General features: G+C 64.0%; 49 protein-coding genes (1 of these 49 only partly in view). 27 read left to right on the top strand and 22 right to left on the bottom strand.

The annotated features are described in order from the left end of the window. The 6 genes from AC3G7M_RS17480 to AC3G7M_RS17455 form a co-directional block, all read right to left on the bottom strand. A protein-coding gene (locus tag AC3G7M_RS17480) for an ABC transporter ATP-binding protein (protein ID WP_489213406.1) crosses the window boundary here: on the bottom strand, positions 1-213 show its beginning. Its footprint begins 816 nt before the window's first position; only the first 213 of its 1029 coding nucleotides appear in the window; its start codon is at positions 211-213; the stop codon falls past the left edge of the window. A 10-nt stretch (positions 214-223) separates the two neighbouring features. Continuing rightward, positions 224-1189, bottom strand: a complete 966-nt coding sequence (locus AC3G7M_RS17475; RefSeq protein WP_489213405.1) for an ABC transporter ATP-binding protein — start codon at positions 1187-1189, stop codon at positions 224-226. Then, the gene (locus AC3G7M_RS17470) at positions 1186-2127 is read right to left on the bottom strand and encodes an ABC transporter permease (protein ID WP_489213404.1); all 942 of its coding nucleotides are present in this window, start codon (positions 2125-2127) and stop codon (positions 1186-1188) included. Before AC3G7M_RS17470 ends, AC3G7M_RS17475 begins: the two co-directional genes overlap by 4 nt. Then, complete coding sequence (locus AC3G7M_RS17465) at positions 2124-3107, bottom strand: ABC transporter permease (RefSeq protein WP_489213403.1); 984 nt, start codon at positions 3105-3107, stop codon at positions 2124-2126. The genes AC3G7M_RS17470 and AC3G7M_RS17465 overlap by 4 nt, the downstream gene beginning before the upstream one ends. A gap of 74 nt (positions 3108-3181) precedes the next feature. Further along, positions 3182-4834 carry an ABC transporter substrate-binding protein gene (locus tag AC3G7M_RS17460; RefSeq protein WP_489213402.1) on the bottom strand — a complete coding sequence of 551 codons (1653 nt, stop codon included), beginning with the start codon at positions 4832-4834 and terminating at the stop codon, positions 3182-3184. A 75-nt stretch (positions 4835-4909) separates the two neighbouring features. Next, positions 4910-5695, bottom strand: coding sequence for an SDR family NAD(P)-dependent oxidoreductase (locus AC3G7M_RS17455; protein ID WP_489213401.1), 786 nt, complete (start codon positions 5693-5695; stop codon positions 4910-4912). A gap of 139 nt (positions 5696-5834) precedes the next feature. On the opposite strand from AC3G7M_RS17455, the gene AC3G7M_RS17450 reads away from it, so the two are divergent. From AC3G7M_RS17450 to AC3G7M_RS17430, 5 genes are all read left to right on the top strand, one after another. Further along, on the top strand, positions 5835-6689 hold the full coding sequence (locus tag AC3G7M_RS17450; protein ID WP_489213400.1) for a DeoR/GlpR family DNA-binding transcription regulator: 855 nt from the start codon (positions 5835-5837) through the stop codon (positions 6687-6689). Between the two features lie 60 nt (positions 6690-6749). Beyond that, complete coding sequence (locus AC3G7M_RS17445) at positions 6750-7547, top strand: BtpA/SgcQ family protein (RefSeq protein WP_489213399.1); 798 nt, start codon at positions 6750-6752, stop codon at positions 7545-7547. A gap of 10 nt (positions 7548-7557) precedes the next feature. Further along, the gene (locus AC3G7M_RS17440; RefSeq protein WP_489213398.1) at positions 7558-9060 is read left to right on the top strand and encodes an FGGY-family carbohydrate kinase; all 1503 of its coding nucleotides are present in this window, start codon (positions 7558-7560) and stop codon (positions 9058-9060) included. A 53-nt stretch (positions 9061-9113) separates the two neighbouring features. Next, positions 9114-10379: an NAD(P)/FAD-dependent oxidoreductase gene (locus AC3G7M_RS17435; protein WP_489213397.1), complete on the top strand. Its 1266-nt coding sequence runs from the start codon at positions 9114-9116 to the stop codon at positions 10377-10379. A gap of 65 nt (positions 10380-10444) precedes the next feature. Then, positions 10445-11848 carry an amidase gene (locus AC3G7M_RS17430; RefSeq protein WP_489213396.1) on the top strand — a complete coding sequence of 468 codons (1404 nt, stop codon included), beginning with the start codon at positions 10445-10447 and terminating at the stop codon, positions 11846-11848. A gap of 19 nt (positions 11849-11867) precedes the next feature. Here AC3G7M_RS17430 and AC3G7M_RS17425 read toward each other — a convergent pair whose 3' ends face one another. After that, positions 11868-12953 carry an AI-2E family transporter gene (locus tag AC3G7M_RS17425; protein ID WP_489213395.1) on the bottom strand — a complete coding sequence of 362 codons (1086 nt, stop codon included), beginning with the start codon at positions 12951-12953 and terminating at the stop codon, positions 11868-11870. Positions 12954-13067: 114 nt separating this feature from the next. Continuing rightward, complete coding sequence (locus tag AC3G7M_RS17420) at positions 13068-14561, bottom strand: catalase (RefSeq protein WP_489213394.1); 1494 nt, start codon at positions 14559-14561, stop codon at positions 13068-13070. Positions 14562-14904: 343 nt separating this feature from the next. On the opposite strand from AC3G7M_RS17420, the gene AC3G7M_RS17415 reads away from it, so the two are divergent. From AC3G7M_RS17415 to AC3G7M_RS17405, 3 genes are all read left to right on the top strand, one after another. After that, positions 14905-16215: an HlyD family secretion protein gene (locus AC3G7M_RS17415; RefSeq protein ID WP_489213393.1), complete on the top strand. Its 1311-nt coding sequence runs from the start codon at positions 14905-14907 to the stop codon at positions 16213-16215. Beyond that, entirely contained in the window at positions 16212-17810 is a 1599-nt protein-coding gene (locus tag AC3G7M_RS17410) for a DHA2 family efflux MFS transporter permease subunit (RefSeq protein ID WP_489213392.1), read from the top strand. The genes AC3G7M_RS17415 and AC3G7M_RS17410 overlap by 4 nt, the downstream gene beginning before the upstream one ends. 85 nt (positions 17811-17895) lie before the next feature. Then, entirely contained in the window at positions 17896-18195 is a 300-nt protein-coding gene (locus AC3G7M_RS17405) for a hypothetical protein (RefSeq protein WP_489213391.1), read from the top strand. A 13-nt stretch (positions 18196-18208) separates the two neighbouring features. On the opposite strand, the gene AC3G7M_RS17400 is transcribed toward AC3G7M_RS17405, so the two are convergent. The 4 genes from AC3G7M_RS17400 to AC3G7M_RS17385 all read right to left on the bottom strand — a co-directional run bounded on the left by AC3G7M_RS17400 (position 18209) and on the right by AC3G7M_RS17385 (position 23964). After that, the gene (locus tag AC3G7M_RS17400) at positions 18209-19081 is read right to left on the bottom strand and encodes a bestrophin-like domain (protein WP_489213390.1); all 873 of its coding nucleotides are present in this window, start codon (positions 19079-19081) and stop codon (positions 18209-18211) included. A gap of 121 nt (positions 19082-19202) precedes the next feature. Beyond that, a protein-coding gene (gene prfB, locus AC3G7M_RS17395; protein ID WP_489213389.1) for a peptide chain release factor 2 occupies positions 19203-20334 on the bottom strand; the annotation gives its coding sequence in 2 pieces (ribosomal slippage) (positions 19203-20264 and positions 20266-20334; 1131 coding nt in all). Positions 20335-20341: 7 nt separating this feature from the next. Beyond that, positions 20342-23029, bottom strand: a complete 2688-nt coding sequence (locus AC3G7M_RS17390; protein ID WP_489213388.1) for a penicillin-binding protein 1A — start codon at positions 23027-23029, stop codon at positions 20342-20344. Between the two features lie 95 nt (positions 23030-23124). Continuing rightward, positions 23125-23964: an N-acetylmuramoyl-L-alanine amidase family protein gene (locus AC3G7M_RS17385; protein WP_489216091.1), complete on the bottom strand. Its 840-nt coding sequence runs from the start codon at positions 23962-23964 to the stop codon at positions 23125-23127. Positions 23965-24551: 587 nt separating this feature from the next. On the opposite strand from AC3G7M_RS17385, the gene AC3G7M_RS17380 reads away from it, so the two are divergent. The 5 genes from AC3G7M_RS17380 (at position 24552) to AC3G7M_RS17360 (ending at position 32526) form a co-directional block, all read left to right on the top strand. Continuing rightward, on the top strand, positions 24552-27719 hold the full coding sequence (locus tag AC3G7M_RS17380) for an Rne/Rng family ribonuclease (protein ID WP_489213387.1): 3168 nt from the start codon (positions 24552-24554) through the stop codon (positions 27717-27719). Between the two features lie 453 nt (positions 27720-28172). Then, positions 28173-29237: an acyltransferase family protein gene (locus tag AC3G7M_RS17375; RefSeq protein ID WP_489213386.1), complete on the top strand. Its 1065-nt coding sequence runs from the start codon at positions 28173-28175 to the stop codon at positions 29235-29237. Positions 29238-29277: 40 nt separating this feature from the next. After that, positions 29278-30600: a proline--tRNA ligase gene (gene proS, locus AC3G7M_RS17370; protein WP_489213385.1), complete on the top strand. Its 1323-nt coding sequence runs from the start codon at positions 29278-29280 to the stop codon at positions 30598-30600. Beyond that, a complete protein-coding gene (locus tag AC3G7M_RS17365; protein WP_489213384.1) occupies positions 30600-31853 on the top strand; it encodes a lipoprotein-releasing ABC transporter permease subunit in 1254 nt (417 codons plus the stop codon). The genes proS and AC3G7M_RS17365 overlap by 1 nt, the downstream gene beginning before the upstream one ends. Continuing rightward, the gene (locus AC3G7M_RS17360) at positions 31846-32526 is read left to right on the top strand and encodes an ABC transporter ATP-binding protein (RefSeq protein ID WP_489213383.1); all 681 of its coding nucleotides are present in this window, start codon (positions 31846-31848) and stop codon (positions 32524-32526) included. The genes AC3G7M_RS17365 and AC3G7M_RS17360 overlap by 8 nt, the downstream gene beginning before the upstream one ends. 22 nt (positions 32527-32548) lie before the next feature. Here the strand turns inward: AC3G7M_RS17360 and AC3G7M_RS17355 are convergent, their stop codons facing one another. Next, positions 32549-32905, bottom strand: a complete 357-nt coding sequence (locus AC3G7M_RS17355; RefSeq protein ID WP_489213382.1) for a hypothetical protein — start codon at positions 32903-32905, stop codon at positions 32549-32551. A 165-nt stretch (positions 32906-33070) separates the two neighbouring features. Here AC3G7M_RS17355 and dnaE point away from each other — a divergent pair, with 165 nt between their 5' ends. Continuing rightward, positions 33071-36496: a DNA polymerase III subunit alpha gene (dnaE, locus tag AC3G7M_RS17350; protein ID WP_489213381.1), complete on the top strand. Its 3426-nt coding sequence runs from the start codon at positions 33071-33073 to the stop codon at positions 36494-36496. Here the strand turns inward: dnaE and AC3G7M_RS17345 are convergent. Next, positions 36493-37080 (bottom strand): TetR/AcrR family transcriptional regulator, encoded by a 588-nt coding sequence (locus AC3G7M_RS17345; protein ID WP_489213380.1) that lies wholly within the window; start codon positions 37078-37080, stop codon positions 36493-36495. The two genes, dnaE and AC3G7M_RS17345, sit on opposite strands and share 4 nt — an antisense overlap. Before the next feature lie 118 nt (positions 37081-37198). Here AC3G7M_RS17345 and AC3G7M_RS17340 point away from each other — a divergent pair, with 118 nt between their 5' ends. Continuing rightward, complete coding sequence (locus AC3G7M_RS17340; RefSeq protein WP_489213379.1) at positions 37199-37954, top strand: SDR family oxidoreductase; 756 nt, start codon at positions 37199-37201, stop codon at positions 37952-37954. Positions 37955-37969: 15 nt separating this feature from the next. Here AC3G7M_RS17340 and AC3G7M_RS17335 read toward each other — a convergent pair whose 3' ends face one another. The 4 genes from AC3G7M_RS17335 to AC3G7M_RS17320 all read right to left on the bottom strand — a co-directional run bounded on the left by AC3G7M_RS17335 (position 37970) and on the right by AC3G7M_RS17320 (position 41081). Beyond that, complete coding sequence (locus AC3G7M_RS17335; RefSeq protein ID WP_489213378.1) at positions 37970-38641, bottom strand: CPBP family intramembrane glutamic endopeptidase; 672 nt, start codon at positions 38639-38641, stop codon at positions 37970-37972. Positions 38642-38679: 38 nt separating this feature from the next. Next, on the bottom strand, positions 38680-38916 hold the full coding sequence (locus AC3G7M_RS17330) for a CsbD family protein (RefSeq protein ID WP_489213377.1): 237 nt from the start codon (positions 38914-38916) through the stop codon (positions 38680-38682). A gap of 67 nt (positions 38917-38983) precedes the next feature. After that, positions 38984-40441 (bottom strand): cryptochrome/photolyase family protein, encoded by a 1458-nt coding sequence (locus AC3G7M_RS17325; RefSeq protein ID WP_489213376.1) that lies wholly within the window; start codon positions 40439-40441, stop codon positions 38984-38986. Between the two features lie 28 nt (positions 40442-40469). Continuing rightward, positions 40470-41081, bottom strand: a complete 612-nt coding sequence (locus AC3G7M_RS17320; RefSeq protein WP_489213375.1) for a GDP-mannose pyrophosphatase — start codon at positions 41079-41081, stop codon at positions 40470-40472. A gap of 46 nt (positions 41082-41127) precedes the next feature. On the opposite strand from AC3G7M_RS17320, the gene AC3G7M_RS17315 reads away from it, so the two are divergent. Next, positions 41128-41943, top strand: coding sequence for a DeoR/GlpR family DNA-binding transcription regulator (locus tag AC3G7M_RS17315; RefSeq protein WP_489213374.1), 816 nt, complete (start codon positions 41128-41130; stop codon positions 41941-41943). On the opposite strand, the gene AC3G7M_RS17310 is transcribed toward AC3G7M_RS17315, so the two are convergent. Then, positions 41940-43163 (bottom strand): PA0069 family radical SAM protein, encoded by a 1224-nt coding sequence (locus AC3G7M_RS17310; protein ID WP_489213373.1) that lies wholly within the window; start codon positions 43161-43163, stop codon positions 41940-41942. The genes AC3G7M_RS17315 and AC3G7M_RS17310 overlap by 4 nt on opposite strands. A 391-nt stretch (positions 43164-43554) precedes the next feature. Here AC3G7M_RS17310 and AC3G7M_RS17305 point away from each other — a divergent pair, with 391 nt between their 5' ends. The 4 genes from AC3G7M_RS17305 to AC3G7M_RS17290 are packed head-to-tail and all read left to right on the top strand — an operon-like array spanning position 43555 to position 47615. Next, the gene (locus AC3G7M_RS17305) at positions 43555-44682 is read left to right on the top strand and encodes an extracellular solute-binding protein (protein WP_489213372.1); all 1128 of its coding nucleotides are present in this window, start codon (positions 43555-43557) and stop codon (positions 44680-44682) included. Between the two features lie 42 nt (positions 44683-44724). Then, on the top strand, positions 44725-45669 hold the full coding sequence (locus AC3G7M_RS17300) for an ABC transporter permease (RefSeq protein ID WP_489213371.1): 945 nt from the start codon (positions 44725-44727) through the stop codon (positions 45667-45669). Positions 45670-45684: 15 nt separating this feature from the next. Continuing rightward, positions 45685-46527: an ABC transporter permease gene (locus tag AC3G7M_RS17295; protein WP_489213370.1), complete on the top strand. Its 843-nt coding sequence runs from the start codon at positions 45685-45687 to the stop codon at positions 46525-46527. Further along, a complete protein-coding gene (locus AC3G7M_RS17290; RefSeq protein WP_489213369.1) occupies positions 46527-47615 on the top strand; it encodes an ABC transporter ATP-binding protein in 1089 nt (362 codons plus the stop codon). The genes AC3G7M_RS17295 and AC3G7M_RS17290 overlap by 1 nt, the downstream gene beginning before the upstream one ends. Here AC3G7M_RS17290 and AC3G7M_RS17285 read toward each other — a convergent pair. Then, the gene (locus AC3G7M_RS17285) at positions 47577-48263 is read right to left on the bottom strand and encodes an endonuclease/exonuclease/phosphatase family protein (protein ID WP_489213368.1); all 687 of its coding nucleotides are present in this window, start codon (positions 48261-48263) and stop codon (positions 47577-47579) included. The two genes, AC3G7M_RS17290 and AC3G7M_RS17285, sit on opposite strands and share 39 nt — an antisense overlap. 188 nt (positions 48264-48451) lie before the next feature. Here AC3G7M_RS17285 and cysE point away from each other — a divergent pair, with 188 nt between their 5' ends. The 5 genes from cysE to AC3G7M_RS17260 all read left to right on the top strand — a co-directional run bounded on the left by cysE (position 48452) and on the right by AC3G7M_RS17260 (position 53285). Continuing rightward, positions 48452-49315 (top strand): serine O-acetyltransferase, encoded by an 864-nt coding sequence (cysE, locus tag AC3G7M_RS17280; RefSeq protein WP_489213367.1) that lies wholly within the window; start codon positions 48452-48454, stop codon positions 49313-49315. Between the two features lie 108 nt (positions 49316-49423). Next, positions 49424-50356, top strand: a complete 933-nt coding sequence (gene cysK, locus AC3G7M_RS17275) for a cysteine synthase A (protein WP_489213366.1) — start codon at positions 49424-49426, stop codon at positions 50354-50356. 145 nt (positions 50357-50501) lie between these two features. Beyond that, positions 50502-51671: an iron-containing alcohol dehydrogenase gene (locus tag AC3G7M_RS17270; protein WP_489213365.1), complete on the top strand. Its 1170-nt coding sequence runs from the start codon at positions 50502-50504 to the stop codon at positions 51669-51671. A gap of 52 nt (positions 51672-51723) precedes the next feature. Continuing rightward, positions 51724-52518 (top strand): AttM family quorum-quenching N-acyl homoserine lactonase, encoded by a 795-nt coding sequence (attM, locus tag AC3G7M_RS17265; protein ID WP_489213364.1) that lies wholly within the window; start codon positions 51724-51726, stop codon positions 52516-52518. 89 nt (positions 52519-52607) lie between these two features. Then, complete coding sequence (locus tag AC3G7M_RS17260) at positions 52608-53285, top strand: cysteine hydrolase family protein (protein WP_489213363.1); 678 nt, start codon at positions 52608-52610, stop codon at positions 53283-53285. Positions 53286-53303: 18 nt separating this feature from the next. Here the strand turns inward: AC3G7M_RS17260 and AC3G7M_RS17255 are convergent, their stop codons facing one another. After that, entirely contained in the window at positions 53304-53618 is a 315-nt protein-coding gene (locus AC3G7M_RS17255) for a response regulator (protein WP_489213362.1), read from the bottom strand. 370 nt (positions 53619-53988) lie between these two features. Then, positions 53989-55227 carry an AGE family epimerase/isomerase gene (locus AC3G7M_RS17250; protein WP_489213361.1) on the bottom strand — a complete coding sequence of 413 codons (1239 nt, stop codon included), beginning with the start codon at positions 55225-55227 and terminating at the stop codon, positions 53989-53991. A gap of 123 nt (positions 55228-55350) precedes the next feature. On the opposite strand from AC3G7M_RS17250, the gene AC3G7M_RS17245 reads away from it, so the two are divergent. Together AC3G7M_RS17245 and AC3G7M_RS17240 are read left to right on the top strand one after the other, a co-directional pair. Continuing rightward, positions 55351-56025 (top strand): DUF1345 domain-containing protein, encoded by a 675-nt coding sequence (locus AC3G7M_RS17245; RefSeq protein WP_489213360.1) that lies wholly within the window; start codon positions 55351-55353, stop codon positions 56023-56025. A gap of 177 nt (positions 56026-56202) precedes the next feature. Then, positions 56203-57480: a porin gene (locus AC3G7M_RS17240; protein WP_489213359.1), complete on the top strand. Its 1278-nt coding sequence runs from the start codon at positions 56203-56205 to the stop codon at positions 57478-57480.

The following is a 57480-nucleotide window of genomic DNA, read 5'->3' as shown; positions in this document are numbered from 1 at the left end:
TTTCGCCAGAAGGCGCGCGATGGTGCTTTTGCCACTGCCGCTTTCACCGACAACTGCGACGATTTCCCGCGGCCGGATAGTCAGGCTGAGGTCATCGACCGCATGCAGCTTGGCCTGGCTGAACAGGCCGCCGATGCGGAAATGTCGCGTCAGGCCGACGGTCTGCAGCAGAGGTGCGTTGTCACCGTAAGAGGATGGCGTCATCTCCGTCATGCCCTGATCCTCACACCGTTTCTTCAAACAACAGGCAGCGGGCGCGGGTCTCACCCGTTTGGTACAGCGCGGGCTCGACCTCGGCGCAGCGCGGCATCACCGCGCCGCAGCGGGGGCGGAAGCGGCAGCCGCTGGGCATATCGGTGAGGTCGGGCGGGGCGCCGGGAATGCCCTTGAGCGCGACCTTCGGACCGTAGACCGAGGGGAAGCTTTCCAGCAGGCCACGCGTATAGGGATGCTGCGGGGCGGCAAAAAGCGGCCGCGTCGGCCCGATTTCCACAATCTTGCCCGCATACATGACGGCGAGACGGTCTGAGAAATGGCCGACCAGCGACATGTCATGCGTGACGAAGATGACCGCGAAACCGAGCTTCTTCTGCAGCTCCTTGATCTGCACCATCAGAGAGCGCTGGGCGACGACATCGAGCGCCGAGGTCGGCTCATCCATCACCACCAGATCGGGCGAGAGCAGCAGTGCCATGGCGATCATCACGCGCTGGCGCATGCCGCCCGACAGCTGATGTGGATAGCTTTTGAGATGGATGGCATCGATGCCCACCAGCGCCATCACCTCGCGCCCGCGGGCGCGGATGGCGGCCGAATTGCTTTGGCCATGGGCGCGCATCGCGTCATCGAACTGCCCGCCGACAGTTTTGACCGGGTTGAGCGCGTTCATCGCACTTTGCATGACGACGGAATAATCCCGCCATCGGATGCTGCGCAGCTCGTTGCCCTGCAGGCCGACGATATTGCGGCCTTTGAAGATGACCTCACCGGCCACCAGCTGCGCCGGGGGGCTGAGCAGCTGGGCGATGGCAAACAGCATGGTCGATTTGCCGCAGCCGGATTCGCCCACGATGCCGAGGAATTCGCCACGGTTGAGCGAGAAGCTGACATGGTCGACGGCGCGCGCCGGCCGGGTTGAGGTCGTGTAGTCGACGACGATGTCCCGGACATCGAGGATGATATCGCTCATGACCGGGCCTCAGGGGCGCGGGTTTTGACGCGTTTCTTGCGGCGCGGCGGTTTCAGGACCGGATTGCTGATTTCGTCGAAGGCGTAGTTGAGCAGCGCGAAGGCGCCGCCGAGGCCTGCAATGCCCAGCCCCGGCACGATCGCCCAGAGCGGAATGCCGGCCTGCAGCGCCTCGTTATTCTGCGCCCAGTAGAGCATGGTGCCCCAGCTGTTCGAGTTGATATTGCCAAGGCCGATGAACTGCAGCCCGGCCGCCGTCAGGATGGCGTAGACGGACGCCCCGAGGAAATTCGCGACCAGCAGCGAGACCATGTTCGGCAGGATTTCATGGGTGATGATGCGCCAGCTCCGCTCGCCGCGCAGGCGGGCTGCGGTCAGGAACTCCCGATGCCGCAGCGACAGCACCTGCGCCCGCAGCTGCCGCGCGCCATAGGACCAGCCGGTCAGAACCAGCACGGCGATGATCATGCCGTTGCCACCCGATTTGGAATAGGCGGCCAGCACGATAACGAGCGGAAAGGCGGGGATGACGAGGAAGACATCCGTCATCATCGACAGCAGCCCGTCCGCCATGCCGCCGAGATAGCCGGCGGCGACACCGATGATGGCGGAGAGCGCGGTGGAGAGCAGTCCGGCGACCACCGCGATGATCAGCGAATTGCGCGCGCCCCAGACGAATTGCGCGAAAATATCCTGGCCGTAGGAGGTGGTGCCCAGCCAGTTGGCGGCGGACGGACCCTGACCCGGCACGAAGTTTTCGGCATTCGGATCACCGGGAGCGATGACGTTCGGGATGACGGCCATAATGATGCAAAGCAGCAGCAGCAGGGCGCCCACCATGGCCTTGCGGTTGGACAGGATGGCGTGGCCAAGGGTGGAGGCGGCGCGCAGCGCCGCGGGCCGGCGCTTGACCGCCATCTCAGGCAGAACCGCGCTCATGATGCGCTCCGCGTGCGCGGATCAAGCAGGACCGTGACAGCGTCAATCACCAGAATGGCGATCAGCACGGCCAGCGTGATGAACAGGAACAGCGTCTGCATGAGCGGGAAGTCTTCGTTCAGCACCGCTTGCAGCATCATGTAGCCGACGCCGGGATAGGAGAAGACGTATTCCACCAGGATGGCACCGCTGACGACGAAGCCGAGCGACATGCCGAAGCCTGAGAGATTGGGCAGGATGGCGTTGCGGCCGGCATAGTCGAACATGATGCGCGACGGCGACAGGCCCTTGGCGCGGGCCATGCGCACGTAATCCTCATTCAGCGTCATGATCATATTGTTGCGCATGGTCAGAATCCAGCCGCCGATGGACGTGATGACGATGGTGCCGGCCGGTAGAATGGCGTGGCGGATCACATCCCAGATGAACGGCCAGGTCAGCGTCACGTTACTGCCGTTAGTGTAGCCGAACCCGGTCGGCAGCCAGCCGAGGGAGATCGAAAAGACCAGGATGGCGACAAGGCCGATCCAGAAATAGGGGAAGGCCGAGAGAATGATGAAAAGCGGTGGCAGAATGCTGTCGAACCAGCCGCCGCGCTGCCAGGCGCCGATCATGCCGATCAGCGTGCCGAGGATGAAGGCGATGACGGTGGTGACACCCACCAGGCCCAACGTCCAGGGCAGGGCCTGGGAGACGACATGACCGACGCTTTGCGGAAAGAAGGTCAGCGAGCGGCCGAACTGGCCGGTGAAGCTATTGCCGAGATAGGCCAGATACTGCGCGATCAGGCTTTGATTGGTATTGACGCCGAAGGCCGCTTCCATCGCATGCAGAGACTGGCCGCTGAGGCGGCCATGGAAACGCGCCATCATCGCCATGGCCGGATTGCCGGGCATGAGCCGGGGGAGAAAGAAATTGACCGTCATCGCCGCCCATAGGGTGAGGATGAAAAAGCCAAGTCGCCGCAGAATATAGCGCATCTACATCATGTCTCGGGAAACGGGGGGCAGGCGCCTGTGCCGCGCAGACCGCGGCACAGGCAGGCACGGAAAGCTTATTTCTCGTGCAGATGCAGCACGACGACGCCCCAGTCGGGGAAGGTGTAGCCGCCGAAGGGCTGCGCATAGGGATCTTCCGGCGTCGGCCAGCCGACGAACTGCTTCGTCGAATACTGATCCCAATCGACCTGTTCCGTAATCGGGATCAGCGGCACCTCATCCAACAGAACCTTCTGCAGCTTGGAGACGATCTCCTGCTGCTTCGCGAGATCGGTTGTCTCCGCATAGGAATCGATCAGGGCGTCGGTATCCTTGTTGGAATAGCGCTCCCAGTTCGTGGTCGCGGCCTGTCCGATCGGGGCCGTGGCCGGCCCATAGAGCCACTGACGGAACTCGTAATAGGGCGTCGGGCCGCCGGCCTCATAGGCATAGGCGAGGTCATACTGGCCGTTGAACAGCTTCGCATTGTAGTCGGTGCCGGCCAGGTTGGAGATATTCAGCTTGATGCCGGCGGCTTTGAGCTGCTGGGCCGCCACCTGAAGGGCCGCCACCCAATCGGTATAAGCGCTTTGGTTGATGATGGTGAATTCCAGCGGCTTGCCGTCCGGCGTCGTGAAGATGCCGTCAGCGCCCTTCTTGTAGCCGGCCTTTTCGAGGATGGCGGCGGCCTTCGCCGGATCATACTTGTACCCGGCTGCCGCCAGCTGCTTCTTGTCCAGCCAGGACTCGAAGGTCGGCGTCACGATGCCCGCCTGATTGGCCGGCGGCTCGTAGCCGTATTCGCCGATCATGGCGATGCGCTTCTTGTCGAGGGCATAGACCAGTGCCTTGCGGACGGCGACATCCTTGAGGATCGGATTGGTCAGGTTGATGAACATCGCGACATTCACGACCGGCGGATACCAGTAGTGATTGTCCTTATCCTTCGACAGATATTCGGCCTTGAGATTCGGGATGAACTGGCCGCCCCACTGCGCCTGGCCGGTGGACAATGCCTGGTTGGCCGGCGGATTGGTGGTGAAGGCCGGGTATTCGATATGCGCGATCTTGGGAAGGCCGGGCTGCCAGTAATTCGCATTGCGCGTATAGCTGACGTCCTGCGGCGTACATTTGCTGATGGTGAAGGGGCCGGTGCCGATCGGGTTGGCATCCTGGAAAGTTGTGGGGTCCTTCACCTGGCCCCAGATATGCTCAGGCACAATGCCGACCTGATCGGCGACATAGTAGAAATAGGGAACGGCCGCGCCTTTGAAGGTGAAGACAACCTTGTCGTCACCGCTCAGTGCGACGCTGTTCAGCTGCGACCAGACCGTATTGAGGTCAAGGGCCGGGAACTTCTTCAGCATGTTGAAGGTGAAGACGACGTCGGAGGCTTTGAAATCCGTGCCGTCGGTCCACTTCACGCCCTTACGGATGGTGAAGGTCAGAACCGTCTTGTCGGCGCTCCAGCTGTAATCGGTCGCAAGCCACGGCGTCGTCTTCGCGTTCTGCAGCGTATTGACGAACATCAAGGTTTCGTAGATCGGCCCGACCGCGAGAAAGTTCGAGGATGGGTTGTATGGGCTGAAGCCGCAGGTCCACAGGAACTGCGCGTCCGAGATAGTCAGCGTGCCGCCGTCATCAGCCGCATATGCCTGGGGTGCTGCGCTGAGCGCGCCACCCATCCCAATACCGGCCGCAAGGGCCATGAGCCAATGTCGCTTCGCCATGATGTTCTCCAGAGATCAACAGGTTGCAGACAAGCTTCCAAGCGGACACACGAATCTGTCCGCGGGGTAGGCGGATCAGGTCATGTAGACGCCACCGGTGACGTTCACGGCCTGGCCGGTCATGAAGGCCGCACCATCGGCGAGCAGGAAGGTGACGACTTTCGCCACGTCCTCAGGCTCTTCGATGCGGCCAAGCGGGGTCAGGGAGACATATTCGTCAAATACGGCCTGCGGTGTCATGCCGCGCAGCTCCGCCTCCCAGACCACTTCGCGCGACTGCATGCCCGTGCGCACGAAGCCGGGGCAAACCGCGTTGACACGAATACCATGCTTCGCCATTTCGCGAGCCAGGGCTTGTGTCCAACCAACCACCGCGAATTTGCTGGCCGAATAATGGGCGAGCAGTGGCGCGCCTACTTTTGCGGCAAGTGATGCCGTATTGCAGATGACACCCTTGATGCCGTGGTCCAGGAAATGCCGGCAGGCAGCCTGGTTGGTCAGAAAAACGCCACGTGCATTCACGTCAAAATTGAAATTCCAATCTTCGTCCGTCAGATCCAGCGCTGCCTTCATATTGGACACGCCGGCATTCGCGACGACGCGATCGATCTGGCCGAGCGCCGCGACAGCCTGCGCGAAACCGGCCGCGACACTCTCCCTATTGGTGACGTCCATCTGGATTGCGACCGCCTGCGATGAAATCTGTTCGGCCGCAGCGCGTGCGGCGTCGAGGTTGATATCAGCGATTGCAATCCGCATGCCATGAGCCGTGAGAGCGGTCGCGATGGCGCGGCCGATGCCGGTGGCGCCACCAGTGATAAGAGCGCTTTTCCCTGCGAGGTCACTGACGATCGTTGCCATAGTCTCTGCTATCCTCGAGCCCGCTATATGACGAAACCATAACAGCACCGCGAAGGCAGTCAAACAGTTTCGCACAAAATTTTGTGGAAATTTGTTCGTTTGCCTTGTGCGATGGCGGAACCCCGGTTAGAGTTTGACCATGACGAAGAAAGCCAGCCAGGCGCAGCCCGTTTCCGAGGGGCCGGATCTTGTGGTGCCAGCCGCACCAGCAGGGGCCCGGCGCGTGGCACTGCATCGCTTGATCGCCGAACGCGGCTTTGTATCGGTTGCCGATGTCGCCCGTGAGATTGGCATTTCCGATATGACCGTGCGGCGCGATTTGGAAGCGCTGGAGCGGGACGGGCTGGTGCAGCGGTCGCATGGCGGGGCGGTGCCCATGCCGCAGGCAGCGGCCGTCATTCAGACGGAGCCGTCCTATGCGGCGCGTGCTCAGGTTAATCCAGACGCGAAGCGGCGCATTGCCGCGGCCGCAGCCGCGCTGGTCGGCTCCTACCAGGCAATCGGATTGGATGCGGGGTCAACTGCGGCCTATCTGGCGGCGGAACTGGCAGATAGGCAGGCGCTGGAAATCGTCACCAATAGCCTGCAGACGATTCTCGCCATGCCGCAGCCGATTATGCCCGAAGTTTTCCTCCTCGGTGGCCGGCTGCGGCCGCGCGAAGGGTCGCTGTGTGGCGGCATCACCCGCCAGCAATTGTCCGGCCATTGGCTCGACAGGTTTTTCCTTGGCGTCTGCGGCATCGATGAAAACGGTGTCTATGACTATTCGCCCGAGGATACTGAGGTAAAGACCATCTTCATGCAGCAGTCGAAAGCCGTGACTGCGCTCTGCGATAGCAGCAAGTTCGGGCGTCGGTCTTTCGTGCGTATCTGCAGTTTTGACGCGCTCCACAGCATTGTCACGGACGCGCCGCTGCCGCCTGAGATTGACGCCGCAGCCCGCGCGGCCGGCGTCGAGATTATCCTGGCCAAATCGGAAGACGAGGCCGCTTAGGACAGACATAGGCTGCGATCACACGCGCAGCCATCATCACAAGATTGAGGAGACAATCCCATGTTCGATTTCTTTGACGGCAAGAAAAAAGTCGTCATCGGCATGGTTCATATCGGTGCGCTGCCGGGAACGCCGCTCTATGACGAGAAGGGCGGTATGGCCAAGCTGATCGAGGGTGCCGCCGCCGATCTGGAGCATCTCCAGGCGGGTGGCGTCGATGCTGTCATGTTCGGCAATGAGAATGACCGTCCCTATTCGCTGAAGGCGCCGGTCGGCTCGGTCGCCGCGATGAGCGCCGTCATCTCGACCCTGCGTCATAAGATCCACGTCCCCTTCGGCGTCAACTATCTGTGGGACCCGGTGGCGAGCGTGGCGCTGGCTGCGGCCACGGGTGCCCGATTCGTGCGCGAAATCTTCACCGGCGTCTATGCATCCGACATGGGTCTGTGGGTTCCGGCCTGTGATGAGGCCTTGAAGGCGCGCCGCAATCTCGATGTGCGCGATCTCAAGCTTCTGTTCAACATCAATGCCGAATTCGCGGCCTCGCTTGATACGCGTCCCTTGCCGCTGCGCGCCAAAAGTGCCGTCTTCTCGGCGCTGGCCGATGCCATTCTCGTCTCCGGTCCCATCACCGGTCAGGCGACCGATCAATCCGAACTCAGCTCGGTCTGCGCGGCCGTCAAGGATGTGCCGATTCTCGCCAATACTGGCGTCAATCTCGGCAATATCGCTGATGTGCTGAGCGTGGCGGACGGTTGCGTGATCGGCACACATTTCAAGATTGATGGCCATACCTGGAACGCAGTCGACCCGGCGCGTGTGAAGGCCTTCATGGCCAAGGTCGAAACCCTCCGCTAAGGCTCGGTCCATGCCCGCTGTCATCGGTATCGATATCGGCACGACGTCCACGATCGGCATTCTGATAGATCTGCCGGACCGGATCGTCGGCGTCGTCTCCCGCCCGGTGGATCTGGTCTCCCTCCATGCCGGCTGGGCCGAGGAAGATCCCGATCAGTGGTGGCGCAATACCTGCGCCATCACGCGTGAGTTGCTGGCGACGGAGCCGGCGCTCGCCGCATCCCTGGTCGGTATCGGTGTTGCGGGCATGGTGCCTGCCATGGTCATGCTGGACGCGGATGGCGAGATCATCCGCCGCAGCATTCAGCAAAGTGACGGCCGCGCGACTGCGGAAGTCGATGCGCTGGTGGCTGAGGTTGATAACGCGTCTTTTCTGCGCCGCACCGGCAATGGCGTGACGCAGCAGATCGTCGCCACCAAGCTGCGCTGGCTGCAGACGCATGAGCCCGCAGCCTTTGCACGCATCGCGACCCTGTTTGGCTCCTATGACTTCATCAACTGGAAACTGACCGGTGAGCGAAGGCTGGAGCATAACTGGGCGCTGGAAGCGGGCTTCGTGGATCTGGCAGACGGAAGGATCGCCGAGGATCTGGTCGCGCTCGGCCGCCTGTCGCCCCAGGCGCTGCCACCGATCGCCGAAAGCCATGCCGTCATCGGGCATGTGACGGCGGAAGCAGCTTTGGAGACCGGCCTGCCCCAGGGCCTGCCGGTGGTGGCTGGCACGGCCGATCATGTCGCCTCCGCCTATGCCGCCGGCGTCATCGCGGGTGGCGATGTGCTGCTGAAGTTTGGCGGCGCGGGAGACGTGCTGATCGCGGTTGACGACGCCATTCCCGATCGCCGGATCTTTCTCGATCGCCACGTCATTCCAGGCCGCTTCATGCCCAATGGCTGCATGGCCGCGACCGGTTCCATGCTCAATTGGATCGTCCAGGGCTTCGCCTCCGGCGCGGTTGCCGGCAAATGCCACCCGCATCGCTTTCTCGACAGTCTGGCGGCGGAAATCGTACCGGGTAGCGAGGGCGTCTTTCTGCTGCCCTATTTCCTGGGCGAGAAAAGCCCGGTGCAGGACCCGTTGGCGCGGGGCACCATCACAGGCCTCAGCCTCAACCACACGGTCGGCCATCTGTGGCGAGCAGCGCTGGAAGGCGTGGGCTATGGCTTCCTGCATCATCTCGAAGTGTTCCGGGAATTGGGCTATCCGGTGCGGCGATTGCTGGTCTCGGATGGCGGTTCGCGCAGCACGGTCTGGATGCAGATCGTGGCCGATATCATCCAGATGCCGGTGCAGCGGTTGGAAGGCCATCCGGGCTCCTGCCTGGGTGCCGCCTGGGTCGCGGCGATCGGTGCGGGGGCCACTGATGACTGGGCGGGGGCGAGCCGGCTGGTCAGCTATGGCGCGGTGATCACGCCGAACCCAGCTCATGCCGCAACCTATGCCCAAGGCTACAAACAGTTCCGCGCGCTCTATGCGCGGCTGGCCCCCTGGTTCGCGGAAAACGGGCAGGGTTGATCTCGCGATCACCGTCATGCGACGCTTGAAACGGATCGGGCAGGCGGATGGTGATGGCGGCGGACAGCGCGAAGTGGCAGGCAGATGTCGTGGTGCTGGGGGCAGGCATCGTCGGCGTCTCAATCGCCGTGCATTTGCAGCGTCTGGGCCGGCAGACCATCCTGTTTGACCGCCGGCCGGCGGGTGAGGGCACATCCTTCGGCAATGCCGGCATCATCCAGCGGGAGGCGGTGTTTCCGCATCCCTTCCCGCGCGATGTTCGCGAGCTGGTCGGCTACGCCTTCAACGGCAAGACGGAGGCGCGGTATCACCCCAGCATGCTGCCGCGTCTGCTGCGGCCTTTCGCGCAATACTGGCACCATTCCGAGCCAAGCCGTTACCACGCCATCGCCCATGACTATGCGCGGCTGATCGCCCATTGCGTTGATGATCATCGTGCGCTTGCCGCCGAAGCCGGGGCCGCAGACCTGCTGCATGGCGGCGGCTGGACCATTGCCTGCGACACGCCGCAGTCCCTGGCAGGCTTTTTGAAGATCGCCGAAGAGTCCCAGCGCGAATTCGGCGTCGGCTACCGCGCGCTGGATGCGTCCGGGCTGAGTGCGGCCGAGCCGCATCTGCGCGCCGGCCTTGCGGGTGGCGTGCATTGGACCGATCCCGTCACCCTGCGGGACCCTTTGGCTCTGACGCGCGCCTATCTCGCCCTTTTTGAAAAGCTCGGCGGCCGCTTTGCCTATGGCGATGCGCGCACAGTGACGCGCGCCGGTGCCGGCTGGTCGGTGACGGGCGATGAGGCCGTGATCAGCGCGGAGCAGGCGGTGGTGGCGTTGGGCGCCTGGTCATCGGTCGTGACAAAGCCGCTGGGCTACGATCCACCCGTTTTCGTCAAGCGCGGCTATCATATGCATTATCGGCCTGACGGGAATGCCGGCCTCAACCATCCGGTGCTCGACGCGGCCAACGGCTATATGCTCGCCCCGATGAATAAAGGCATCCGCCTGACGACAGGGGCGGAATTCGCCGATCGGGACGGGCCGCCCACGCCGGTGCAGCTCGCCCGCGTCGAGCCGCTCGCGCATCGCCTGATGCCCGCACTGGGCCCGCGCATTGATCCAGAAATTTGGATGGGCGCGCGTCCCTGCACGCCGGATATGCTGCCCATCATCGGACCCGCGCCCCGACAGCCAGGCCTGTGGTTCGGATTCGGACATGGTCATCAGGGGCTTACCCTTGGCCCGACGACCGGGCGGTTGCTCGCGGCTATGATGACCGGTCGCGAACCTGTGACAGACCCCACAGCCTATCGCCCGGATCGTTTCTGAAATCGGCCCGTGATTGGCCCGGCTCCTGCAAGGTAGGATCGGCAGAAGCAGGAAAGGGGCCGACCATGGCGCAAAACGATCTCGCCTATCTCGACTTGACGGAAGTATCGAACCGTATCCAGTCGGGCGACATTACCTCTGTCGCGGTGACGGAAGCGATGCTGCAGCGAATCGCGGCACTGGACGGCGCGCTGGGCGCCTATGCTCTGGTCCTGCCTGAGATTGCCCTCGCCCAGGCTGCCCGCGCGGATGCCGAGGTCGCGGCCGGCCATATCCGCGGCCCCCTGCACGGCGCGCCCATTGCGGTGAAGGATCTGTGCTGGATGCAAGGTGTGCCGACCGCCGCCGGCATGACCATCTATGCCGATTTCAAGCCCGATGAGGATGCAACCGTGGTGACGCGCCTGCAGGATGCAGGTGCCGTTATTCTGGGCAAGTTGCAGCTTACCGAAAGCGCCTATGCCGATCACCACCCTGCCATTACCCCGCCGAAGAACCCCTGGAACGCGGCCTATTGGCCGGGCGCGTCGTCCAGCGGCTCCGGCGTCGCGACGGCGGCCGGGCTTTGCTACGGCTCGCTCGGGTCTGACACCGGCGGCTCCATCCGGTTTCCCTCGGCGGCCCAGGGCCTCACCGGACTGAAGCCGACCTGGGGTCGGGTCAGCCGCTACGGCGTCTTTGAGCTGGCGGCCACGCTTGATCATGTCGGGCCGATGACGCGCAGCGCGCGGGACGCCGCCGCTATGCTCGCCGCCATTGCCGGGCCGGATGTGAAAGACCCGACCGCCCTGCAAGCCCCGGTGCCCGATTACATGGCGGCGCTGCAGGGCGGTGCGGCGGGCCTGCGCATTGGCTATCCATCTGCCTGGATCGCCGAATCGGCAGACGCCAAGACCCGCGCCGTCGCGGAAGCGTCGCTCGCGGTGATGAAATCCCTCGGCGCGGAGATCATCGACGTCACCTTCCCCGATATTTCCCAGGCGGTACAGGATTGGTTTCCGCTATGCGGAGCAGAGACGGCGGTCGCCCATACCGAGACCTATCCCGCCCGCAGCCGCGAATACGGTCCGGCGCTTTCGGGCCTGATCGATCTTGGGCGCAGCATTTCGGGCCTCGACTACCAGCGCATCGTGCTGAACCGGGAGGATCTGCGCGGCCGCGTCAATGCGCTGATGGCCTCGCTCGATCTGCTGCTGATCCCCGCCATGGGCTTCGCCGCGCCGACGCTGGCGAAAATGGCCTCGCTCGGGACCGATGCATCGCTGATGAACAGCCTGCTCGGCTTTACCTGTCCCTTCGACATGACCGGCCACCCGACGATCACCCTGCCGGGCGGCTTCACCGAGGAGGGGATGCCGGTCGCCTTCCAGTTCGTCGGCGGCCATTGCGCGGAAGCGGTTCTGCTGCAGGCGGCGGAGGCCTTCCAGCAGGCGACCGACTGGCACAAGCGCCACCCGGCGCTGGGTTGAACGATACGGGCGAGGGGCCTCAGACGGGCCTTTCGCCCACCCATTCCCGCCAGAGCAGGATCAGCGCGGCCATGATGGCGGGGCCGAGAAACAGGCCGATAATGCCCCAGGTCTCGATCCCGCCCAGAATGCCCAGCAGAACCCAAAGGAAGGGCAGTTTCGTGGTCCCCCCGATCAGCACCGGGCGGATGAAATGGTCGGCGGTGAAAGTCACCACCATGCCGATGCAGATGACCGCAATCGCCCAGCCGATCGCGCTTTTGGCGAGCAAAATCGCCGCGATAAGGATGAACACGGCGACGGCCGCGAAGGGCACCATGGCGGCAATCGCCGTCACCATGCCGAAGACCGTCGCCTGCGGCACGCCTGCCACCCAATAGACCAGACCGAGCAGGAAACCCTCGGCCAGGCCCACCAGCACAAGCCCGTTCACGGTGCCGTGGATGGAGTCGATGATCTGCTGGCCGATACGCTCGCCTGTCAGGCCGAAGGCGCGGATGGCGCCGTGGCGCAGCCGGCGCGTCAGCGTCTCGCCTTCGCGGAACAGGAAGAACAGCGCGAGCAGGGTAAAGACGAAATCGCTCAAGCGATGAACCAGTGCTTCACCCACCAGGCGGCTGACGCGCGCGACATGGCCGCCCGTGGTTTGCTGCACCAGCTTGCGTGCGCCGCCGGGATTGCCGAGATTGTCCTGCCACCAGGTGTCGATCTGGCTGTGATCGAAGGGCATGCTTTGGATGATGCTGGGCTCGGTAAGGCCATTCGCCTGCGCATCGCGCAGCCAGTCGCTCGCCGATTGGGCCTGACGGGCAAGCTGGATGCCGACCAGGCCCACAGGCGCCACGAAAATAAGGGCGACGCCGAGCGTGAAGACCGCCGGCAGCAGCACGTTATGCCGCCCGGTGCCGAAGCGCGCGATCATGCGCCGATAGAGCGGCCAGAGGGCGATGGCAAAGATCGTTGCCCAGGCCAGGGCGCTCAGAAAGTTGCGCAAGGTCAGCACGCCAAGCAGCACGAAGCCCAGGGCGAGCGCGCCCATGGCGATATGCTGCGCGCGGGAGCTGTGGTCGGGTGGGACAGGAATCGGCGGGGGCAAAGCGTTCATGGCCGCGATGATAGGGATGCGGCGCCCCGCGCACAGGGGGATATTTGCACGGCAGACGCAAAGGGCGGCTGCGAAACCCCGCAGCCGCCCGTCCGTCAGCATCACAGCATGGCTTTAGTCGGCCGCGGCGGCCGTGGTGGGGGCCGAGGCCGGCGGCGTATGGGTGCGTCGAATGGCCTCTTCCACGCCAGCCGCCCAGCTCGGGTCCGCTCGCCGGAAATGCTCGATCTGCCGGTCGATGATGAAGCGGGGCACGCCCTGCATGGCGGCGGCGATATTGCGGAAGAACCGCGCGCGCTGCCCAGCATCGAACATCCGGTAGAGATTGCCGGGCTGGGTATAGTCGTCATTGCCGTCGCGGTGGTTGTAGCGGTCGGCATCGCCATTGATGCGCAGCGGCGGTTCCTTCACGCTGTCGTCCTGTACCGGGCCGCCGAAGGAGTTCGGCTCGTAAAAGGCATCCGTTCCCTTCGGCGCATCGAACCGCATGGCACCATCCGCGTGATAGGTGTGAACGGCGGTCTTCGGCCGGTTCACGGGCAGCGCCTCATAATGCGTGCCGACGCGATAGCGATGCGCATCGGCATAGGCGAAGATACGGCTTTGCAGCACCTTGTCGGGGGAAAAGCCAATGCCGGGCACGATATTGGACGGCGAGAAGGACGCCTGCTCGATTTCCGCGAAATAATGATCTGGGTTCCGGTTCAGCTCGAAATAGCCGACGTCGATCAGCGGGTAGTCGGCATGCGGCCAGACCTTGGTCAGGTCGAAGGGATTGTAGGGCGTCTTCTCAGCATCTGCCTCGGGCATGATCTGGATCTTGAAATCCCATATCGGGAAATCGCCGCGCTCGATCGCGTCGTACAGATCGCGCTGGGAACTCTCACGGTCATGGGCGATGACGTGATTGCCTTCCTCATTCGTCCAGTGCTTATGGCCCTGGCGCGTCTTGAAATGGAACTTCACCCAGAAGCGTTCGCCGGCCTCGTTCCAGACGCTGTAGGTGTGACTGCCATAGCCGTTGATGTGGCGGTAATCCGTCGGCAGGCCGCGGTCGCTCATCAGGATGGCCACCTGATGCAGGCTTTCCGGGCTCAGCGACCAGTAATCCCACATCGCCGTCGGCGAGCGCAGATTGGTGCGCGGATGGCGCTTCTGGGTGCGGATGAAGTCCGGGAATTTGAGCGGGTCACGGATGAAGAAGACGGGGGTGTTATTGCCAACAACGTCCCAATTGCCTTCATCGGTATAGAATTTGAGGGCAAAGCCGCGCACGTCGCGCTCGGCATCGGCCGCCCCGCGTTCGCCCGCCACGGTCGAGAAGCGTAGCAGCATGTCGGTCTGCTTGCCGACATGCGAGAAGATCGCGGCGCGGGTATATTTCGTGATGTCATGGGTCACCGTGAAGGTCCCGAAGGCGCCCGACCCCTTGGCATGGACGACGCGTTCGGGGATGCGCTCCCGGTTCTGGTGCGCGAGCTTTTCGAGCAGCAGATAGTCCTGCAGCAGCAGCGGGCCGCGCGGGCCGGCGGAGATGCTGTTCTGATTGTCGGGCACGGGTGCGCCGGCTGTGCTGGTGAGCGTCGGGCGGACGATGGCGTCGGCCATGGGAACCTCAGGTGTTGTCATGGTCCCCGGTGATACGCGGCGCCGTATCATCGGGGAAATTCATTCTCCCTACGGGTTTGATAGGCGACGCCTATCAATGCCTGGGTGATGCCGATTTCCCTCCGCTATCCCCTTTCCGTACCACAGTTTGAGGTCATTTCAGTCCCCGGGGGTTCACGCCTCGACGCGACACACCAAATGCGCTACCGCTGACCGATCGGTCAGCGGTCTATGCGCGCGGCAACGCCTGCTCGTGCCTGGACTTTATGACGAGCGCCGCACCGGCGATCCACGACCCCACCCGGAGGCTCTGTCCTCGGTCAGTACGGAGTTCAGAGTTAACGTGAGTGGCACTTCAGATACGTCTGGCCCGTCGGCGGGCCATACCACCGTCAATAGCGGCGGCACCCAGGTAATCCCAGCCAGCGGCTATGGCGGCAGCAGCACGGTCAATGCCGGCGGCACCCAGATCGTGTCCGGTGGCGGTGAGCAGGCCGAACAGAAGACCGACCAGAAGCCGAAGGATGCGGACAAGCAGCCGGAAGCCCCGAAAAAGGGTGGCGCCCGGAAAATTCTGGTCCGCCTGATCTTCATTCTGGTGGTCATCGTCGCGGTGATCGCCGCGGTCTTCTATTGGTGGTCTAACCGCAATCTGATCGACACCGATGACGCGTTCACGGACGGGCGGGCGATTACCATCGCACCCCGCGTCTCTGGCCAGGTGAGCGTGCTGTACGTCAACGACAATCAGTTTCTGAAGAAGGGCCAGCCGATCATCCAGCTTGACCCGCGCGACTATCAGGCGGCGCTCGACAAGGCGGTCGGACAGCTTGCGCAGGATCAGGGCCAGCTCGATCAGGCACGGATCGCCTATGCCAAGGCGCAGGTGACCTATCCGGCGGATCTGCTCAAGGCGCAGGGCAGTCTGGAGGTGGCGCAGGCGAATTTGCTCAATGCGCGCCAGAATTATCGCCGCCAGCACGCGGTATCCGCCGCGGCCACCACGCAGCAGCAGGTGGACCAGGCAAATTCCGGCCTCGGCCAGGGCGAAGGCCAGGTCAAGCAGGCGCAGGCCGAGCTGCAGGGCGCGCAACTGGTGCAGGAGAATATCAATACTGCGGCGGCGCAGGTGAAGCAGCTGGAGGGCCTGGTGCGGACCGCGCAGGCAAGCCTCGATCAGGCCAAGCTCAACCTGTCCTATACCACCGTGCGGGCGCCGAGCGACGGCTGGGTGACGCAGCGCAATGTGGAAGCCGGCTATTACCTCTCGACCGGCCAGTCGATCATGAGCCTCGTCGTGCCGGAAGTCTGGATCACCGCCAATTTCAAGGAAACCCAGCTCGCGCGCATGCGCTCGGACCAGGCGGTGGATATTGCCATCGACGCCTATCCCAGCCTGCATCTGACAGGTCATGTCGATAGCGTGCAGATGGGTTCGGGTAGCCGCTTCAGCACCTTCCCGGCGGAAAACGCGACCGGCAATTTCGTCAAGATCGTGCAGCGCGTGCCGGTGAAGATCATCATCGATCATGGCCTTAACCCCAAAATTCCGCTGCCGCTGGGCCTTTCGGTGGAGCCGACGGTCGATGTCACCAAGCGGGTGACAGACGGCAATGCGCCGGGTCGGGAAAACGAAGTTCCGCCGCAGCAATGAGCGCCAGTGCGCAAGCGTCCGCGGATGCCGCCTGGCGTCCCAAGGGCAATCCATGGCTGATCGCGGTTGTCGTGACGATCGCGGCCTTCATGGAGATTTTGGATACGACGATCGTCAACGTGTCGCTGCCGCATATCGCGGGTTCAGTTTCGGCGAGCTATGACGACGCGACCTGGACGCTGACATCCTATCTGGTCGCGAACGGCATCGTGCTGCCGATTTCGGGCTTCATCGGGCGGGTGATCGGCCGCAAGCGCTACTTCATGATTTGCATTGCCGGTTTCGTGGTCTGCTCCTTCCTGTGCGGGACCGCGACCTCGCTGACGCAGATGGTGCTGTATCGGCTGATGCAGGGCTTTTTCGGCGGCGGCCTGCAGCCCAATCAGCAAGCCATCATCCTGGATACGTTTGAGCCCAAGAAGCGTGGGGCGGCCTTCGGCGTCGTCGCCATTGCGGTCATCTTCGCGCCGGCCATCGGCCCGACGCTCGGCGGCATTCTGACCGACAGCTACTCCTGGCGCTGGATCTTCTGGATCAATATCCCCATCGGTGTGGCCGCCCTGTTTGCGGTCGCGGCGCTGGTGGAGGACCCGCCCTGGGTCAAACGGGACAGGGCCCGGTTTGTCGATACCGACTGGATCGGCCTCAGCCTGATCGCGGTCGGCGTCGGATGTCTCCAGGTCATGATGGATCGGGGCGAGGACGAGGATTGGTTCGGGTCGGGCTTCATCACGCTGATGGCCGCCTTCGCTGCCATCGGGATCATCGGTGCCATCGTCTGGCTGACGACGACAAAAAAGCCGATCGTCAACCTGAAGGTGTTCAAGGACCGCAATTTCTCCGTGGCCGCCGTGATGATCACCGGCGTCGGTGCCGTGCTGTATTCGGGCGCGGTTCTGGTGCCGCAGCTGGCCCAGCAGCAGCTCGGCTATACAGCGACCTGGGCCGGTCTCATTCTGTCGCCTGGCGCGATCGTCATCGTGGCCCTCATCCCCTTCGTGACCAAGGTGCTGCTGCCCAATGTGCAGACGCGGCTGATCATCGCGTTTGGATTTCTGCTGATCGGCCTGTCCTATTTCTATTCCAGCCTGATCGTCGTGCCGGACGTCAACTTCGGCAATCTGGTGATCGCGCGTATCTTCCAGGTGCTGGGTCTGGCTTTCCTCTTCGTGCCTGTCAGCACGATCGCCTATACGACTCTGCCGCGCTCGCTGAACAATGACGCGAGTTCGCTCTTCGTCATGCTGCGCAATATTGCGGGATCGATCGGCATCTCGCTGGCGACGGCAGGCGTCACCGAGCGGACGCAGACTCATATGGCCTATTTGCAGCGTTACATGACCCCGCTCTGGGCGCCCTATAAGCAACTGCAGCAGACACTGCACGGTGCAATGACCAGCTTCGGCTATATTTCCAGCCAGATTTCCCAGATGATCCCGGCGCAGATCCACGAGATGTTCGTCAAGCAGGCGGCCATGCTCGCCTATCGGGATCTCTTCGTCTATTGCGGCATCGCGGCGTTTTGCGTCATTCCGCTCACCTTCCTGTTTTCGCCGAGCAAGGCGGGCGGTGGCGGCCGAGGCGGCGGCCATTAAGAGATACAGCCCAGCTATGGCTGCCGCTTGACCGCAGCAGAGTGAGGCGACACACCAGACACTTCAATGACCGGACGATGAGGCCATGAGCGACGACCTGCAAACCCCAGCCACCCGCGCCCGCCTGCTGGCGGAGCAGCTGCGCGCCCAGGGCCATGATGCCGCCGCCGATCGCCTGGACCAGACGCTCTCGGCCTCCAGCCAGCCGAGTGCCGCAGACGACACCGGCCATGGCTTCCTGCATGCTTTGCGCGACGCCTGCCAGACGATTCTGACGGCGATCGAGGCCATCGACCCCGCCTCCTTCACGGCGATCGACGAGCTGCGACTAGAGGTTGACAAGCGTCTTCTGCCCCATGGCGAGGGCCACAGCGACCACAGCTAGGCTCCGCGACCGCTCAGCAATGGGACGTGAATTTCGGGCATGTCTGCGGTGTCAGGGCGGGTGGCAATCCACCCGGCTGGCGCAGCATATCATCCAGCGCGTTGCGCATCGGCTCGCTGTTGACGGTGAAAAGGCCTGAAAACGGCGTGTAGAGATCGATGATCACGAAGAGCGCTGAGGTGAGTGCGAGCGCACTGAGGAACAGAGCCATGGCATTGATATGGTTCAGCGGCGCGCTCAGCCCGAAGCAGAGATAGATCACCAGCATCCAGAAGACGAGCATCGCGAAGAAGGGTGTCGAGAGCGAGCCCATGGACGCGCTGACAATTCGCCAGCGCTCAGCGATGGCCATGCTCATCAGCCGCTGGGCTGAGAACAGGCGCCGCTGCGCCAGCGGCGTGGTGGCTGTGAAGGCATCCAGTTCCGAATTCACATGTTCCAGCATCTGGCCGAGGACCGGCGTATTGGCGGGCGCGCCAGGCGTATGGGTCGGCTGCAGGTGCGGATAGTAATCGCCCTCGGGGGGCGGTTCCCCGCGCCACACTTCCGCCAGTGCAGCGGCCGTGTAGCGCGCCAGATCCTGGCGGATGGGCAGGGCCTCGGGTCCCAGCTCCTCCAGCCCGTAGTCAAGCTGAACGAGTGAGGAGGAGAAGCTGCGGACATCGTTTTCGATGCCATCAAAATCAGATTTGGCGGAGTTGATGAGCAGGCCGAGGACGATGGCGGCGAAGGTTGCCAGCAGCATCACCGTGGTCTGCAGCAGCTCGATCGTTTCGCGATTCGCGTGATGCTCGGGCCAGCGCCGCCGCGTCGCAGCCCCGATCGCGACCGCCATCACCATCAGGGCGAGTGCCAGGAACGAGAACCAGGGGGATTGCAGAGTCATGGCGGAGGGCCCTTCACGCGCCAGGCTGTGATCACACCAGACGACAGCGTGCCCGCCGCATCTGACAGGTGAACCACATGCAAGACTAACGATCTGAGGGTCAAGGCCGCCCTCATGGCGATCAGCGGGCGGCGGCGCTCGCTTCGCTGCGGGTGGCGCCTACGCGGGCGGCGAGGGCGGCGGCCATGAATTCATCCAGCTCACCATCCAGCACAGCGGCCGGATTGCCTTTTTCCACGTTCGTGCGCAGGTCCTTGACCAGCTGGTAGGGTGCCAGAACGTAAGATCGGATCTGATGGCCCCAGCCAATATCGGTTTTGGAGGACGCGGCTTCGGTCGCGGCCTCTTCCTGCTTCTTCAATTCCATCTCATAGAGCCGGGCCTTCAGCATCGCCATCGCGGTCGCGCGGTTGCGGTGTTGGCTGCGGTCGGTCTGGCAGGCGACGATGATGCCCGACGGGACATGGGTGATGCGGATGGCGCTTTCCGTCTTGTTGACGTGCTGGCCGCCCGCGCCCGAGGCCCGGAAGGTATCGACCTTGAGGTCGGCCGGGTTGATCTCGATTTCGATCGTATCGTCGACTTCGGGATAGACGTAGATGCTGGCGAAGCTGGTCTGGCGCCGTGCCGCCGAATCGAAGGGGCTGATGCGAACCAGACGATGCACACCGGCCTCGGTCTTCAGCCAGCCATAGGCGCTGGGGCCGCTGACCTTGAGGGTCACGGATTTGATCCCGGCCTGCTCGCCTTCGGAGGTTTCCATAATTTCGGTCTTGTAGCCGTGCTTTTCGGCCCAGCGCATATACATGCGCTGCATCATCTCGGCCCAGTCCTGGGCTTCGGTGCCGCCGGCGCCGGCATTGATGTCCATAAAGGCATTGTTGCCGTCGGCCTCGCCTGACAGCAGACTCTCGATCTCGCGCAGCTTGGCATCCTCGGCCAGCCGCTTGAGCGTCGCGATGCCATCGCTGATCATCTCGGCATCGCCTTCGGCTTCCGCCATTTCGACCAGGCCGAGCGTATCCGCGACCTCGGTCTCGATACGGCGGACGGCGTCGATGCTGGTCTGCAGGCGCGTGCGCTCACGCATCATCACCTGCGCGGCAGCGGCATCAGCCCAAAGTGCGGGATCTTCGGCGCGCTGGTTCAGTTCTTCGAGACGAGTTGTGGCGACATCCCAGTCAAAGATGCCTCCTCAGCAGCGTCACCGACTGCTTGATCTGTTCGGAAAGGGCTTCGGTCTCAGCGGACATGGGCGGCCTAATACAGCCCGCCCACGGAGTTGTCGAGCTTGTTGCCGGCGGAGGTGCCCCCTGCGCCGGGCGCAGCTGGGGACGAGGCGTTGCCATCGCCGCCGACGCTGCCGCCGGCCTGGGTGCCCGTATCGCCGGGTGCGGCTGTCGTGCCAGGCACATCGACATCGCCGCCGTTCGGCTCTCCGGTCTTGAAAGCCTCCATGATGCCGCCGGTATTGCGCATCTCGATGCCCGGCGGCGTGGGGAAGGGCATCTTGGGCTGGTCCGCCAGCGCCGCCGTCATGACGCGATTCCAGATCGGGCCGGCGACGGTCGCCCCCTGTTCACCTTCGCCGAGCGATTGCGGATTGTCGAACCCGACCCAGACCGAGGTCAGGCGGGTCGGCGTGAAGCCCGTGAACCAGGCGTCCTGGAAGTCTTCCGTGGTGCCGGTCTTGCCGGCCGGCGTCCAGGCTTGCAGCCCGAGGCCCGCGACGCGCCCGGTGCCGCGGGTCATGACGCCCTGCATCATGGTCACAAGCTGGAAGGTGCTTTGCGGATCGGCCAGCTGTCGTGCGGTATAGGCGAGCGTCGGCGGCTGGCTGGGATCGGGATTGCCGCAATTGCCGCAGCCCACCTGCGGGGCGCGGTAGATCACATTGCCCTGTGCGTCCTCCACCCGGTCGATGAAGGACGGCGTCACCTGCCGGCCGATCTGGCTGAACCCGGCATAGGCGGTCCCCAGGCGCAGCATCGTCGTCTCGATCGCGCCGAGCACGGCGGGGTAGATCAGCGGCATCTTATCGACGACGCCAAAATCCTGGGCGGTTTTGGCGACGGCGGGCAGGCCGACGCGGGCGGCGAGATGGAGCGTCGCCAGATTGATCGATTCTTCCAGCGCCTGGTGCAGCGGAATGGGACCGAGGAAATTCGCCTCGTAATTGCCGGGACGATACTGCGTCCCGTCCGACATATTGATGACGAAAGGCGCGTCCAGCACCGTTGCGTCGGGCGCGATATTCTGCTCCATCGCCGTCAGATAGACGATCGGCTTGAAGCCTGAACCGGGCTGCCGCTCGGCCTGGGTGACACGGTTGAACTGGCTGAGGCCGTAGCTCCAGCCGCCCGCCATGGCCAGCACCCGGCCCGTGACCGGGTCCATCGTCATCAGCGCACCCTGTACCTGCGGCACCTGCCGCAGCGTTACGCTGTCGCCTTTGCCCGTGCTGTCGGGCTCGATCATGACGACGTCGCCAGCCTGCACCACATCCGTCATGCGCCGGGGGCTGGGGCCCAGATTGGCGCCGAAATTACCGGCATGCCGCGCCCAGCGCAGGGTGGAGAGCGCCAGCGTGCCGCTTTGGGCTGGACCCGTCGGATCGCGCTTGGTTCCCGGTGGCAGCCAGCTGACCGAAGCGGTCGTCGCTGTCGTGCTTTGCACCACGGCCAGCCGCCAATCCGGCAGGATGCCCGCGGGCACCTGGACCTTGCGCAGAGCGGTCTGCCAATCGCCTCCCGAAAGATCGATATGGGTCACGGGGCCGCGCCAACCGTCATGCGCGCGGTCATAATCCATCAGGCCGCGGCGCAGCGAGGCATCGGCGGTCGCCTGGAGAGACGGGTCGAGGCTGGTATAGACGACAAGCCCGCCGTCGGTCGCCCGCGTCTGGCCGAACAGCTGCACCAGCTGCTGGCGTACGGCATCCGCAAAATAGCCGGCGCCGGGCACGGTCGCGGGGCGAGGGCTGGCGCGCGTCAGCAGCGGCTCGGCATGGGCGGCTGCAGCCTGGGCGGCCGTGATGGCACCGTCCTGCGCCATGCGGTCGATCACCCAATTGCGGCGGCCAAGGGCTGCCTGGGGATTGCGATAGGGGTCGTAGTTGGACGGCGCCTTGGGCAGCGAGGCCAGCATCGCTTCCTGCGCGATGGTGAGCTTGTCCAAGGGCTTGTCGAAATAGGCGGCGGCGGCGGCGGCCACGCCATAGGCCTGCTCGCCGAGATAGATTTCGTTGAGGTAGATTTCCAGAACGCGCTGCTTGCTCATCGCATGGTCGATGCGGACCGCCAGCACGGCCTCCTGGATCTTGCGGGCGAAGTTGATGTTGTTCTGCAGCAGGATGTTCTTGGCGACCTGCTGGGTGATGGTGGAGGCGCCGATCGGCCGGCGGCCCGAACCCAGCTGGCTGATATCGGTGACGCCGGCGCGGATGATCGCCAGCGGGTCGATGCCCGGCTCATGCCAGAAATTCTGGTCCTCGGCGGAGATGAAGGCCTGGGCGACCAGCGGTGGAATATCCTCCATCGGCGTGTAGATGCGCCGCTCCGTCGCCAGTTCCGAAATCAGATCCATATTGCTGGAATAGACGCGGCTCATGACCGGCGGCTGGTAGCTGCGCAGACCGTCGATGCTGGGCAGGTCGGCGGTGTAATGGCGGAACATGACATAGCCGCCGACGCCACCCACGACGACCACAACGGCGGCCAGGCCGAACAGGCTGGTGACAGCGCGCGCCGCCAGGAAGCCAGCGCCGCCCCGGCGTGCGCTGCGGCGCTTGTCCTTTTTGTCCCGGCCTGGACGCGGCGGCTTGTCCTGCGGTCCGCGCGGTGGCTGGCCGTTGCCGCCGGAGCCGTTGCCGCCTGCGCCGTTTCCGCCGCCGCCACGCGCACCACCAGGGCGCACCATGGGGTCGCCGGCTCTCAATGGCCCGGGCATCGGCAGCTATTCCTTGTCATTCCGTCACGCGCCCTCTGGCCGCACATACTCGCGGAAATAGGGCTGGCGAGGCACTTTAGCTAGTGTGGGTTTCGCTAGCCGGCCATCCGGGCGGATTGGCGGGCGACATACCAGGCATCGACGGCATTGCTCATGGCGAGCGTGATGCGGTCGCGATGGCCCTGCTGGCGGAGGGCGGATTCGTCTTTGAAATTCGACATGAAGCCCATCTCCACCAGGACGCTCGGGACTTCAGCCGATTTCAGCACCACGAACGCGGCGTGGCGTGCAGGATGGGGCAGGATATCGATCTCGCCACTCAGATTCTGCACCATATCCTGCTGCAGCCGTGCCGAGCCAATGCGCGTCTCGCTGCTCACCAGGCTCGCGAGAATACGGGCGACGGCGGGGGATACGCCCTTGAAGCCGGCACCGGCAAAGCGGTCGGAGCTGTTTTCGCGCTGGGCAAGCCCGGCGGTCTGCCGGTCCGAGGCATCGCTCGACAGCGTATAGACGCTGGCGCCGCGGACGGAGTGGTCGGGCACCGAATCCGCATGCATGGAGACGAACAGATCGGCGCCACGGTCCTGGGCGATGGCGACGCGGTCTTCCAGCGGAATGAAATGGTCGGTCGCGCGCGTCATGGCGACGCGGTAGCGGCCGGACGCTTCCAGGCGCTGCTTCAAGGCATGGGCGGCGGCGAGCGCCACATGCTTTTCATAGGTGCCGGCGACGCCGATGGCGCCCGGGTCCTTACCGCCATGGCCAGGGTCGAGCATGATCAGGGGCGCATTTTTCAGAAGAGGCTTCGCCGCGTCACGGGGTTTGTGGAGATGGTGCTTGGCTGCGGCCCAGGCGATGGCCGGCTGCAGCCAGCTTGGCAGCAGAACGGTCGCGCCGACGCCCAGGCTCAATAGCAGCCTTCGTTCCGTCATCCTGGGATTGGGTTCGTCGGGCGGTGCGGTCACGAAAGGAACCTTGGATCGGCGGGTCGCATCTTCATGTCAGTTCTTCAAATAACAGTGCTTCTGATTGAAAGGCAACGAGATTTCTATAGATAACGAAATCGTAAGCCCGATCCGTTTCGGGGCTTGGACCTGCCCTTGCATGTACAAGGGCTTTGCGCCATGCTCAAAATTGAGATTTGGAACAGGCTGGGCTCATGCTTTGAGCCCCCTTTTCGGATCTCCACCGCAATCGTTCCGTCCGGCCGCTTGGTCGGCCAGTCCCGAAAATTTCGCCGCGGCCAGGTGCCGCCCGGAACGCAAACGGGGCAGGAAGGCACGGCATGCGGCGGCTAGACCGTTTTACCGGCTGCGTGGCCTCGTTCCGCCGCAGCCCCTCAGTTTGATTGGGATCTGTTCGACCTTCATGACCGCTTTCCTCCCCACGGCGAATGCTTCGCTGGCGAGAGCCCGGTTATCCTTGATGTCGATTGCGGACCCGTCACGTCCCCCACTTTCAATCCGCCGCCTTCAGGCGGCCGCGCTCCCCCGTGGTGCGCGCCGGAGTCCAGTTTCTCATGACCAAGCGCATGCTTATCGACGCGACACACCCGGAGGAAACCCGAGTTGTTGTCCTTGATGGTACTCGCCTAGAAGATTTTGACGTCGAGACCTCCACTAAAAAGCAGGTCAAAGGCAATATCTACCTCGCCAAGGTCATTCGGGTTGAGCCGAGCCTGCAGGCGGCCTTCGTGGAATATGGCGGCAACCGCCATGGCTTCCTTGCCTTCAGCGAAATCCACCCCGACTATTACCAGATCCCCGTCGCCGACCGGCAGAAGCTGCTAGAGGCCGATCTTGCCGCCGCCCGGGCCGAAGCCGAGGCGGAAGACGCCGAAGAGGCGGCCGAGGAAGCGGCGGTCGCCGGCCATCGTCCCGCCACGGCCGAGCGCGCCCTCAGCGCGCCGGCCAGCGACGCGGCGGACGAGACCGAGGCTGGGGCTGAGCCGACGCAGGCTGCTGCCAAGGTTCGCGACATCGCCATCAGCGAGGCGCCCCCAGCCGAGGAAGATGCATCCCTGGAAGGCGTGGCCCTTGAGGGTGAAGTGCTTGCCCCCGCTGATGCGAGCGAGGCCTCGTCCGACATCCAGGGCGAGGACGGTTCGGAGGAAAACGAGCCGGAGCGGCCCGAAATTCTCGGCGGTGGTGACCAGAACGAGGAGGGCAGCGAGCGCCGCTCCCCTCAGCGCTTCGTGCGCAATTACAAGATCCAGGAAGTCATTCACCGCCGCCAGATCCTGCTGATCCAGGTCGTCAAGGAGGAGCGCGGTACCAAGGGCGCGGCGCTGACCACCTATCTGTCGCTTGCCGGCCGGTATTGCGTGCTGATGCCCAATTCGCCGCGTGGCGGCGGTGTGTCGCGCAAGATCACCTCGGTCGCCGACCGCAAGCGCCTGCGCGAAGTCATCAAGGAAGTGGACATGCCGCAGGGCATGGGCCTCATCGTGCGCACTGCGGGCGCCAACCGGCCGAAGCCTGAAATCCGCCGCGACTGCGAGTATCTACTGCGCCTTTGGGACGATATTCGCGATCTGACGCTGAAATCGGTGGCCCCCGCGCTGGTCTATGAGGAAGCGAGCCTCATCAAGCGCACCATCCGCGACGGCTACCGCCCGGATATCGAGGAAATTCTGGTCGACGGCGAGGCCGGCTGGAAGGCCGCGCGCGACTTCATGCGTATGCTGACGCCGCACCATGCCGGCAAGGTCCAGCTTTGGCGCGGGCACGACACGTCGCTTTTCGCCAAGCATCAGGTCGACGTGCAGCTCGATGCCATGATGAATCCCACGGTGCAGCTCAAATCCGGCGGCTACCTAGTGATCAATCAGGCCGAGGCGCTGGTCGCGATCGACGTCAATTCAGGCCGCGCCACGCGGGAACGCAATATCGAAGAGACGGCGCTGCGCACCAATCTGGAAGCGGCCGATGAGACTGCCCGCCAGCTCCGCCTGCGCGATCTGGCCGGCCTCGTCGTCATCGACTTCATCGATATGGAAAGCCGCAAGCATAACGCCATGGTCGAGGCGCGCCTGAAGAACGCGCTGAAGAATGATCGCGCGCGTATTCAGGTCGGTTCCATCAGCCATTTCGGCCTGCTGGAGATGAGCCGTCAGCGCCTGCGCCCGTCGCTGGCCGAGACCGCGTTCATTACTTGCCCGCATTGCCTGGGCACCGGCACCGTACGCAGCGTCGAAAGTGCGGCGATCCATGTTCTGCGCGCGATCGAGGACGAGGCCTCGCGCCATCGCGCGGCGGAATTCAACGTCCATGTCGCCGGTGCCGTCGCCATGTATGTGCTCAATTACAAGCGCGACCGTTTGATCGCCATCGAGCGCGCGCATGGCGTGCAGGTTCTGCTGCTGGCCGATGACAAGCTGGTGCCGCCGCAGGTTCGCATCGAGAAGGTGCGGCCTTACGTCGCGTCCGAGGTTCCCGCCAACGGCGGCTCGCCGATTGCCATGGATTACACGACGCGGGACGAGAGCGCCGAGGAGGACGAGCGTCCGGTGGCCCGTGCTGCCGCGCTGGTCGCCGATGCCCCTGCCGTTGAGACGGCGGCTTCTGCCGCTCCGGCCCCCGCCGTGACCAGCGAGGAAGCGCGTGGCGATGACAGCGGCGACCGCCGTCGCCGTCGCCGCCGCCGTCGCCGTGGCCGCCGCGACAATGGAGAGAACGGTCAGCAGGCCGCCAATGGCCAGAGCGAGTCCGATAGCGATGAGGGTGACGAGTTCGAGGGTGAGGACGACGCCGTGTCGGCCGCGCCCGAGCCGGGACCCGCGCCGCAGGAGCCTGCGGTGCCGCCGTTTCCGCTGCCCGTGCCGGGTCCGGGTCCGTACGAGCCCGGTCGTGGGCCGGAACTGCCGGAACCGGGCGCGCCGAGCCCCGAAATCGTGCCACCGTCCGAGCCTGGCCCCGAAATCACGCCGCCTTTGTCGGCCGGTGAAGACGGCGAGGCCCGCCGCAGCCGTCGTGGCCGCCGCGGTGGTCGTGGACGTGACCGCCGTCCGGGTGCCGCGGCCGATGCGCCGATGCAGCCGGCCCCGGCGGCCTATCGTGGGCCGACGCCGGCCGATCCCTTCACCTATGATCAGATCGACGCCCTCTTTGCGGTGCTCGAGCCGGATCTGGATACTGTCGAGACGACCGTGTCCGTGTCCGCCAAGCCTGCGCCCGTCACCGAGACGGTCCCGGTGGCAGTGGTCGATGCCCCTGTCACGGGTGCTGATGTGGTCGATGTCGATGTGACGGAACGCGCGCCGACCGCCGAGGACGAGGTCGTCGCGGCGAGCGTGCCGGAGACGGTCGAAACTGTTCCGGCTGAAGTAACCGCTGAGGTCTCGGCCGACCTGCCGGCGCCAAAGAAGCGGCCATCCCGCGCGCGTAAGCCGAAAGTGGCTGACGTTGCGGCCGAGGCTGTCGTGGACGCGCCGGCCCAGATCGTGGCTGAAGCGCCTGCCGCCGATGTGACCGTGGCTGTGGAGGTTGCGGCTAAACCTGCGCGCCGCCGTAGCAGCCGCGCCAAGACGCCAGCGGTTGCCGTTGAGGCAGAGGCGCCGGTTGACGTCGCGCCTGAGCCGGTGCTGGAGACTGTCTCCGGTGAACCGGCCGCGCCCCTGGTGAGGCCGATCGTGATCGGTGCGGATACGCCGGCCGCTGAAAAGCGGCGCGGCTGGTGGAAGCGCTGAGCGTCACGCTCAGCCTCCCATCGGGTCAAAATAAAGGGCGGGGGCTGAGGCTCCCGCCCAATTTGTTTGCCTGATCGGTCAGTCAGATAGAAAAATAAGCAGGGTTAGGTGAAGCGGTGCCTAGAAACCGGCCATTCACCTGAGTTTGATTACTTTCTAGGCAGAAAAATGTCTGGGAACGCGATTTTAGTCGATTTTCTGAATGATTTTTATTGGACGCGTCGAGGCTAAGATTTCATTATCCAGTCACGGATGAGGTTGATCCCTCATTCTGCCGTGTGACTGGCGTTTCCTCCCTAAACTTGGCCCGCAGCGCTTTAGCGCGCGGGCCTTTTCTTTAGCTATGCAAACGCCCCCTGTCACGCGATATTTTCAAAAAAATCATTACCCTAGCTTGAGTTTTCAGGAATTACTGAAGAAGCGAAATGCTCAGTAGAAGCAGGCGGGGATAACGTGACTGCAGCCGATGATCCGCGCGCAGATCTGCCCGATCTCACGGCCGCACGGGGTCTGCTGGCGCTATGGGTTTTCCTCTATCACACCAACCTGCATTTGGGTTTTGCCGCGGACGGGGGCTTCGTCAGCCGCGGCTATCTGGGCGTCGATGGTTTCTTCATCCTGTCCGGCCTGGTGCTTGCGCATCGCTATCCATGGCCGCTGCAAAGCCTCGCGTCCTGCGGCCGCTTCTGGTGGCGTCGCTTCATCCGCCTCTATCCTACAGCTCTCGCCATGCTGCTTCTGCTGGGCCTGGGCTTTCTCATCGCGCGATCCGGCGGGGTGCATCCGCATCAGGCGCTGCGGGCCAGCGGGCACGAATTCATCCTGCAGCTGTTTCTGCTCAATGGCCTGGGATTCAGCGGCGGCTGGACCTGGAACTATCCGTCCTGGTCGATCAGCACGGAATGGGTCGGCTATCTGTGCTTTCCGCTTCTCATGCTCGGGCAGGCCCGTCTGGGGCTGCGCGCCGTGCTTTATGGCCTGATCGCACTGACGGGAGTGCTGCTGGTGGTGAGCCTGGCCTCTCCGGCGGGTCTCAATCTCAGCTATCAGGGCGCCTTGCCGCGGTTTCTGCCGGAATTCGCAGGCGGCATGCTGCTCGCCCGGCTGCAGCGTCTGGGGTGGCCGCGTCCGTCCTTGGCGGGGCTGGGCATCGTCGGCCTGGTTGTGCTTGCCCTCGGCCTGTGGCTGCGCCGGCACTGGCTGATCGGCGATGCGGTTGTCGCGGTCGCGTTGTGGGGGCTGCTCGGAGCGCTGGCGGCCGGGCCGCAGACCGTGTTTGCCCGTCTCCCCGGCCTGATCCGCCTCGGCGCGCTCTCCTACCCGTTCTACATGGCCTATGCGCCGGTCGAGGTCGTCATCACCCGTTTCTGGGGCCTGACCCATAGCGATCCGGCGCGATTTCCCTATTTGTGGCTGGTGCTCTTCTTCCTGGCCGATATCGCTCTTGCCTGGATGACCGCGCGCTATGTAGAGCGCCCTGCGCTACGCCATCTGGCGGGGCGGCGCCTGGACAGCTAGGGTCCGCCCCAGCCCAAAGCCGAGAAAGAATGCAACGCCGATGCGTCTATCCCAAAGCCTGATCCCGACCCTCAAGGAAGTGCCTGCCGAGGCACAGATCGCCTCGCACCGCCTCATGCTGCGGGCGGGCCTGGTGCGGCAGACGGCCGCCGGCATCTATGCCTGGCTGCCCGCGGGCCTGCGCGTTCTCAACAATATCGCGGATATCGTGCGGGAAGAGCAGGATGCGGCGGGCGCTCAGGAAGTGCTGATGCCCACCATCCAGCCAGCGACACTCTGGCAGGAAAGCGGCCGCTACGAGGATTACGGCCGCGAAATGCTGCGCATCAAGGACCGGCATGAGCGCGACCTGTTATACGGACCGACCAATGAGGAGATGATCACCGATCTCTACCGTCAGTCGGTGAAGAGCTACAAGGAACTGCCGCAGGCCGCCTATCATATTCAGTGGAAGTTCCGCGACGAGGTACGTCCGCGCTTCGGCGTCATGCGCGGCCGCGAATTCCTGATGAAGGATGCCTATAGTTTCGACCTCGATTATGCGGGGGCGGTGATCACCTATCGCCGCATGATGCTGGCCTATATGCGCACCTTCCAGCGCCTGGGCGTGAAGGCCATTCCGATGGTCGCCGACACCGGGCCGATCGGCGGCGATCTCTCCCATGAATTCATCATCCTGGCACCGACCGGCGAAAGCCAGGTCTTCTATGACGCGGCCTTTGAGGATGTGGACTATGGCGCCGCCAATTTCGACATCACCAAGCCGGAGGATCTCGATCGTTTCTTCGGCGTCATGACCAATAACTACGCGGCGACCGACGAGAAGCATGACCTGGAGGCCTGGGGTAAGGTTGCCGAGGACCGCCGCCGCGAGGGCCGCGGTATCGAAGTCGGCCATATCTTCTATTTTGGCACCAAATATTCGGCCGCCATGAACTTCTCCGTCACCGGGCCGGACGGGCAGAAGCTGTTCCCCGAAATGGGCAGCTACGGCATCGGCGTCAGCCGCATGGTGGGTGCGTTGATCGAAGCGAGCCATGATGATGCCGGCATCATCTGGCCGGATAGCGTGGCACCCTTCAAGGTCGGCATCCTCAACCTCAAGCAGGGCGACGCGGTGACCGATGCTCTGGCGGAAGAGGTCTATGGCAAGCTCCGCAAGGTGGCGCTCTATGACGATCGCAGTGAGCGTGCGGGCGTGAAGTTTGCGGATGCCGATCTCATGGGCCATCCCTGGCAGATCATCATCGGGCCGCGTGGCGCCGCCAATGGCCTGGTCGAGCTGAAGCGCCGCGCGACCGGCGAGCGTGAAGAACTGAGCCTGGAGGCAGCGCTCGCCAAAACCGGTCTGAACGCCAGCTGATGTTCGGTCCCTTTGAGCGTACCGTCGCCGGGCGCTATCTGCGCGCCCGGAAGGGCGAGCGATTCGTCTCCGTCATCGCCATCTTTTCACTGATCGGCATCGCCCTCGGCGTCGCGACGCTGATCATCGTGATGAGCGTGATGAACGGTTTTCGGCAGGACCTGCTGTCGCGCATTCTGGGTCTCAACGGCGATCTGGGCGTCTATGGCGCCGGAGGCACGCAGATCACGGATTATGACGCGACCGCCGGCACCATCCGCAGCATTCCCGGCGTGGTGAGTGCGGCCGCGGTCTATCAGGGCGAGATTCTGCTGACCGGCGCCCATGGCGGCGCCACGGGTGGCGTCGTGCGTGGCATCAGCGAGAAGGACTTGCAGGCGCTCACCTCGGTCTCCCACCACATTCTGGCGGGTTCGATCGACGCCATGCAGGGCGATGATGCGGTGATCGTGGGCTCCGGCCTGGCGCAGCAATTGGGCCTGACCGTCGGCAATGACATCACCTTCGTCAGCCCCCAGGGCAATGCGACGGCCATCGGCACCATTCCCCGCATCCGTGCCTATAAGGTGGTCGGCATCTTCAATGTCGGCATGCAAGAATACGACTCAACTTTCGTCTTCATGCCGATCGCGGCTGCGCAGACCTTCTTCGATGCGCCGGGGAAGGCGACCCAGATTGAGGTGACCGTCAAAAATCACGACGACGTCGGTGCGGTGAACCGGGCGATCCGCGCGGCGCTGCCGGGCAAGCCGATTTCCGTCATCGACTGGCAGCAGTCCAATGACAGTTTCTTCGCGGCTGTGACGGTGGAACGCAACGTCATGTTCCTGATCCTGACGCTGATCATCGTCGTCGCCGCCTTCAACGTCATCTCCTCCATGATCATGATGGTGAAGGACAAGACGCGGGATATCGCCGTGCTGCGCACGCTGGGCGCCAGCCGTGGGGCCATCATGCGCATCTTTCTGATGGCGGGTGCCTCCATCGGGGTCACCGGCACGCTGATCGGCTTCGTTCTCGGCGTCGTCTTCTGCGCCAATATCGAGCGCATCCGGCAGTTGCTGGAACATGTCACCGGCACCACGCTGTTCGATCCGACGGTCTACTTCCTGGAGCAGCTTCCGGCCGTGCTGGACTGGGGCGAGGTCACCACCGTGCTGGTGATGGCGCTGGTGCTGTCGCTGCTCGCAACCCTCTACCCGTCCTGGCGCGCGGCGCGGACCGATCCTGTGGAGGCGCTGCGTCATGAGTGAAGCTTTGGTGATGGAGGCGGTACGCCGCACCTACCGCACGGATGCCGGCAGTCTGGACGTGCTGACGTCGGTCGATCTGACTTTGCGGGCGGGAGAGATCGTGGCGCTGGTCGCGCCCTCGGGCTCGGGCAAATCGACGCTGCTGCATCTGGCGGGGCTGCTGGATCGGCCGGATGCCGGGCGCGTGCTGATGGACGGGCGGGACGCAGGCGCTTTGCCGGACAATGCGCGCACCGCCATCCGGCGTGACCGCGTCGGCTTCGTCTATCAGTTCCATCATCTGCTGGCGGAATTCACGGCGCTCGAAAATATCGTGCTGCCGCAGATGATCGCGGGTGTGGCACGCAAAACCGCGGAAATGCGCGGTCAGGCGCTGCTGGCGGCCTTCGGCCTGGGCCATCGCGTCAAGCATCTGCCGGGGAAGCTGTCGGGCGGCGAGCAGCAGCGGGTCGCGATTGCGCGGGCGCTGGCGAATAAACCGTCAATCCTGCTGGCGGATGAGCCGACCGGCAACCTGGATACCAAGACCGCCGATATCGTCTTCAACGAATTGCTGAGCGCGGTGCGCGACCAGCGCGTGGCCGCCCTCATCGCGACCCATAATCCTGATCTCGCAGCGCGGATGGATCGCCGCGTGACCTTAGAGGGCGGACGGCTGGTCGATCTGCCCTGACGCCTGGCACTCGGAGCGGGGGTCACGCCCAGACGTTGACCCCGCCTTCGGCGGCGGAAACCCCGGACTGTGTCCCCACCGCCGCCGTGCGGGAGGTGCTGGTACTGACCACGGCGCCGACTTCATTGGTGATCGTCGTCGTCGCGACGCCATCGGCCCGTGTGGTCACCGTCTGCGTATAGCCGGGCGGGGAGACCGAGGTGACGGTGGTACTGATGATCATCTGCGACGCGGATTCGACCCCCGCCCCGACGGGCGTGGGTGGCAATGGGGCCGCGGGCGCGGCTACGGTCGCCTGCGGTGCGGCGGCGGGCGTCTCGGTTGCGGCGGGGGCAGGCGTTGCCGCGGTCGCCGCTATACCGGTCAAACTGGCGCTCATCTGTCCCTCGACAAAGATGCGGGTAGCGGTTGTGGTCCGCTCCTATTCGACTCCCTGGCGGAAAGTTTTCCTGGGCATTTACGGGGCGTTATTAGGCCGGTCCCAGGCGCGTGCAATGCACAGAGACCGCTGCCCGACTCGCCTGTGATGGATTAGGCTTGGCCCATGACCTCTGCCAGCTTCGTCCATCTGCACACCCATTCCGCCTATTCGCTCAGCGAAGGAGCGATCAAGGTCGACAAGCTGATCGCGCTTGCCGCCGGTGACGGCATGCCCGCGCTGGCGCTGACCGATAGCAGCAATCTGTTCGGCGCACTGGAATTCGCCCAATACGCCGCGGGCAAAGGCGTGCAGCCGATCATGGGCTGCCAGATCGGGTTGTCGCGCACCGATCTGCCGCGTCTGGCGCCCGATCCGATTGTGGTTCTGGCCCAGACCGAGGCGGGTTTTGCGAATCTGCAGCGCCTCAGCTCGGTCACCTTTCTGGAGACCGAGACCGGCCTGCGTCCGCAGGTGAGTTTCGAGCGGCTGGCCGAATTGTCCGAAGGGCTGTTTCTGCTCACCGGCGGCACCTTCGGGCCGGTCAACCGGCTATTGGCCGAAGGGCAGCGGGCCGAGGCCGCGCGCCTGCTCGCGCGTTTCGCGGAGCTTTTCCCCGACCGCATGGCGGTGGAGCTGCATCGCCATGGGCTGGCCGTCGAACGCGCGATCGAGCCCGGCATCCTGGCGCTGGCGGATGAGATGGGGCTGCCCATCGTCGCGGCCAATGATTGCTATTTTGCCACCGCCTCGATGCACCAGGCCCATGACGCGCTGCTCTGCATCGCCGAAGGGCGGGTGCTGTCGGAGGCCGACCGCCGCCACGTCACGCCGGAGCATTGGTTCAAGCCGGCGGCCGTCATGCGGGAGCTGTTCCGCGATCTGCCGGAAGCCTGCGACAATACGCTTGCCATCGCTCAGCGTTGCGCGGTGATGGCCGAGACCCGCAAACCGCTGCTGCCCGTGTGCCCCAAGGTGGGTGAGGGCATGACCGAGGAGGAGACGGTTCGCCGCATGGCGGAGGAGGGGCTGGCGAAGCATCTCGACCGCATGAAGCCCGATGACGCAACACGGAAGATCTATACAGACCGCCTGGAGTTTGAACTCGGCGTCATCGCCCGCATGGGCTTCCCCGGCTATTTCATGATCGTGGCCGACTTCATCCAATGGGCCAAGGCGCGCGACATTCCGGTGGGGCCGGGACGCGGCTCGGGCGCGGGCTCGCTCGTTGCCTATGCGCTGTCCATCACGGCGCTCGACCCTCTCCGCTTCAGCCTGCTGTTCGAGCGGTTCCTGAACCCGGACCGAGTATCGATGCCCGACTTCGATATCGACTTCTGCCAGGATCGCCGGGACGAGGTGATTTCGTACGTGCGCCATGAGTATGGCGCCGATCGCGTGGCCCAGATCATTACCTACGGTAAGCTGCAGGCGCGTGCGGCTGTGCGTGATGTCGGCCGCGTGCTGGGCCTGCCTTTCGGCCAGGTCAATCGTGTGGCGGAGCTGATCCCCAACAACCCGGCCAAGCCCGTCACGCTGAAGGAAGCGGTGGACGGTGAGCCCAAGCTGCAGCAGATGCGCGACGAGGACGAATCCATCCGCCGCCTGCTGGAAATCGCGCTGCAGCTGGAAGGCCTGTATCGCCATGCCAGCACGCATGCGGCCGGCGTCGTCATCGGTGACCGTCCGCTGACCGAGCTGGTGCCGCTGTACAAGGACCCGCGGTCCGACTTCCTCGTCACGCAATATTCGATGAAGCATGTCGAGCAGGCGGGGCTGGTGAAGTTCGACTTCCTGGGCCTGACGACGCTGACCATCATCCGCCGCGCCATCACCTTTCTCAAGGGTCTGGATATTGACGTCGATATCGACACGCTGCCGCTGGATGATGTAGCAACATACGAGATGCTGCAAAAGGGTGATGCCGGCGGCGTCTTCCAGTTTGAAAGCCAGGGCATGCGCGATGTTCTGCGCCAGATGCGCCCTGACCGGTTCGAGGATCTGATCGCGGCTGTAGCCCTCTATCGTCCGGGACCCATGGCCAATATCCCGGCCTATTGCCAGCGCAAGCATGGCGAACCCTGGGAGCCGCCTCACCCCGATATTCACGACGTCCTGTCCGAGACCTATGGCATCATGGTCTATCAGGAACAGGTCATGCAGATCGCCCAGAAGCTGGGCGGCTATAGCCTGGGTGCAGCCGACCTGCTGCGCCGTGCCATGGGCAAGAAAATCCGCGCGGAGATGGAGACGCAGCGCCAGATCTTCACCGATGGCGCTATGGCCCAGGGGATCGCGGCCGAGAAGGCCGGCGAAATTTTCGACCTGATGGCGAAGTTCGCCGATTATGGCTTCAACAAGTCCCATGCGGCAGCTTACGCGCTGGTTGCCTATCAGACCGCCTGGATGAAGGCCAACCATCCGGTGCCCTTCATCGCGGCCTGTATGAGCCTTGCCATCAGCAATACCGACAAGCTGGCGGCCTTCCGCCAGGAAGCGAACCGGATGGGCATCACCATTCTGCCGCCGGACATCAACCGGTCCGGGGCGGATTTTACGGTGGAACGTCTGCCGGACGGCAAGCTCGCCATCCGCTACGCGCTGGCGGCCGTCAAGCGCGTCGGCCAGTCGGCGATGGAAGCGGTCACGGCGGCGCGCGCCGCCAAACCCTTCGAGAGCCTGGCGGATTTCGCCGAGCGCGTGGACCCGAAGCTGCTCAACAAGATGCAGCTCGAAAACCTCATTAAGGCGGGCGCCTTCGACCATCTCGACAATAACCGCGCGCATCTTTTTGCGGGGGCGGAGATTTTGCTCAAGCGCGCGCAGGCGACCGCCGAGGATCGCGGCAGCGGCCAGATCGGCCTGTTCGGCGGGGCAGGGGCGCGGCCCGAGCCGCTGCGCCTGCCGGATCTTTTGGACTGGCCGATGCTGGACCGGCTGGGGTTCGAGGCCGAGGCGATCGGATTTCATCTCACCAGTCATCCGCTGGACAGTTTCGGCTCAACCCTGCGGCGCCTGGGTGTCACCACCAGCACGCGCCTGCAGACGGTTGCCGAAAACGGGGTCGGCCGCGTGAAGGTTGCCGGTATCGTTGTGGGCTCACCCAAAGTGCGGCCGACCAAGACCGGCGGCCGCATGGCCTGGCTGCGCCTGTCGGATAGCGGCGGCAGTTTCGAGGTCACGCTGTTCAGCGAAGTGCTGTCCCGTTCTCAGGAGTTTCTGCGGGAAGGCAGTGCGCTGCTGGTGACGGTCGATCTGCGCATGGACGGTGACGCGCTGCGCATCACGGCGCAGGATGTCGCCTCTCTAGAAAAAGCGGCGGCCGGGGCCGGGGTGGGCTTGCGCGTCTGGCTGTCTGAAACGGCGGCGGTTGCGCATATCCGCGCTCTACTAGCGCAGGAAGGGTCAGGCCGCGGTGAGGTCTATCTCTGCCCGCGGCTCGATGCCAATCGCGAGGCGGAGATCAAACTGCCCGGACGCTTCAATATCTCACCCCGCCTGGCCGCCGCGCTGAAGGTCATGCCCGGTATCTCGGCGGTGGAAGAGGTCTAGCCCGCGCCGTAGCGCAGCCCGTCCAGCAACAGGGCGATCATGCGCTGCGCCTGGTCGGGCGACTGGGTGTAGCCCGACATGCAGAGGCCCGATACGGCCCGCAGGAGATCGTCGGCATCGACGTCGCGCCGGACGGTGCCAGCCTGCACCGCGCGGTCGAACAGACGATGGAAGGCGGGGCGCAGGCGTTCCTCAAAATGCGCAGGGAGGGCGGCATAGGCGGGGTCTCCCGTGTGCAGGGCTTGGGCGAGGCCGCGCTTTGTGCCGACAAAGGTCGCGTAATGCTGCAGCCAATGCGTCAGAGCCTCAAAGGGTGGATGAGCGGCGGCCAGCGTCTGGGCGGCATCCGCGCAGCCATCCATCTCGCGGCGGAAGACGGCGGCAATGAGGGTCGCGCGCTGCGGAAAGCGGCGATAGAGCGTGCCGAGCCCCACCCCTGCTTGGTCCGCGATCTCACGCACAGGGGCATCCACGCCTGACTTTGCGAAGACGATCTTGGCGGCTTCCAGCAGGGCATCAAGGCTGCGCTGGGCGTCGGCGCGCAAGGGGCGCCCTTCGACGGGCAGGGCAGGCGGCTTGGTCACGCGGATCTCACTTGCAAAACGGAACAATGTTCCGTATTTAACGGATCAAGGTTCCGTTTCTAGCAGCCTATCCCGGCAGTGCGGGCGGAACAATGCCAACCAGATCCAGGAAACAGCCATGACGCAGACACCCATCGCCCTCGTCACCGGGGCCAATCAGGGGATTGGCCTGCAGATCGCGAAAGATCTTGTCTCGCACGGCTATATTGTGCTCCTCGGCGCCCGCAGCGCGGAGCGTGGCCAGGCGGCAGCAGACGAGATCGGCGGCGGGGCGCATGCGATCCAGCTCGATGTCACCGACCCGGCCTCGATCGCCGCCGCCGCTGCGCGCATCGGCGATGAATTCGGCCGGCTGGACGTGCTCGTGAACAATGCGGCCATCTCCAACACCGGACGCCTTCATTTCGAGACGGTTGCGGAATATGCGCAGACAACCAAGCCGAGCAATGTCCCGCTGGAGGAGATGCGCGCCGTGTGGGAGACGAATGTGTTCGGCGTGCTCGCCGTCACCCAGGCCATGCTGCCCTGGCTGCGCGCGGCAGACGGTGCGCGGATCGTCAATGTCTCAAGCACGGTCGGCTCGCTGACGCGGAATTCTGACCCGGCTTTTCCCTATCGGTCGATCTTTGGCCCGGTTTATCCGGCGTCCAAGACCGCGCTCAATGCCCTGACGGTTGCGCTGGCGATTGAGCTGGAGCCCGAGGGAATCAAGGTGAATGCCGTCTGCCCGGGCTATACGAAGACGAATCTCAATCGATATTCCGGCACGCAGACGGTGGAGGAAGGGGCGCGTGAGGCTGTGCGCCTCGCACTGATGGGAAAAGACGGCCCCACGGGCGGCTTTACCAGCAATGAGGGCGCCGTACCCTGGTAAGCTGCGTCACCCGCTTTAGTGATGCCAGGCCGCGCCGGTATAGAAAAACCGGCCGAGGCCCACGGTGAAGATAAGGCAACCGTAAAGACTGTGTTCCAGACAGGTGAGCGGCAGGGACCTGTGGCGCGCATAGTCGCGCGCAAACAGCAGGCCGCCCGCCGCCGTCATGGCGACCGCGATCCAATTGAGGAAGATGATATGGGCGAAGCCGAAAGCGGCCGCACTCATCAGAATTAGCGCGATATCGGTGCGGAACAGCGCGCGGTAGCGATGAAACAGCAGGCGCCGGTACAGCATCTCCTGCGGCCAGACTGAGAGTAGCGGATACAGGACCATGATCAGCGCCCAGAACAGCGAGCGCTGGCGCGGTAGGCTGAGGAAAAGGTGAGGCCAGACGGCCCAGGTCACCAGGGTGATGAGCGGCGCGAGGACCGCGAAACGGAGGGCTATGCCGCTGATTTCATGCGCCAGCCTTGTCTTGGGCACGGTTTGGTGGTTGCGCGTACCCGCCCAGGCGATCAGCGCGCCCAGCCAAAGCGCCACGAACAGAATACCGGCGCGGTAGATGGCCAGAATGGCCAGCGGCCCGCCTATAAAGATCGCCGCGCATTCGACCGCCAGCCACACACGGAAAAGCCCGGAGGCAGTGGGCCCCCGGGCTTCGCGCGATAGAATATCACAGCTCATGCCGGCAGAGGCTGCCAGCGATTTCGTCCGATCAAGGCTTAGATGACGCGAAGGCGGCCGAGGATATAGCCGATCGCGAGAATGGCGAGACCGGCAACCAGCGGCTGCTCGCGGATGCGGTCGGTCGCTTCCCCAAGATAGCCTTCGGCCTGACCGCGCGCGGTGCGATAGCGGCGGCGCGCGACGTCCTGCGCGTCATCCGCGAAGTCGCCGACGGCATCCTGAATGCGACCGGCGGCGTCGCGGGCGGAGTCGGAAAAGTTGCTGCGGGCCATGGCGATTGTCCCCTAGATTGTTGTTTTGAGCAGATAGGTCGGGCAGCCAAAGTTGCAAGACAGCGGCTTACTCGTTTCGTCCCGTGATCTGCTTCAGGGCGGCGAGTGCCCGTGCACGGCCTTCGGCGAGATCGATGATGGGCTTCGGATAAGTGCGGCCAAGACTGACCTTCGCCGCGCGCAGTATGTCGTCCGGCGCGGCCCAAGGCTCATGAATATAGGCGTCGGGCAGGGCGGCAAGCTCAGGCACCCAGTGCCGGACATAGCGGCCGTCGGGATCGAACTTCTTGCCCTGCAGCACGGGGTTGAAGATGCGGAAGAAGGGCGCGGCGTCGGCGCCGCTTCCCGCCACCCATTGCCAACTGACGCAGTTGCTGGCGAGATCGGCATCGACCAGCGTATCCCAAAACCAGTGCTCCCCCTGCTGCCACGAGATCAGCAGATGCTTGATGAGCAGGGAGGCGGTGATCATGCGCACGCGGTTATGCATCCAGCCGATCGTCCATAATTCCCGCATTCCCGCATCGACGATGGGAATGCCGGTCTGGCCGCGCTGCCAGGCGCGCTCGGACGCTGCATCTTCCATCCAGGGAAAATCCGCGAATTCCGGCCGCAGCGGCTGATCGACCAGATGCGGATTGTGCCAGAGCAGGTGGGCCGCGAATTCCCGCCACAGCAGTTCCCGCCGATAGGCGGCGATGCCGGCCTGACCCTTGGCCTCTCCCACCGCCTCCCACACCTGCCAGGGCGATATTTCGCCCCAATGCAGATGCGGGGAGAGGCGGGAGGTGCCAGATTCTCCGGGCAGGTCGCGGGCTTTGCTATAGCCATCCACGGTGCCTGCGACGAAATCGGCGAGGCGCCTGGCCGCACCGGTCTCGCCCGGCGTCCAGGCTTCCACCATGCCGCGATCCCAAGGGATTGTGGGCAGCAACTGCCAATCCGCGAGCTTGTCCGACCTCGGGTTTGGCCCCTTGGCCAGATGAAGGGGGGCAGGCGCGGGTGGGCGCACATGGACCTGCGCCTCAAAAGCCTTGGCAAAGGGTGTGAACACGCTGAAGGGCTTGCCCGCCTGGGTCTGCACCTTATGCGGGTCATGCAGCAGCGTCGTGCGATGGCGGTGCAGCCGGCAATCCTGGCCCTGCAGGGCGTCGGCGACCGCGCGGTCGGTCGCACGATCGCCGGGATCGGGCATGAAGCCGGTATGGATGGCGCGGGCGCCGGTCTCCGCGGCCAGTGCTGCGATCGTCTGCGCGGCATCACCCCGGCGTAGAACCAGCCTGCTGCCCAGCGCATCGAGGTCCTTGGCGAGGCTCGTCAGGCTGTGATGCAGCCACCAGCGGCTGGCCGCCCCGATAGCGCGCTGTGGTGCTCTGTTATTGTCATCCAGAATGAAAACCGGGATGACCGGAACGCCGCTTTCTGCCGCCGCGGCCACGGCATCCTGGTCGGCGAGGCGAAGGTCGCGCCGGAACCAGAGCAATACGGGTCTCTGGCCCGCCGCCGAATCGTGCTTTGTTGTCATTACGCCCGTAACCTTGCCGCAAGGCTGGTTAACGGGCTAGGCCGGCCGACGGATGCGCGTCTGGGAAGAGATGCAGGGCCGCGTATTGCAGTAGCATGATGGTCTTGCCATCGCGGATCAGACCGTTCTCGATGCCCGCGAGAGCGTCGTCGATGGAGATTTCCATGACGCCGATATCCTCGCCCTCATCGGCATTGCCGCCGCCGGGACCGATGCGGTCGGCCAGCGCATAGGGTGCGACGAAAAAGAAGAGTTTTTCGGTGACGGAGCCAGGGCTCATATAGGCCTCAAAGACCCGTCTCACCGGGCCGAGACGAAAACCGGTCTCTTCCTCCACCTCCGCGCGGATGCGGGCCTCAGGCTCTGCCGCATCCAGCAGCCCGGCCGGCGTCTCGATCAGCAGATCGTCATGGCCATTGACGAAGGCCGGGTACCGGAACTGCCGCGTCAGCACCACCTGCCGCCGCGCCAGATCATAGAGCAGGATGGTCGCGCCATTGCCGCGGTCATAGGTCTCCCGCCATTGCTCCTGCCAGGTGCCGTCGCTGCGGCGGAAGCTGAAGCGCGTCTTCTTCAGCAGATACCAGTCGGCGGCGAGGGTCTTGACCTCATGCACCTGGATACGGTCGTGAACGCTCATCCCAAGGACTCGCTTGTCGTGATTTCGTGACAAAGCGTGCATAATCGTGCAGAGTCAAGAAAATTTGGACGGTTTCGTGATGCTCACGCCCGAGCGCAAAGCGCTTATTCTGGACCGTCTCCGGCGGGATGGCCGCGTCATTGCCAAGCAGCTGGCCGAAGAACTAGCCCTGTCGGAGGACACGCTGCGGCGCGATCTGCGGGAACTGGCGGCCGAGGGAAAGCTTTTGCGCGTGCATGGCGGCGGCTTGCCGGCGTCCCCCGCGACGGCGGCACTGCCGGCGCGCTGGGCGGTGGCGCCGCAATCTAAACTGATGGTGGCCGAAGCCGCCGTCCGGCTGGTGCAGCCGGGCCAGGTGGTCATTCTGGATGGCGGGACGACGGCAGCCCAGGTTGCGCGTCTGCTGCCGCATGATGTGAAGGCGACGGTCGTGACCCACAGCCCCAGCATTGCCGTGGCACTCGCGGGGCATGACAATATCGATGTCGAAATCATCGGCGGTCGGCTATTCAAGCATTCCCTGGTCGCCATGGGCAGTGTCGCCGCCGCCATGATCGCCGGCATCCGGGCCGATATCTTCTTCATGGGCGTGACCGGCGTGCATCCTGATTTCGGCGTCACCACGGGCGATGCCGAGGAGGCGGGCATCAAGCGCGCCCTGGCAGCCCAGGCGGCGGAGACGGTGGTGCTGGCCTCGGCTGAGAAGCTGGGCGCGGTATCACCCTTCCGCATCCTGCCGCTGGACCGGGTCGATACGCTGATCGTCGAGGCCGGGGCCGGCGAGGCGGTGCTTGCCCCCTATCGCGCCACGGGCCTGACCCTTGTGGAAGCAGGACAAAGGCCAGTCCCGCCCACCGCTTAAAACAGCGACATCTGCTTTTCAGGCGCGCTATGCCCCGGCGGGGTCCGAAGCCGGTCGGGCACGCGGAATTGCGTGATGTCGAGCTTCGCCATGGCGCTGTCCAGCCCATGCTTGCGGGTCGCCTTCTGAAAACGCTGGGCGATGAGATCGGCATAGGGGCCGGTGCCCGTGAAACGCTGGCCGAAGGTTGCGTCATTCAGCGCGCCGCCGCGCACCTGGCGGATCAGGCTGAGCACATGCTGCGCGCGGCCTGGCACATGCTGCTGCAGCCAGGATGCGAACATCTCCCGCAGTTCCAGCGGCAGGCGCAGCATAACATAGCCCGCGCGGTCGGCGCCGGCCTGGGCTGAGGCCGCGATCAGCGCCTCCAGCTCGACATCATTGAGGCCTGGGATCATCGGCGCGGCGAGCACGCCCACCGGCACGCCGGCCTGCTTCAATGCGGTGACCGCACGCAGCCGCAGCAGCGGCGCCGAGGCGCGCGGTTCCATCACCCGCGCCAGCGCCGGGTCCAATGTGGTGACGGAGACAAAGACCTGGGCCAGACCACGCGACGCCATGTCGCGCAGAATGTCGAGATCGCGCAGGACAAGGGCGGATTTGGTGACAATGCTGACCGGATGGCCGAAATCGCGCAGCACTTCCAGCACCTGCCGGGTGAGTTGCAGGCGCCGCTCGATCGGCTGATAGGGATCGGTATTGGCGCCGAGCGTGATCGGCCTCGGGTCATAGGACGGGCGGCACAGCTCCTTTTCCAGCAGGGTCGCGACCTCGGGCTTGAAGAGCAGCTTGGTCTCAAAATCGAGGCCGGGCGAATAGCCAAGATAGGCGTGGCTGGGCCGGGCGAAGCAGTAGATGCAGCCGTGCTCGCAACCGCGATAGGGGTTGATTGAGCGGTCAAAGCCGATGTCGGGGCTGGTGTTGCGGGCAATCACCGTGCGCGAATGGTCACGGATCAGCGTCGTCTCTAGCGCCGGCAGGTCGCCGAAACAGGCCTCGAGCGAGCCCCAGCCGTCATCGGTCGCGACCGTCTCCCGTGCCTCAAATCGCACGCCCGGATTGGTGGTTGCACCACGGCCGGCGCGGGCGAGGCTGGGGACGGCCGGCAGCGCCCGGTCGCTGCCGCGGCTGCGGGTGATGCGCACAGGGTCCGGCCCTGTCCGCTGAGGGCGGGGGTGGACGGGTGCAGCCGATGGCGACAGGCTTTCAGTTTCGAGCATCGGGAGCCTCCTTCGTCAGAAGGAGGTTCGCGCCTCGCCCGGCCTCAAGTCAAGAACAAAATAGGAACACTCGTATTTGCTTTCGGACTGTTTTGGAAAAATCTTTGTTTTTCAATGCGCAAGATGGAGGCAGATCTAGGCGGCTGTCGGATTCGGCCAGCGCCGGCGGCGTGGCCATTCAATCGGGATGGTTCCATCCTTCACAAAGAGTCACAGCCCTGTGAGTTGTCTGGTAACTGTCATAAAAGTGACGTTGTCCAGCCTCGCGTCCGGCTGTATCGGCCTTCTCTTGGGCGGATGCGCCTCACCCGTCCTGCCCTCGGCGGGAACGTGCTTGTCCTAGTCTGGTCTCTGCATCGCTCTCTTCACAGATTTGTATCAGGAGCCTTTAATGCCGAACGAAAAGTCGCTTTTCGGCCGTCGTGACTATGCCAAGCTTGGGCTGGCGACGATGGCGGGCGCTGCGCTCGCCTCTGTGCCCGGTCTGCGCTCTGCCCGCGCCGCCGATAGCCTGGATGCGCTGATCGCCGCCGCGAAGAAGGAAGGCAAGCTCAACGTCATTACCCTGCCGCGTGACTGGGCCAATTACGGCGCCATCATGGACGGGTTCACGGCGAAATATGGCATTGCCATCGACGACGCCAATCCAGATGGCTCCTCCGCTCAGGAACTCCAGGCCGTTCGCACCCTGAAGGGCCAGGACCGCGCCCCGGATGCGCTTGACATCGGCCCGTCCTTCGCTTCGATCGGCGTGAAGCAGAACCTGTTCACCCCCTACAAGGTCGCCACCTGGGACACTATCCCGGATGGCATGAAGAACCCCGACGGTCTGTGGGTCGCTGACTATTTCGGCGTCGTCTCGATCGCGACCAACACCAATGTCGTGAAGAATGCGCCGCGCAGCTGGGCCGATCTGAAGAAGCCGGAATACAAGGGCATGATCGCGCTGAACGGCAGCCCGCTCGGTGCCGGCGCGGCTTTCGCCGCCGTCTTCGCGGCCGCCCTCGGCAATGGCGGCTCGCTCGATGACATCGCACCGGGCGTGAAGTATTTCGGTGAACTCGCGAAGCTCGGCAACCTGAACCCGGCGGCGGCCACCGGTCCGGCGCTGCTCGTCAGCGGCCAGGCGCCGATCGTCATCAACTGGGATTACCTGTCGCTCGGCTATCGCGATGCCGCCGTCGGCAAGGCCACGATCGAAGTGGTCGTGCCCGAAGGCAGCCAGCCTTACGGCAGCTTCTACTGCCAGGCGATCCCCTCGGACGCGGCGCATCCGAATGCCGCCAAGCTGTGGCAGGAATGGCTCTATTCCGATGAGGGCCAGCTGCTGTTCCTGGCGGGCTATGCCCATCCGGCGCGTTATGCTGATCTCGCCAAGCGCAACCTGATCTCCGCCGCCCTCTCTGCCAAGCTGCCGCCGGCGGCGCCTTATGCGAACATTACGTTCGCGAGCCAGGAGCAGGTCGCCAAGGCCCAGAAGACGCTGGCGACCCTCTGGCCGCAACTCGTGCATATCTAAGACGTCGCGCGAAAGCCGACGACGAAAGGATTGGGGGGTTCAGTGAGCCAGACAGGCAATACCGCTACGCCTCAACCCGTAGCATTCGGGGGGCCAAGTGCCCCCCGCATCGCGGAATCCGCGGGAACCGGCGGCCTGAGCGCCATGCTCGGGCGCGTCATTCCGTGGATTTTCGTCGGTTTGTTCCTGCTGTTCGTATTGGCCTTCCTGATCGCACCGACGGTCGTGCTGATCGTGCAGACCTTCATCGGCGACAAGGGCTTCACGCTCTCCTACATCGCCGGACTTTGGGACTATCAATATCGGGTCGCTTTCGAGAATTCGATCATCCTCGGTGTCGCCTCGGCTTTTACCGGCCTGATCGGCGGCTTCCTGCTGGCCTATGCCAGCCTGCAACCGGGCGCGCCCTCGGTCCTGCGTACCATCGTCACGAGTTTCTCTGCGGTCGCCGCCAATTTCGCGGGCGTGCCGCTGGCCTTTGCCTTCATCTCGACGCTCGGCAGCCTCGGCTTCGTGACCATCCTGCTCAAGCATCTGGGTATCAACATCTACGGTATGGGCTTTTCGCTATACTCGCTCACGGGAATGACGATCACCTTCGCCTATTTCCAGATCCCATTGATGCTCATCATCATCACCCCCGCGATCCAGGGTTTGCGTGCGCAATGGCGTGAAGCATCTGACGGTCTGGGTGCGACGAGCTGGCAGTATTGGCGCCTCATCGGGCTGCCGATCCTGACGCCCTCGCTGCTCGGCGGCTTCCTGCTGCTGTTTGGCAGCGCCTTCTCGGCCTATGCCACGCCCTATGCCCTCACCGACGGCAATATCGCGCTGGTCACCATCGATATCAGCAACGTTCTTTCGGGCAATGTGATGTCCGACCCGCAGGTGGGGGCCGCGCTCTCAACCGGCATGATCCTCGTGATGGCGGTTGTGCTCGTGATCTACTCCTTCGTGTCGCGTTACGCGGCGCGCTGGCGGCGATAGGGAAGGGGATTGGTCATGAGTGTCACCGCTTCTGAAGTTGAGGCCCCGCTGCCGAAGCGCAGCGCCCGCAAAGCCTATGGTGCCCGCAGAACGCTCAGTCTCGGGAACTGGATCATCATCGCGTTCGGCGCCGTCTACTTCATCACGCCGCTGGTGATGACCGGAATCTTCAGCCTATGGGAAGGCGGCAGCAAATACGGCTGGTCTGCCTATGGCATGATGTTGAGCGCGCCCGGCTTCTGGTCGAGCCTGTTCCTGTCGCTGCGCCTCGGCATAGAGACGATGATTCTGACCTTCGTGCTGCTCGTGCCGGCGATGATCTTCGTGCATCTGAAGGCGCCGAAGCTGAAGCCGCTGTTTGAATTCATCTCGAACCTGCCTTTCGTTATCCCGGCTGTGGCACTCATTGCCGGTCTGACGACGGTCTATACGGGTCCATCCTGGCTGATCAGCACGCCGAACTATCTCGTCATTCCGTATTTCTTCCTCTGCCTGCCTTATACGTTCCGGTCGCTTGAGGTCGGGCTTGGCACGCTGGACGTGCAGACGCTGACGGAAGCAGGCCAGTCGCTCGGCGGTGGCTGGGGACAGATCATCTTTCTGGTGATCCTACCCAATCTGCGCACCGCCCTGGTCGGCGCTGTGCTGCTCATCATGACCACCGTCATCGGTGAATTTACCTTTGCCAGCGTGCTGCTGTTCCACAACTTCGCGGTCTTCATCAACGATACCGGGCAAAATGCGATCACCGAGGCGGCTGCGCTCTCGCTCTTCGCCTTCCTGCTCACCTGGGTCTTCATGCTTGGCGTCTTAATAACCAGCCGCCGCGGCGCGGCTACTGTCGGAGGGGCGCATTGATGGATAGCACCGCGCATATCGCAATGTCGGGCGTCACGCTCACCGGCATCCGCAAAACCTACGGCCCGCGCGCCGTCCTCAAGCAGATCGACATGGAGCTGGCACAGGGGGAGCTGCTGTGTCTGCTCGGCCCTTCGGGCTGCGGCAAGACGACGCTCTTGCGCATCCTGGCCGGGTTCGAGACCCCGGACCATGGCCAGGTGCTGCTGAACGGCCAGGACGTCACCCATCTGCCGCCCAATAAGCGCCGCATGGGCATGGTCTTTCAGGCCTATAGCCTGTTTCCCAATATGACGGCCTTGCAGAATGTCCGCTTCGGACCGCGCGTACGCGGCCTGGGCGATACGAAATCGCAGCTGGCCGAAGCCGAGCGCCTGCTCGGCATGGTGGGCCTTGCCGCCCATGTGCATAAATTCCCGCATCAGATGTCGGGCGGTCAGCAGCAGCGCGTGGCGCTGGCCCGCGCGCTGGCGGTGAAGCCCGATATTCTGCTGCTCGACGAGCCGCTATCGGCGCTGGATGCCAAGGTGCGCACGCAGCTACGCTCGGAAATTCGCCGCATCCAGCAGGAAACCGGCATCACCACCGTGTTCGTGACGCATGACCAGGAAGAGGCGCTGTCCATATCCGACCGCGTCGCGGTGATGAGCGAAGGCCATGTCCTGCAGATGGCACCACCGGCCGAGATCTACCGGACCCCGGCGGACGGCTTCGTCGCGCGCTTCATCGGCGCCGGCGGCGTGCTGGCGGGCACTACGGATGGCGCCGGCGTGCGGGTGGGCAATGCCTATCTGCCGGCCTATGCCGCCAGCCATCAGGCGGTAGGCAGCGCGGTTGAGCTGTTCCTACGCCCGGAACATGTGACTTTGAGCGGCCGCGACGTCACCGCGCCGGCCGGCGCCGTGCCGGCGACCATCCAGGAAGTGACCTTTTTCGGCTCGCTGACGCGCATCAAGCTGGGCCTGGATGACGGCGAGGCCGGGGAGATCTGGGCCGATCTGCCGAGCGACCATGCCGGGCGCTTCGCGCTCGGCATGCCGGTCTGGGCCTCATGGGCGCCGGAATCGCCCCGCGTTCTGGCGCGCTAACTGCGCGGCCCGGGCCAGCAGGCGGCGCGGGTCACGCAGGCCCGGCTGGGTATCGGCAGCCCGGATCAGCCGCACCATGATCGCGTGATGGTCTGACCCAGCGCGGCCCAGCACGGCCGCTTCCTGGCAGATCAGGCCGCGAATGACGCAGCGGTCCAGCCGCAGCGGCAGCAGATCGCTCATCCGGTGGGTGGCTGCGCGCGGCCCCACATCCTGAAAGCCCGGCAGGAGCGGCGGTCCGACCAGATTATAGTCACCCAAGATGGCCGCATGGGCAGGCAGATGCTCGGCGACATGGCGGAGCTGGCGGCGGTTGAGCAGTTGGGAATGTGAGAGATGGACATTGCCGACGCTGAAAGGGCCCAGGTCGGCGATCAGCGCAATGCGGCGGACGACGGTGCCGGCCGGTAGGGTGACGACAGTCGGCACGCTGACGGGTGGCTTTGCCGTCCAGATGGCAAGGCCGTGCCGGCGGCCTGGCAGGGGGATGCGACTGTAGCTGCCCCCGATGATACGCGGCAGATCATCGAATTCGGCGGTCACTTCCTGCATCAGCAGCGCATCGGGCTGTTCCTGCGCGACGAGATGGGCGACCTCACCCACGGCCGCGCCCTCCTTGTGCAGGAGATTCCAGCTAATCAATTTCATGTCGATACCATAGAAGGTGTAGCGTGACCGTTGAGCAACCGCGCCTTCAATATGGACTGTCTCAGCGCATCTGCCAGCAGGGAAGAGGCGGCATGCGCTGCCCTCACATGGCTCTCGCTTCGATTGCCGTATAAATGAGCCTTCGCGTGGCTGTCCGGTCGCGCGGATGAAGACGGAGGGAGACCGCCTTGAGTGGCTCGAAGAGCAATGGCCTGGCTGTCGTGCCCCGCACCCCGGCCGACCATCCGATTGATCCGATCTGGGAGCGTCTGCGCCGGGAAGCCGAGGATGCCTATGAAAAGGCCCCTGCCTTGGCCACGCTCTTCCTGGAATCGATCATCAACCAGCCTTCCTTCGAGGCGGCCATCTGCCACCGCGTCTCCTCGCGGCTGAAGAGCGACGTCGTCTCTCTGCCCTTGATCGTGCAGGCTTTTCATCGCGCTCTCTCGGCCGACCCCGATATCGGCCGGGCCTTCAAGGCGGATATCGTGGCCGTCTATGATCGCGATCCGGCCTGCGAGCGCCTCATCGAGCCCTTCCTCTATTTCAAGGGGTTCCACGCCATTCAGGCACAGCGGGTGACCCATTGGCTGTGGCATAATGGCGAGCGCGATTTCGCGCTGTATCTGCAAAGCCGGTCCTCGGAAGTCTTTCAGACCGATATCCATCCGGCCGCGCGCCTGGGCCGCGGCATCCTGCTGGATCATGCGACCGGGCTTGTCGTGGGTGAGACCGCCGTGATTGAGGACGACGTCTCCCTTCTGCAGAACGTGACCCTGGGGGGGACCGGCAAGCAGGCCGGAGACCGGCATCCGAAAGTGCGCCGCGGTGTCATGATCGGCGCCGGCGCCAAGGTGCTGGGCAATATCGAAATCGGTGAGAATTCGCGCATCGCCGCGGGATCGGTCGTGCTGCGTGCGGTGCCGCCCAATGCCGTGGTCGCCGGCGTGCCCGCCAAGCTGGTGCGGATGAATGCCGAAGGGCCGTCGCTGGGCGGCGTCGACGAGGTTCTGGCGAGCCTCGCCTACGATTCCTTCGACTGGACGATTTGAGAGAAGGTCCGCATCTTCCCTTTGTCGAATAAGAGAAAAATCATCTCAGTTTTGGGATGGAAGACGAGGGTGTAAGCTTGTGCGGGTATTTGCTCGGAGAAGAGTTTTATGAAAATCGCGAATGACGTGACCGCCCTGGTGGGCAATACGCCGCTGGTGGCGATCCGCCGTCTGGGCGGCGACGCGCCCGGCCGGATTGTAGCCAAGCTCGAATACTTCAATCCTGGCCATAGCGTGAAAGACCGCATCGGTGTCGCCATGATCGACGCCGCCGAGAAGGCCGGGTTGATCGGCCCCAATTCCATTATCGTCGAGCCGACCTCCGGCAATACCGGCATCGCCCTCGCCATGGTCTGCGCGGCCCGCGGCTATCGCTGCATCCTGACCATGCCCGAGACCATGAGCCGCGAACGCCGCATTCTGCTGCGCGCCTATGGCGCGGAAATCGTGCTGACGCCGGGACCGGACGGCATGGGCGGCGCCATTGCGCGTGCCGAGCAGATCGCGGCCTCGGGGCCGGAATATTTCATGCCGCAGCAGTTCAAGAATGCGGCCAATCCAGAAATCCACCGCCAGACGACGGCTGAGGAAATCTGGCGCGACACCGATGGCGAGGTCGATTTTCTGGTCTCGGGCATTGGCACCGGTGGCACCATTACTGGCACGTCCGAGGTGCTGAAGGCCCGCAAGCCCTCGTTCAAGTCCATTGCCGTCGAACCCGATTCCTCCCCCATCCTGTCAGGCGGCAAGAAGGGCCCGCATCCGCTGCAGGGTATTGGTGCCGGCTTCGTCCCGGATGTGCTCAATATCGCAGCCTATGACGAGGTCATTCGCGTCACCAATCAGGATGCCTTCGATATCGCCCGTCGCGCGGCGCGCGAAGAAGGGCTGCTGGTCGGCATCTCCTCCGGCGCGGCGCTGTGGGCGGCGATCCAGGTCGCGAAACGTCCCGAGAATGCGGGCAAGCTGATCGTGACCATCATCCCCTCCTATGGTGAGCGCTATCTCAGCACCGCGCTCTATGCCGACCTCGTCGACTGATACCGACCATGCCCGGCCGAGAGAGGTGATCTGCCGGCCGGGCTCTTGATCTGCCGCAACGCCAGAGGCTTGATACTTTCCTAACAGAGTCTTCTCCGGGACGGGGTTGCGACCCTTCCCGGATAGAGACCGACGGGAGGTAGACATGTCCGCATCCATCAATCCCTTTGAATTCCAGACCGTACCCGCGATCCTCGTCGAGTGGGATGGCGCGCGACGGTTGGGTGAGGTGCTGGCGCGGCGCTTTGCGGCGCGGCGCCTCATGCTGGTGACGGATGGCGGCGTGCGCCGGGCAGGACTGGCCGAGCCGGCGCTGGCCAGTCTGGCGGAGGCGGGTTTTGCCGTCACGGTGTTCGATGGCGTCGTCGCCGACCCGCCCGAGGCGATCGTCGATGCCTGCGTCGAACAGGCGCGCGCCGCAGGCGCCGAACTGGTGGTGGGTTTGGGCGGTGGCTCTTCGCTCGACATCGCCAAGCTCTGTGCCGTGCTGGTGGGGTCGGACCAGCCCTTGGCTGACATGTATGGCATTGGCAAAGTGACGGGATCGCGCCTGCCGCTGGTGCTGATCCCGACGACGGCGGGAACCGGCTCGGAAGTGACCAATATCGCCATCATCACCACGGGCGAGACGACCAAGATGGGCGTCGTCTCGTCGCAGCTCTACGGTGACCTCGCATTGCTCGATGCCGCGCTGACGGTGGGCCTGCCGGTCGTGCATACAGCGGCGACCGGGATCGACGCCATGGTGCATGCGATCGAAGCCTATACGAGCAAGTTCAAGAAGAACCCGCTGTCGGATGCGCTGGCGCGCGAGGCGCTGCGGCTGCTGGGCGGCAATCTGATCGCTGCCTGTCGGAATGGCAGCGACCGCGCAGCGCGCGAAGCGATGCTGCTGGGCGCGACGCTTGCCGGGCAGGCCTTTGCCAATAGTCCGGTCGCGGCCGTGCATGCGCTGGCCTATCCGCTGGGTGGGCATTATCACGTGCCGCACGGGCTCTCGAACGCGCTGATGCTGGGACCGGTGCTGCGCTTCAATATGGCCGCGGCCGCCCCGCTTTATGCCGAGCTGTCGGACGTGCTGCTGGGCGCGCGTGCCGGGCGCGATACCACCGTGCGGTCTCAGGATTTCGTCGATGAGATGGAACGGCTGATGAATGAAAGTGGCGCGCCGCGGCGACTGCGCGATGTCGGCGTCACCGACAATGCCCTGGCCCTGCTGGCGTCAGACGCCATGAAGCAGTCGCGTCTTCTGGTCAACAATCCGGTCGAAGTGACCGAGGCCGACGCGCTGGCTTTGTACCGCGAAGCCTTCTGACGCTTCGCACGCCTTCTGCCAGAGTGACACAATAAAAAACGAGGAACGCGTGATGACGGATATCCGGCTCTATATGTTTCAGTCCGGCATTCTCAAATGCAAAGTCCATAACATCAAGATGAACGAGGGCAACGGGGCGGACTATGCCATTCCCGTACCCTGGTTTTTGATCACGCATCCAAAAGGCCATATCGTCATTGACGGCGGCAATGCCGTGGAATGCGCGACCGACCCGGTCGGCTGGTGGGGCGAGGGCATAACCCAGGTCTATTGGCCGGTGATGCAGACGAGCGACGGGTGCGTCGCCAAGCTGGCTGAAATGGGGATCAAGGCAGAGGATGTGCGCTATGTTGTGCAGTCCCATTTGCATTTGGACCATACGGGTGCCATCGGCCGCTTTCCCAATGCGACGCATATCGTGCAGCGCGCGGAATATGAATACGCCTATACGCCGGACTGGTTCGCGGCCGGCGGCTATATTCGGAAGGATTTCGACCGGCCGGGACTGAAATGGGAATTTCTCAACGGTCATGAGGACGACCATTTCGACCTTTACGGCGATGGCGTTCTGAAAACGGTCTTCACGCCGGGCCACGCGCCGGGGCACCAGTCCTTTGTGGTTTCCTTGCCGAATTCCGGCAATATCCTGCTGACGATCGACGCCGCCTATACGCTGGACCATTGGAACGAAAAGTCGCTGCCCGGTTTCCTGGCCTCCACCGTCGATACCGTGCGTTCCGTCCGCAAGCTGCGCGCCCTCGCCGAACGGCTGAACGCGAAGGTCGTGACCGGGCATGACCCGGATGCCTGGCCGAGCTTCACCCAGGCGCCCGGCTTCTACGACTGACGCAGACGGCCGCCGCCCCGGGGTGGCTGGATTGCATCCCCCCGGGGCGGTCGCTAGTCTCGGCCGACCGATAGGATGGAAGGCGCGACGTGAGCCCTGTAGCCGAGACACACTCCGTCGCTGCCGAACCTTATGTATTCCCGCTGATCCCCGCCAAGACTGCGCTTGTCATCATCGACATGCAGCGTGATTTTCTGGAGCCCGGCGGCTTCGGCGAAGCCCTGGGCAATGATGTCGGCCTGTTGCGGACCGCGATTGCGCCGACCGCCGCCGTTTTGGCTGCCGCGCGCAGGGCCGGCATGGTGGTGGTCCATACGCGGGAGGGGCATCGCCCTGATCTCTCCGATCTTTCGCCCGCGAAGCATCGCCGCGGCAATTTCCCCACCAAGATCGGCGATGCGGGGCCGATGGGCCGCATCCTGGTGCGCGGCGAGGCGGGGCATGACATCATCGCTGAACTGGCGCCTATCGCCGGTGAGCCGATCGTCGACAAGCCGGGCAAGGGCGCGTTTTTCGCGACCGATCTGGAAGCCATCCTGCGCGGACGGGGCATCGACAGGCTGATTGTCGCGGGCGTGACCACCGAGGTCTGCGTCCATACCACGGTGCGGGAAGCCAATGACCGCGGCTTTGACTGTCTGGTTCTGTCAGACTGTACCGGCTCGTATTTCCCAGAATTTCATGCCGCCGCCTTGGCCATGATCCGCGCTCAGGGCGGGATCTTCGGCTGGGTCGCGCCGTCTGACGCTGTGCTCGCGGTGCTGTGAGGCAGGCCTAGGACCGGTTCAGGGCAGCAGGTTGCGGATCGCCTCGACCAGCCGGCTCGGCTTATAGGGCTTGACCAGCGTCACGACATTGTCGCCGCTGACATGGGCGCGCGCCAGCGCATCGGGACGACCTGTCGTGTAGATAATCGGCACGCTCGGATAGCGCGCACGCACCGACTGGGCCAGGGCGATGCCATCGGTCTGGCCCGGCATATGGATGTCCGTCACCAGCACGTCGAAATTCGGCGTAGTGGGGGACAGTTCGGCCATAGCCTCATCGCCCGTTTCATAGGATTTCACATCGAAGCCCGCTTCGACCAGTTCTTCGGCCATGATCGTCCGAATAAGCCATTCATCTTCGACGAGGAGGATACACATTATTTCCCGGCCGATCCGATTGCCAAGCACAAGTTGAGACGAAGGCCGGTGAGGTTCCACAGCCTGCGTTAGTGTCTTGTCATTCGAGCCAAAGCAAGCGGTTTGAGCATTGACTTAGGGCAATTTTCCGCGAGCTTGGGGCTGCGGCCGGGGACCTTTAGCCGGCCGCAGCCATGGGCGTGAGTGCAAGCGCCGACCGGGCCGTGCCATGGCATTCAATCAGGCGGGGCGCCTGAACATTTCTAAAACGATATCGTCACGATTTGATAATATTTTGCCATGAAAAGCGCTGCTGGCAGGACAGCGCTTTTCCTGCAGCCGCAGATCAGCCCAGGCGGCGCACCATCTCTCCCAGACTGCCTTCTGCCGGGTAGAGGGGAATCAGAAAGCTTTGCAGCAAGTGGTAGATATCGGGTTTGCCGGTGAAGAAACGTGGGCGCGGCGTCAGGCTGTCATCCAGTTCTGGATGCCAGCCGCCATGCACCGGGTCTGCGACGTGCTGTGCTGTCCAATCCCAGATGCGGCGGTACCAGGATTCATAAAAGTCGTCGCCGCTGATCTGCCCGAGGAAGGCGGCGGCGGCCGAGCCCTCGCAGCAGGGCCACCAGAGGCGATCCCGGATCAGCGGCGCATTGGCGTAGTCCAACGTATAGTAGAAGCCGCCGCTGGATGGGTCCCAGCCATCACTCACCGCCCGATGGAACAGACCTGCCGCCGCTTCCGGCATCCAGCCGGTCTGGCGGTCGCCGAGAATATGCAGCTGCGCGATCAGTCGCGACCATTCCAGCGCGTGGCCCGGCGTGGTGCCCTGAGGGCGAAACATATCGGAGCCGCGATAGGTGAAATCGGGGCGCCAGGCGCTGTCGAAATGCTCGATCACATGCCAGTCATGGCTGCGGGCGAGGCGGTTGATGATCAGATCGGCGATGCTCTCGGCCTTCATCAGATAATCGCGTGTGCCGGTCGCCTCGAAGGCAGCCATCAGAGCTTCGGTCAGGTGCATATTGGCATTCTGCCCGCGATAGGCACTGATCGGGCTCCAATCGGCCGCGAATTCCTCGGCCGTCGCACCGTGGGCGCTTTCCCAGAAGCGTGTGTTCAGGACCGCGGTGACATCGGCCAGGATGGCGTCGGCCTCAGGAAAACCCGCCATTTTTGCGGTGCTCGCAGCGAGCAGGACGAAAGCATGGCCATAGGCCTGCTTGCTGTCATCCGCACCGGGACCGGCCTGCCAGCAATAGCCGCCATGGACGGTATCGCGGTGCAAATCCCACAGTGCCGCCAGCCCGTGCCGCACCAGGCTGTCCGCCCCCGGCCAGCCCATCATATGGGCGATCGCAAAGCAGTGGGTGACGCGGGTCGTCGTCACCAATTCGCGGATCGGCGTCTCCCGCCGGGGCTGCCCGGCGATGTCGAGATCAAAAAAGCCGCCCGTTGGATCGATGGAGGTGAATTCAAACTGGCGCAGAAGCGCGTCCGCCTGGGCCTGCAGCCAGCGGCGATGCGTGGGCCGCCCGGTCCAGCCGGGTAGCGGTGCGGGGGAGAGGCCTTGGGACGGCGACATTCTGAATTTCCCGGATCGTTATCGGCTTGCAGTCGCAGAGACTGCGATCTCGCGCAAGCCGGGCTTGCGCTGGCCGCGGCAGGGGACACTTATGACCGTGATTCCGACCAGCCGCAGGACATTATGCAGCGTCTCCCGCTTTTCCTCACAAGTCGCATTCAGCTTATTGTCGCGGTGCTGGCCGGGCTTGTGGCGGCCTTCCTTCTGCCGGGCGTGGCCATCAAAACCCGGGCGGGCGGCGACGGGCAGTTTATTCTGGGCTGGGATGTGGGCGCGCTGGTGCTGATTGTTCTCTGGGTCATCACCATGATTCGCACATCGCCGATCGACATGCCTGCGCGCGCCAAGGCGCAGGAGAGCGGCGAATGGACGGTCTTTGCCATATCGCTGGCCGCGATCGTCGCCAGCGTCTTCGTGGTCGTCATCGAATTCAAGAATATCAGCAGCCTGAAAGGCGAGACCAAGGCCTACCATCTGGGTCTGGTCATCCTCACGCTGCTGCTGTCCTGGCTGACCATGCAGCTCATCTTCGCGCTGCGCTATGCGCACGAATTCTACTCCTATTCGGACGGCAGCGAGGCTATGGACGGCGGTCTCGATTTTCCACACGAACCGGAGCCGGACTATTTCGACTTTGTCTATTTTGCAATGGTTCTGGGCATGACGTTCCAGGTATCGGATGTCGACATTACCGCGCGGAAAATCCGGCGGCTGGCGACATTGCATGGATTTGTCGGCTTTACCTTCAATACCGTCATCCTGGCACTGACGGTCAATATTGCGGCTGGCTTGCTGTAGACGAGACATGATCGCAGACTGCAATAAGCTCTGCGTCCCAAGCCGGTGTCCCGAGCAGAGGCTTCTCTTGTGGTATTAGCGACACTGAGCTTTAAAGCCTGCCCGCCTATCCTGGGTCCTGCGGCCGCCACTCAGCGCGCCATGCGCAGCCTGACAGAGGCGTAAAAGGAGAGGACTATGCGTGGCTTATGGCTCGGCAGCTTGGCTGCCGTCATCCTGACCGCTGGGCTTGGGCGCGTGGCGCCAGCCTGGGCGCAGGCCACGCCGGTCACCGATCTTGCCCCCGGTCAGGCGGTCGTGCGTCTGAATGGACGGGTGAACTGGTACGCCGGAGTTGAGGCATCCTCTTTGGACAATGTCGCGGGAACGAAGACCGCGACCACAAGCTTTCTCGGCTATCTGCGCCTTTATCCAAACCTGAGCGGTGTTGCGGCCAATGGTCTGCACTACGGTGCCGCTGCCGAAATCCGCACCAATAGCGGGTCGTCGGCCGGCGCAGAGACGCTGTATGTCTTCCAGGCCTACGGCTATCTCGGTCTGCCGAAACTGGGCCAGATCAGTTTCGGTCAGCAGAACGGGCCCTCGGTTCTGACCGAGACCGGATTCTTTGAAGGCTTCAACGACGGCGGCTGGAATGGCGATATCGAGGGGATGATCCCGTCGTCGGCGCAGCCGGTCTATCCCTTCCCGGACAGCGGCTCGGCCTATGACCAGGCGAGCAACAAGATCGTCTATCTGTCGCCGGCGCTGTCAGGCTTCCAATTCGCCGTGGGCTTCACGCCGAACCAGACGGCTGCGAATTATGCCCCGGCGGTGACGTCCTCGGCCACCCCGATTGCGGGCGGCATGCCGCACAATATGATCGATGTTGGTGGTCAGTATACCAATACGATCGGTCCTGTCGGCCTCCAGGTCGGCGCCGATTACACGACCGCCGGCCAGGTTGCGAATACCGGCAATAGCGCGGGCGTCACCGGCTACAAGAATATGAGCATCTTTACCGGCGGTGCGACGGCCACCATTGGCGGCCTGACCGTCGGCGGCAATGCGGTGGCCGGTGCCTTCAACATGGCCGACGGCTTCACCTTCCAGCTGGAGCCCGATGGCGGCAGCAAGGCGATTGGCTGGATGGCGGGCGCGCAATATACGGTGGGCCCGGTCGTGGTCGGTGCCAGCTTCTACCGTTTCAACCAGACCGGCGATCTGCCGGGCGGCATCGACTCCGGCTCGGGTGCCACCATCACCTCCTCCGGGCTCACCACCGGCCAGCAGCAGAATAACGGTCTCGCCGCCGGCGTGACTTATACGCTGGTGCCCGGGGTTAACCTGTTCGCGGATTATCTGTACGGTACGCGCCAGCAGGGTGGCTATGACTTTGCAACCGGCGCTGCCGGCACCGAGCATAATGACCTCCAGTCGCAGCTTTTTGGATTGGGAACGCAGATTCAGTGGTAG

The organism is Acidisoma sibiricum (assembly GCF_057837225.1).
This window is presented reverse-complemented; position numbering and strand designations above follow the sequence as displayed.

What these genes read in the sequence shown, in the direction of transcription:
- AC3G7M_RS17460 (WP_489213402.1), bottom strand. Translation starts at nt 4,834, where the DNA reads ATGGCGAAGCGACATTGGCTCATGGCCCTTGCGGCCGGTATTGGGATG.
- cysK (WP_489213366.1), top strand. Translation starts at nt 49,424, where the DNA reads ATGAAAATCGCGAATGACGTGACCGCCCTGGTGGGCAATACGCCGCTG.
- AC3G7M_RS17285 (WP_489213368.1), bottom strand. Translation starts at nt 48,263, where the DNA reads ATGAAATTGATTAGCTGGAATCTCCTGCACAAGGAGGGCGCGGCCGTG.
- AC3G7M_RS17405 (WP_489213391.1), top strand. Translation starts at nt 17,896, where the DNA reads ATGAGCGACGACCTGCAAACCCCAGCCACCCGCGCCCGCCTGCTGGCG.
- AC3G7M_RS17400 (WP_489213390.1), bottom strand. Translation starts at nt 19,081, where the DNA reads ATGACTCTGCAATCCCCCTGGTTCTCGTTCCTGGCACTCGCCCTGATG.
- AC3G7M_RS17470 (WP_489213404.1), bottom strand. Translation starts at nt 2,127, where the DNA reads ATGAGCGCGGTTCTGCCTGAGATGGCGGTCAAGCGCCGGCCCGCGGCG.
- AC3G7M_RS17410 (WP_489213392.1), top strand. Translation starts at nt 16,212, where the DNA reads ATGAGCGCCAGTGCGCAAGCGTCCGCGGATGCCGCCTGGCGTCCCAAG.
- AC3G7M_RS17355 (WP_489213382.1), bottom strand. Translation starts at nt 32,905, where the DNA reads ATGAGCGCCAGTTTGACCGGTATAGCGGCGACCGCGGCAACGCCTGCC.
- AC3G7M_RS17475 (WP_489213405.1), bottom strand. Translation starts at nt 1,189, where the DNA reads ATGAGCGATATCATCCTCGATGTCCGGGACATCGTCGTCGACTACACG.
- AC3G7M_RS17445 (WP_489213399.1), top strand. Translation starts at nt 6,750, where the DNA reads ATGTTCGATTTCTTTGACGGCAAGAAAAAAGTCGTCATCGGCATGGTT.
- AC3G7M_RS17330 (WP_489213377.1), bottom strand. Translation starts at nt 38,916, where the DNA reads ATGGCCCGCAGCAACTTTTCCGACTCCGCCCGCGACGCCGCCGGTCGC.
- attM (WP_489213364.1), top strand. Translation starts at nt 51,724, where the DNA reads ATGACGGATATCCGGCTCTATATGTTTCAGTCCGGCATTCTCAAATGC.
- AC3G7M_RS17425 (WP_489213395.1), bottom strand. Translation starts at nt 12,953, where the DNA reads ATGAACGCTTTGCCCCCGCCGATTCCTGTCCCACCCGACCACAGCTCC.
- AC3G7M_RS17390 (WP_489213388.1), bottom strand. Translation starts at nt 23,029, where the DNA reads ATGCCCGGGCCATTGAGAGCCGGCGACCCCATGGTGCGCCCTGGTGGT.
- AC3G7M_RS17365 (WP_489213384.1), top strand. Translation starts at nt 30,600, where the DNA reads ATGTTCGGTCCCTTTGAGCGTACCGTCGCCGGGCGCTATCTGCGCGCC.
- AC3G7M_RS17270 (WP_489213365.1), top strand. Translation starts at nt 50,502, where the DNA reads ATGTCCGCATCCATCAATCCCTTTGAATTCCAGACCGTACCCGCGATC.
- AC3G7M_RS17255 (WP_489213362.1), bottom strand. Translation starts at nt 53,618, where the DNA reads ATGGCCGAAGAACTGGTCGAAGCGGGCTTCGATGTGAAATCCTATGAA.
- AC3G7M_RS17360 (WP_489213383.1), top strand. Translation starts at nt 31,846, where the DNA reads ATGAGTGAAGCTTTGGTGATGGAGGCGGTACGCCGCACCTACCGCACG.
- AC3G7M_RS17320 (WP_489213375.1), bottom strand. Translation starts at nt 41,081, where the DNA reads ATGAGCGTTCACGACCGTATCCAGGTGCATGAGGTCAAGACCCTCGCC.
- AC3G7M_RS17435 (WP_489213397.1), top strand. Translation starts at nt 9,114, where the DNA reads ATGGCGGCGGACAGCGCGAAGTGGCAGGCAGATGTCGTGGTGCTGGGG.
- AC3G7M_RS17310 (WP_489213373.1), bottom strand. Translation starts at nt 43,163, where the DNA reads ATGCTCGAAACTGAAAGCCTGTCGCCATCGGCTGCACCCGTCCACCCC.
- dnaE (WP_489213381.1), top strand. Translation starts at nt 33,071, where the DNA reads ATGACCTCTGCCAGCTTCGTCCATCTGCACACCCATTCCGCCTATTCG.
- AC3G7M_RS17305 (WP_489213372.1), top strand. Translation starts at nt 43,555, where the DNA reads ATGCCGAACGAAAAGTCGCTTTTCGGCCGTCGTGACTATGCCAAGCTT.
- AC3G7M_RS17335 (WP_489213378.1), bottom strand. Translation starts at nt 38,641, where the DNA reads ATGAGCTGTGATATTCTATCGCGCGAAGCCCGGGGGCCCACTGCCTCC.
- AC3G7M_RS17250 (WP_489213361.1), bottom strand. Translation starts at nt 55,227, where the DNA reads ATGTCGCCGTCCCAAGGCCTCTCCCCCGCACCGCTACCCGGCTGGACC.
- AC3G7M_RS17340 (WP_489213379.1), top strand. Translation starts at nt 37,199, where the DNA reads ATGACGCAGACACCCATCGCCCTCGTCACCGGGGCCAATCAGGGGATT.
- AC3G7M_RS17455 (WP_489213401.1), bottom strand. Translation starts at nt 5,695, where the DNA reads ATGGCAACGATCGTCAGTGACCTCGCAGGGAAAAGCGCTCTTATCACT.
- AC3G7M_RS17325 (WP_489213376.1), bottom strand. Translation starts at nt 40,441, where the DNA reads ATGACAACAAAGCACGATTCGGCGGCGGGCCAGAGACCCGTATTGCTC.
- AC3G7M_RS17385 (WP_489216091.1), bottom strand. Translation starts at nt 23,964, where the DNA reads ATGACGGAACGAAGGCTGCTATTGAGCCTGGGCGTCGGCGCGACCGTT.
- AC3G7M_RS17245 (WP_489213360.1), top strand. Translation starts at nt 55,351, where the DNA reads ATGCAGCGTCTCCCGCTTTTCCTCACAAGTCGCATTCAGCTTATTGTC.
- AC3G7M_RS17380 (WP_489213387.1), top strand. Translation starts at nt 24,552, where the DNA reads ATGACCAAGCGCATGCTTATCGACGCGACACACCCGGAGGAAACCCGA.
- AC3G7M_RS17450 (WP_489213400.1), top strand. Translation starts at nt 5,835, where the DNA reads ATGACGAAGAAAGCCAGCCAGGCGCAGCCCGTTTCCGAGGGGCCGGAT.
- AC3G7M_RS17295 (WP_489213370.1), top strand. Translation starts at nt 45,685, where the DNA reads ATGAGTGTCACCGCTTCTGAAGTTGAGGCCCCGCTGCCGAAGCGCAGC.
- proS (WP_489213385.1), top strand. Translation starts at nt 29,278, where the DNA reads ATGCGTCTATCCCAAAGCCTGATCCCGACCCTCAAGGAAGTGCCTGCC.
- AC3G7M_RS17430 (WP_489213396.1), top strand. Translation starts at nt 10,445, where the DNA reads ATGGCGCAAAACGATCTCGCCTATCTCGACTTGACGGAAGTATCGAAC.
- AC3G7M_RS17465 (WP_489213403.1), bottom strand. Translation starts at nt 3,107, where the DNA reads ATGCGCTATATTCTGCGGCGACTTGGCTTTTTCATCCTCACCCTATGG.
- AC3G7M_RS17420 (WP_489213394.1), bottom strand. Translation starts at nt 14,561, where the DNA reads ATGGCCGACGCCATCGTCCGCCCGACGCTCACCAGCACAGCCGGCGCA.
- AC3G7M_RS17290 (WP_489213369.1), top strand. Translation starts at nt 46,527, where the DNA reads ATGGATAGCACCGCGCATATCGCAATGTCGGGCGTCACGCTCACCGGC.
- AC3G7M_RS17440 (WP_489213398.1), top strand. Translation starts at nt 7,558, where the DNA reads ATGCCCGCTGTCATCGGTATCGATATCGGCACGACGTCCACGATCGGC.
- AC3G7M_RS17240 (WP_489213359.1), top strand. Translation starts at nt 56,203, where the DNA reads ATGCGTGGCTTATGGCTCGGCAGCTTGGCTGCCGTCATCCTGACCGCT.